The organism is Flammeovirga sp. OC4 (assembly GCF_000812565.1).
Taxonomy (GTDB): domain Bacteria; phylum Bacteroidota; class Bacteroidia; order Cytophagales; family Flammeovirgaceae; genus Flammeovirga.
The window spans coordinates 1-57,671 of record NZ_JTAM01000003.1 but is presented as its reverse complement, the minus strand read 5'-3'; the positions used below and the strand labels follow the sequence as shown (position 1 = coordinate 57,671).

The following is a 57,671-nucleotide window of genomic DNA, read 5'->3' as shown; positions in this document are numbered from 1 at the left end:
AGTTATTGCAAAGCAATATTTGATTTCTGGTATTTTCTGGGCAATCATTGGTGGCGGTTTATCATTATTATTCCGTATTCAATTAGGTTTTCCTGAAGCAAACTTAGAATGGTTAAGACCTCTTCTAGGAGACTGGATTACTGAAAGTGGTAAAATGGATACTACATTCTACCTGGCGGCAGTTACAATGCACGGTACCATCATGGTATTCTTCGTATTGACAGCAGGTTTGAGTGGTACTTTCTCCAATTTCTTGATTCCATTACAAATTGGAGCAAGAGATATGGCTTCAGGATTTATGAACATGCTTTCTTACTGGTTGTTCTTCGTAGCTTCAGTAATCATGTTTATTTCATTATTTGCTTCTACAGGTCCCGCTTCAGGTGGTTGGGTAATTTATCCTCCACTATCAGCATTACCTCAAGCAGTATCAGGTTCAGGTATTGGTATGACTTTATGGTTAGTATCAATGGTATTCTTTATTGCATCTTCATTATTAGGTTCGATCAACTATATCTCAACAGTGATCAACTTAAGAACTGCAGGTATGTCATTTGCTAAGATGCCACTTACAATCTGGTCATTCTTCATCACTGCGATCATTGGTACATTATCATTCCCTGTATTATTTGCAGCTGCATTGTTATTAGTGTTTGACCGTAGCTTTGGTACTTCATTCTACTTGTCAGATATCTACATTCAAGGTGAATTATTAGAGCACTCAGGTGGTAGCCCAATTTTGTTCCAGCACTTATTCTGGTTCTTAGGTCACCCAGAGGTATATATCGTATTATTGCCAGCTTTAGGTTTAACTTCAGAGGTAATTTCTACGAACTCAAGAAAGCCTATCTTCGGTTACAGAGCGATGATTGGCTCAATGTTAGGTATTGCATTCCTTTCATTTATCGTATGGGCTCACCACATGTTCGTTTCAGGTATGAACCCGTTCTTAGGAACAATCTTCATGTTCTTGACATTGATCATTGCGGTACCTTCAGCGGTAAAAGCATTTAACTATATCACAACATTATTCAGAGGTAATATCATCTTTACTCCTGCAATGTTGTTCTCAATTGGTCTAGTTTCATTGTTTATCTCAGGTGGTGTTACAGGTATCATCCTTGGTAACTCGGCATTGGATATTCAATTACACGATACTTACTTCGTAGTAGCTCACTTCCACTTAGTAATGGGTTCTGCTGCATTCTTCGGTATGATGGCTGGTGTTTATCACTGGTATCCAAAAATGTTTGGTAGAATGATGAACAGTGCGATGGGTTATGTTCACTTCTGGTTAACTTTCATCGGTGCTTACATGGTATTCTTCCCAATGCACTACATCGGTATTGCAGGTTTCCCAAGAAGATACTACTCATTCACAAACTTTGATGCATTCTCTACTTTCACAGACTTGAATACATTTATTTCAATTGCTGCGATCTTAACAGTGACAGCACAGTTTATCTTTGTATTCAACTTCTTCTGGAGTATGTTTAGAGGTAGATTAGCACCATTGAACCCTTGGAACTCAACTACATTAGAGTGGACAACTCCAAGAAAACCAGGTCATGGTAACTGGCCAGGTGCTTTACCAATCGTTTATCGTTGGCCTTATGATTATTCTAAGCCAGATGCTGATAAAGATGGATTTACAGACTTTATTCCTCAAAACGTGCCACTTGCTAAAACAGAGCATTCTAACACGCCAGAGGAGAAGGTTCTAGTTGAATTAGATGAGAAATTCGAACAATTAGGTGAGGAGAGAGAAAAGAATCCTTTCATCTAAGCAACGAAATCTATTTATAGATATACTTTTATCAGAAAGTATCCCGGGTATAGGCTCTGAGTCTATACCCTTTTTTTGTGCTTAAAGTAATTAAGAAATAGATGAATTTTATATCTTGCATAGTAGAACAGCAGAATCATTATGAAATTAAAAGAGGCCCTTTATTTTTTTCTATTCACATTTTTTATTCAAGCCTGTAATGAAACAATTACAGACCCCAATTATCAGTCTGGAACGGTATATTATCCAATTGAAGAAGGATGGTATATACACTATCAGGTAGATAGTATTGATTTAACCAGTGATGAAAATAGTATTACTACATCTTATCAATTGAGAGAAATAATAGGCAAGCCTTATGATGATGGTTTTGGAGGACAAAATTATCCATTACATCGCTATGTGAGAGATAATGAAGAAATGGATTGGGTTTTGGATTCAGTTTGGTCTGTTGTTTATAGAGATAATCAAATTATTAGATATGAAAACGCTATTCCTTTTTTAAAATTGACTAATCCACTTGTGGAAGGTCAACGATTTAATCAGAATACTTATAATGGTTTGAGCTCAATTACCCCTGGAGGGATTGATATTAGATATCAAATAGAAACAGTAGGGAGGAATTATACTTTTGATGGGCAAACTTTTGAAAATGCAGCAGTTATTCTTGAAATCAATAATACAAATGAGATTACTAATTCAGAAGAAACAAGGAGAGCAATTTACCAAAGAGATATAGGTTTGATCGGTATTGATTATAATAATATCTCCAAGAGATATTATGAGTTTAATACATCTCAACCATCACTTGCGGGTAATCCATATTGTGGTGATAATCGAAATAAGCAAATCATCACTTTAGGTAATGGAGAAAGAGTCGATAATCCTTTCTTTGAACAAGATGATTGTGAAAGTAATCCGTTGTATGAATTGGATTCTGCTGGTATCTCTCAGTGGATATTGAGATGGGAAAATTCTGAGAATCCTCCAATAGTAGATTGGGAGCAAGGTAGTGTTATTACAATTAGGATGATTAACCCAAGTGAGTTTGATGGATACAGAGAGATTGGTACTGCGGTGAGACAAAAAATAATAGGATATGGCATTGATAAGACTGTTGACTAATATTCTTTTATGAATACCCCTTAATACTTTTTTCTTTTTGGATTACAAACTCTAAATTGCAGTCCAATTTTTTCTAAAACACGTACCATTCAAAATTTATGGCATTTTCGGCAGATTCTATAATGACAGAAATGAAAGCTGGCAAGTTTTCACCTTTGTATTTTTTACAGGGGGATGAGCCTTTTTTTATTGATCAAATTACTGCTTATATAGAAAAAAATGCACTTACAGATGCGGAGAAAAGTTTTAATCAAACTGTATTGTATGGCAAGGATACTACTCTAACGCAAGTCTTAGAGAGTGCAAGAAGGTTTCCTATGATGGCCATGCGTCAGGTGATTATCGTAAAAGAAGGGCAGGATCTTCCGGACTTATCAAGAAAGGCGAGCTTGGAGATTCTAAATAAATATGCTGAAAATCCAGTGCCTTCTACTGTATTGGTCATTGCGTTGAAGAATAAAAAATTAGATGGTCGTACGCCAGTAAAGAAAACCATTGAGAAAAATGCTGTTTTTCTTGATGCCAAAAAAATGTATGACAATAAGGTTCCTGCTTGGGTAAAACAATATTGTAGAACTGAAGGGTACAAAATTAAAGATCGTGCTGTTAACTTAATCACTGAATATATTGGGAACGATCTGGTTCGTATTACAAATGAACTGGAAAAACTCATGCTCAATTATAATAAAGATGCTACTGAAATTACAGAAGCATTAATTGCAAAGCATATTGGAATCAGTAGAGAGTATAATGTTTTTGAATTACAAAATGCATTAGGCACAAAGGATATCTTGAAAGCAAACAGAATTGTAATGTATTTCAATGATAATCCTAAGAGTAATCCTTTTGTGGTAGTTGTGGGAACTTTATATGCTTATTTTTCAAAGTTGTTAATGCTCCATGAAAATTTCAGTAAGGGAGATCAAGAATTAGCTAAGATATTAAGCGTTAACCCTTATTTCATTAAAGATTACCGATTAGCGGTTAGTAATTTCTCTTACAATAAGGTTTTACAAATTATCGAACACCTCCAAGAAGCCGATTTAAAGGCTAAAGGAATAAGAGCGTCACTTTCTGATGACGAAAATCTTAAAGAATTGGTGTTTAAAATCCTCCATTAGACAATTTCATGTCATTTATCTTTGCGTGATTTTTATTAGAATTAATACGTAAAGATGAAAATATTCAAATCATATACATTCGAAGCTGCACATTTCTTACCTCAAATGCCTGAGGGACACCCGTGTAGAAGAATTCATGGTCACTCATGGAAAATGGAACTTCATTTTGATGGAGAATTAGTTTACCCGTATGAGTGGGTGATTGATTTTCATGAAATCGATACTGTTGTAAATCCTATTTATAAAGTGTTAGACCATAACTTTTTAAATGAAGTAGAAGGTTTAGAAAACCCAACTTCAGAAGTGATTTCAATGTGGGTTTGGAACAAAATCAAAAAAGAACTTCCTGCTTTATATAAAGTTGTGATTTTCGAAACTCCAGATGCTGGTACAGAATATTTAGGTGAATAGAAGACTTACTCTTTTATTCCAGCCTTATACATAGAAAAAGCCTTAGGTTTATCGTTGAACATTAATTTAGTTTTCTTCCATGTAGTTTGGAAAAATTCAGATTGACGATATGCTTCTAAGGCTTTTTCATTTTCCCAAATACTAAATGTCATAAATTTATTTTTTGACTCCGCATCTTGTAGAAGTTCTACGGATTGACAACCGTCAAAATTTTCAATTTTTTCTTTAACATCAAGGAATAAATTTTGAAATTCCTCTATACATTCTTGTTTAAACGACAATCTTACAAATCGATGTAACATAATTAGGCTTAATTCATGGAAAACATTACAAATTGTCCTTTAAAATATGCAACTTTGTAGGATAATAAAAATCACTTCAAGTTATATTTTTTAATAATGAAAGAGTCTAACATCAGAGTAAAGGTAGAATTGGATGAGAATAATGTTCCAGAGAAAATTTTCTGGAAAGCAGACGATTCTGATCAAGCGGGTCTTCAAGAAACGCGTGCTTTTGATTTAAATATATGGGACCACGAACGTAAAGAAACACTACGTATTGGTTTGTGGGGTAAAGAAATGACTGTGGATGAGATGAAGTTTTTCTACATTGACACCATGGGAGGTATTGCTCAAAACATCTTCAATGCTACTGGAGATGAGAAAATGGCACAAGAAATTCATGCAATGTGTAAGCGTTTGTCTGATCATGTGCATGAAACAAAAAATAAAGGAGAGTAAATCCTGAAATCGTAAAGCCTTTGTTTTAAAGTGGGCTTACCATGAATTTATACCTTATCATTAGTCCACCATTCAAATGTGGACTAATGATGAATCAAAACTAACTGCATTGTAAATTAAATTACCGCGAACACCTAATCAATTATTCTGCTGGCTTTTGTATCCTACTTTCAAGCTTCCTTCTTCTTCATTTTTCCATTGATGAAAAACGGAGCAAAAAATCTAGGCTTAGAAGTCAAAAGCTAAATTTCATTCCTCTCGCCTAAATGATTTTAAACTCGCTTTTACTCGAACAAGAAAATCATTTTTAATGGCTCAATTCATGAAATTCTTCACGCTTTTCCCTTCAATGCCGGGGGAGGAGTACTACCAAACTAAAATGGTAGAAAGTTTAATGGCACGAATGTGAAGCGTTAGCGTCATTTGTGTCCTTAGGTCATCAGAAATCTCCTGATTTATCAACATTGTAAATAATGGAGGCTTAGTTTACAGCGTACTTGCTCTAATTTCTTTTTACTGTAAAAACTAGAATCAAATTTTGAAATAGAAATACCTTTTAGACTAAACTTACCGTCATTTCTGCATTCCATTCAAAATGAATCAAAAATAATTTCCCTTTTTTATTGCTGTTAAATACCACATTTTCTTCTTGAGACTTAGAAAAAATTAAGCACTTCTTTCAAAGTGAGCATACTAAAAAATTAATTTATTGGATAAATAATTTTTATAGTTAGGAATCCTTATTATATTTGTGTCAGCACTATTGCTCAACACTCTAAACTTTTATTAAAATGAGTAAATCAATCTTTTATCATGCAGGCTGTCCAGTTTGTGTAAGTGCAGAACAAGACCTAATCCATTTGATTGGAACAGAAAAGGTAGAAGTTGTTCATCTAGGTGAAAAAAGTAGTAGAATTGAAGAAGCTGAAAAATCTGGTGTGAAATCAGTTCCTGCTTTAGTTACACCTAATGGTAATGCACTGCATATCAATTTTGGGGCATCTTTAGCTGATTTGAAATCTTAATCTATTTCGTTTTAAAAAAAAGTTAGGAATCCTAATGTATAAATAAGAACTAGCCACTCGGTTTGTCTTTTTTTTGAATTTAAAAGTTAGGATTCCTAATATTAATTCAAGCGTCATGAAACAATTATTGAGTTTATCCTTAATACGTTGTAAACTAAGTTTTCGAATATTTATGATTTTTAGAAATCAGGAGATTTCTGTTGATCTGTAGGACACGAATGCCGCTAACGCTTAACATTCGCGCCAGTGGCATTCTACCCAATTCGTTTGGCAGTACTTTCCTCGGCCTTGAAGGGAAAAGCGTTAAGAATTTCATGAAGTGAGCCGTTAAAAATGATTTTGTTGTTTGAGCGCAGCGAGTTTAAAATCATTTAGGCGAGAGAAATGGAATTTAGCTTTTGACTTCAAAGCCTTGAATTTTTTGCTTCGTTTTTGTTTCAAGACAAAAATGAAGAAGAAGGAAGTTTGAAAGTTGATCCTATAAATACTTGCAGAAAGTTCGATTAAAAGTTGACGATAATTTAGTTTACAATGTACTTAATCTTCATTTTTATAATACCAGTATTTTCTCAGGGAAAAAATGAAGACCCAACATTTAAGAATAGTTCAAATTTAAAAATCACCAATGCAGATGTGGTTTTCGATAGTCAATTAAATCAGCTCATTTTCACAATTGAGACTGAAGGTTTGGCAGGAAATGTAACTCCAAAACCTTATGGAAAGATGGATGGAGCTCCAGTATTGGGTTATGTTTTTCCTACTACATTAGCACCTGAAGACGTCGGTTTTAGTAATACAGAAGGTATAGTGGCATTGGCTCTAACTTCGCACCCTGATTTTGACGATACTCCATTGTGGGATGAAAATAATGATAGGAATTATGTGAATGACGGTGTTATTTGGCATCCACATTGGGTGGTGTTAACCAAAGATACTAGAGTGCCTGGTGGTTTGGCTGTCAAACAGTTTGATCCAAAAGATAAAAATGTTGCTTTGCCTCCGACTAATCCAGGTATGCCAATGTATATGGATTCTCCCGGGTACCCAGTAATTAATCAGGGAAATACTATTAAAGTGGTTGTTCCTGCATATCGTATAAGTAATAAACCGCAATTTAATTTTGATGCTGTAACGGTTTATATGCAAGTGAATGCTTCCAATGCTCAGTATCCTATGTTAGGAGTTTACAATGTGTATTCAATTGCTTCGGGTGATTTGTCTTTGCCTTATTCAGTGACTGAAAATTAATACAAAGCATGATGAAAAACTACAATAAGTACTAATCTAAAAACAGCTTAAAAGATGAAAGAAATAATACAAAGCGATGTCAATGTCTGGGATACCTATGTTATAAAAAAAGACGGGACTACCATGCATTTTGATATCATTGCCCCGGTGGAAGTAAGTGATGCCGAAACGATTTACAATTATGGTAAAGCCTACTTGAAAATGAAAGGACAAGAAGGATTACCGCTTTCCGCTAAACAGTGTAAACTTTGCCATATCGAAACATTAAAACCGGAATGGTTGGAGGAAATTGTTCAAAAAGGATATTTCATTATTGAGATGGAAGGGTGTAATTAGTAAATTAAAATTAGGATTGCTAACTTTATGGCGATCCTAATTTTTTAATTACTATCAGTTTTGAATATAGAATCAAAAATACTCAGTGGATTAGAAAGGCTCTCGGAAGCTTTAAAAGCGTTGCTTTGGGAAAAAGCCAAAACGTTTGGAATTAGTCCTATACAGATCCAAATTCTTTTGTTTGTCTCAAATCATAAAAGAGAAATATGTAATGTAAGCTATCTTGCGAAAGAGTTTAATGTTACAAAAGCAACGATTAGTGATGCAGTAAGAATACTATTAAAAAAGGAGTATCTAGAGAAGGATCATTCACCAACAGATAACCGCAGGTATAATCTATTCATCACTTCTTCTGGCAAAGAACTCGTTGGTCAATTAGAGGGCTATGCTGATGTTTTCAACAAAGAACTGTCCTCTTTTACCGAACAGGAACTCGCCAATATATTTGATACTTTATCAAAACTAATTTTTCAGTTGAACCAAAAAGGTGTTATCCAAGTACAAAGAACTTGTTATAATTGTAAATACTATAGTGGAGATAAAAAAGGAGACCATTATTGTAATTTATTGAAGAGTGAACTCAGCGGTAAGGAAATACAAATTGATTGTGATGAATTTGAGGAGTAAGTGATAAGGTTGAAATATGTATTGCATGAATAACAATTTTAGCTTGATTGAAAACTAACTTATTGAATCATTAATATGAATACTGGAATACTACTCGTTTGTCTTACAATTTTTGGGTTAAGTTTGTGGAAAGTGTATTTAGGAGCAGTGATTTCTAATATTATTGGTCTCAATTACTTTCAAATGATTTTTTTGAATCTTTCTTCCGTGTTAACCTCTTCACTGATCACTTTTTTTATTGGGCAGAAGGTCAGTAGCCTAATCGTAACGAAAAGGAAAAGTGGTTACAATAAAAATCTGAAGAAGGTATTGGTATTGTGGAGAAGGTATGGTTTCTGGAGTGCAGTGACACTAGCACCAGTTCTTTTTGGTATTCCAACCTATATTTTGATTGGTTTAAGGTTGAAGGAATCAAAATACTCACTTTTGATTTCTGCGTTAATTTCATCTACAATTTGGTTGACGATCTGTTATTTCCTGATGGATGTCTGGGACTTTTCCTCTTATTTAGATATTGAAAAGTATTTGACAGCACTATAGACGATTTTACGCTCTTATTCTAACTTATGTTAAACTACCTTGAAAAATTTCTCATTCATTTTTACAAATTATTATTTTGTATTGTAATGGACAAACAACAAAAAATATAGAATGAAAAACCTCTTTTTATTATTTATCGCTTTACTATTGAATACACCTCTATTTTCGCAAGACAAGCCTATTTCAAAAGAGGAAGCCGAAGAGAAGTTTAGGCAGATAATGATGAGTAGTGATGTAAATGTTGGAGGGCTTTCGGAGTTAAGGTATTATATTGAGACAGGAAATGTAAATTTTGATGATTACCTCTACATTGCTCAACTTTTACAGGAATATCCTGTTTATACTGTAACTCTTCTGGAGACGGCACGTCAGATTTCTTTTTCAAGGAGAGAGTCAGCGATTTACAAAAGTCTTATCGAATTGCCATTTTTAGATCTGGCCTCAAAGTATAAAACGGATATTCATAAATTGGTTTTATTGGCTCTTCGTTCAAAAAACGAAGAAGAGGATGTGAAACTTCAAGCACAAATTGATGCTTTAATAGGCATGTGTCATTATAAATCAATGGAGGCTTTCAGAGAAGGACAGTCTAATTAAAAAACAAGAATATGTGTATGGATTTTGGACGATTAAAAGATATTTCGGGAGTTAATTTTCAACTTCCAGCACAAGATCATTATTCTAAAATGATGTTGAGAAATCATCCAAATTTTATCAATGCATTTCAATTTAGAATAGGTGCTCCTGCTTGGTCTTGTGCTGAGTGGAAAGGGAAAATTTATCCTGATAAAGCACAACCTAATACTTTTTTACATTATTACAGTCAGCATTTTGATACCATTGAGTTGAATTCAACGCATTATGGTATTCCAAAATCAGAAACGCTAGTGAAATGGAAGTCTACTGTACATGATTCCTTCAAGTTCAACCCGAAATTCTTACAATCCGTAAGCCACAAAAAGAGATTGATGAACTGTAAAAATGATATTTATGAGTTTACAGATCAGATGAGACTCTTTGAGGACAAACTGGGTTATACGTGGTTACAAATGCCTCCTGATTTCACAGTAGAAGAAGCACTTCCACTTTTCCGATTTATTGAAGCTTTTCCTGAAGATATGAAGTTAGCTTTAGAGCTCCGCCACCCTTCATGGTTTAATGATCAGCAGAAGTTAGATGAACTCTCAGCGCTTATGACAGCAAAAGGATATGCAATGATTATTACTGATGTTGCAGGTAGGAGAGATGTACTTCACATGAGAGTGACAACACCAACAATTATGGTGAGGTTTGTGGGTAACGAAATGCACAATACTGACTTTTCAAGGGTAGACGATTGGATGGAGAGAATTCAATCTTTCAAACGACAAGGTTTACAAGAAGTCTATTTTTTTGCTCATCAACCCGAAGATATTTTGTGTCCAGAGTTAGGACATTATATCGGAAGTCAGGTTAAAAAGTCGTTAGATCCGAATATTATTTACCCAATTTTGAGAGAAAAGACAGAACAACGATCACTTTTTTGATCTAGTTACAAGCATTGACATACTTTATTTGCTAATTGAGAAGAACTCCTTTAGCTTTGCACAAACAAAATGTGAAATCTTCGAAGTATGTCTTCTCGTACACAAACAAAATTTATTTTTGTCACAGGTGGTGTGACATCATCCCTTGGAAAAGGAATCATTTCTGCGTCTCTTGGCAAACTATTACAGGCAAGGGGCTATTCCGTAACCATTCAGAAATTTGATCCATATCTAAATGTCGATCCAGGTACTATGAACCCTTATGAGCACGGTGAGTGTTATGTAACGGATGACGGTGCTGAGACAGACTTAGATTTAGGTCACTATGAGCGTTTCTTAAATGTTCCTACTTCTCAGGCGAATAATGTAACAACGGGTAGAATCTATCACAATGTTATCTCAAAAGAGCGTGAAGGGGCATATTTAGGAAAAACAGTACAAGTAATTCCACACATCACTGATGAAATTAAAAATAATTTCTACAAAGTAGCTGAAAATGGCGAGTATGATATCGTTATTACAGAGATTGGTGGTTGTGTTGGTGATATTGAGGCCTTGCCATTTATTGAAGCTGTTCGTCAGGCAAGATTAGAACTTGGCGCTTCAAGATCTATGGTAATTCACCTTACGTTAGTTCCTTATTTAAGAGCTGCGGGTGAATTAAAAACAAAGCCTACACAGCACTCCGTAAAACAATTATTGGAAGCAGGTGTACAACCCAATATTTTGGTTTGTCGTACTGAGCACCATATTCCAATGGACATGCGTCGTAAGATCGCATCGTTCTGTAATGTGGACCTTAATGCAGTAATTGAATCATGTGATGCATCAACAATCTATGATGTGCCATTATTGATGCAAAAAGAAAAACTTGATGAAATCGTATTGATGAAATTAAGTTTGCCGGCTTTCCAAGATCCAAATATTGATAATTGGTTAAGCTTCCTTCAAAAATTAAAAAATCCAAAAGATACTTTACGTGTTGGTTTGGTCGGTAAGTATGTTGAATTACCAGATGCTTACAAATCAATCGTAGAAGGTTTTGTTCATGCTGGTGCAGTGAATGAAGTAAAAGTTGACTTGGAATACATCAAAGCGGAAGAACTACTAGATAGAGAAGAAGCTGTGAGGATTTTAACAAGTTTAGATGGCGTTCTTGTTGCTCCAGGTTTTGGAGAAAGAGGTATGGAAGGAAAAATCAACGCTTGTAGTATTGCAAGAGAAGAGAAAATTCCTTTCTTCGGAATCTGTCTTGGTATGCAGTCAGCAGTAATTGCTTTCGGTAGAGATAAAGTTGGTTTATCGAGTGCAAATTCATCTGAAATGGATGAGACAACTACTGAACCTGTTATCGACTTGATGGAGGATCAGAAAAACCTTTCTCAAATGGGAGGAACGATGCGTTTAGGTGCTTACCCTTGTGAATTGAAAGAAGGTTCAAGAGCACAAAAAGCTTACAAAACTTCTAAAATTTCTGAGCGTCATAGACACAGATATGAGTTTAACAACAAGTATTTGGAACAATATGAAGCAGCAGGTATGGTGGCTACGGGTATCAACCCTAAATCAGGCTTGGTAGAAATTGTTGAGATTCCAGATCATCCTTATTATGTGGGTGCACAATTCCACCCAGAATATAAGTCTACAGTAGAAAACCCTCATCCTTTATTTGTTTCATTCGTGAAAGCAGTGAAGGATTTGAAAGATAGCAAAGAAGAGATTGTAAGTGCTTAATTACAATCAATTTATGAGATAGCCCATAGGTAATTTTATCTATGGGCTTTCGTTTTTTAAATTCTTTATTGTCTTTTTTCAAGATTAAGACAATAAAATTCGTAACTTTGCACGCATTTTAAGTACAAAAAGAACGAGAAAATCAATAATATTTATTGATATCGTAAATTAATAAGAGTAAAATGGATAAGAATCAAACGACAGGTTTTCTGTTGTTATCCGCACTATTAGTAGGATATATGTTTTTCTTCCAGCCGGAAACGCCTTTGGAAGATCCTATTCAAACGCAAGAGTCTACTGCCAATGTAGTGGAAGGACAAACAGAAAATCAAACTTTTCAAACAACTGCAGTTGAAAGTGATTCAGTATTAATGCAAAAATTTGGTGTGTTCGGTAGTGTAATGAACGGTACATCCAAAGAAGTAGCGATAGAAAATGAAAATGTAAAGATCACTTTTGATACAAAGGGCGGTAATGTTACAGATGTATTGTTAAAGACTTACCAAACGTACGACAAAAAACCTTTACACTTAGTTGACCCTGCGCATTACAAAGTAGAAGAAAAATTACCTACACAATATGGGGTAATTGATATTAATACATTAAACTATACTGCAAATGTTTCTATTGCTGGTGATAAAGTAGAAATGATTGCACAAACAGCCGAAGGAAATGTTCTGATTAAGAGAACTTATTCTTTAGCAGATGAAGATACTTATGTGGTGGATTATGATTTGGACCTTTCAGGTGCTCAACCATTTATCCAAGGCCAAGAAATCTCTTATGTGTGGCACCAAGATATGAAAGCAGTAGAGAAGGACATGAAAACATCACGTCAGAAAACTACTGTCAACTACTTCACAAAGAAAGACGACTTTGATTACTTGTCAATGACTTCCACTTCAAAAGAAGAGGAGGCAATTCAAGAACCATTAGCGTGGGTATCTGCAAAACAAAAGTTCTTTAACGTTGCATTGATCACAGATAAACAGTTTAACAGAGCTAACCTTATCTCTGATTACAATGAAGACAATACTGAAATTGTAAAGACTTTTGATATTGCTTTCCAAATTCCTTTGAGCTCACTTGAATCAGCAAACCTTAGATATTACTTCGGTCCAAACGATTACCGTGTTTGTGAGGCTGTAACAACAGGTTTTGAAGATAACGTGTACTTAGGGTGGGCTTGGACAACTCCACTTTCAAAATACATCTTTATTCCAATCTTCGAATTCTTAGAAGAATTTGAGTTAGGTTACGGATTGATCATCTTTATTATGGTGGTATTGGTGAAGTCGGTACTTTACCCACTTACTTTCAACTCATACAAATCAATGGCGAAGATGCGTTTGTTGAAGCCAGAGATGGACGAGTTAAAAGAGAAGTATGGTGATGATCAAATGAAGATTCAGCAAGAAACAATGAGCCTTTACAGAAAGGTAGGAGCGAACCCATTGTCGGGTTGTATTCCTATGCTGGCTCAGATGCCTTTCTTCGTGGCACTTTATAACTTCTTCCCTAATGCATTACAATTAAGAGGGCAGTCGTTCTTGTGGGCAGATGATTTATCAACGTATGACTCGATCTTAGACTTACCATTCAGCATTCCTGCATATGGCGATCACGTGTCATTATTTACTTTACTTTGGGCGGTTTCAATGTTAGGTTACACTTACTTCCAAAACCAGTCACAAGTACAGTCAAACCCTCAGATGCAGATGGTATCTTACATCTCACCTGTATTCTTCTTATTCTTCTTCAACAGCTTCGCAGCTGGTTTAACGTACTACTACTTAGTATCGAACTGTATCACTATTGTTCAACAAATTGCTTCTAAGAAATTTGTAAACGAAGAGAAGATTCGTGCCGTTATGGAAGAGAATAAAAAGAAAAATGCCAATAAGAAAGCCGGCGGATTAACAGCTCGTTTAGACAAAGCGATGAAAGAACAACAAAAGGCACAACAAGAAAATAAAAAGAAGAATAAATAATTCTCTTTTAGCGATAAGAAAAGCCCATCAAATTTAGTTTTGATGGGCTTTTTTGATGCTTTCAATTTTCTTTATAGGAATATTTTTTGGTAAAAATAGGAATGCCTTCATTATCAATGTTATGAAAAGAATCCTTTTATCTTCTCCCAAATCGTTTCCTCTACTTTATTGATTTTCCCTACTTTTACAGAAGAGCTACTTTTTTTCTTTCCTTTAGGCTGTAAAGGAATAGGATTGTTGGTCAGTCTTTTGAACCACTGTCTTTGCTCAATCTGCAATAAATACTCTTCCAAAGGCATATCCTGCCCCCACATTCTCTGAAGTTTATCGATTCTCCCTTTGGCATCCTCAATACTCATCTCAGTACGAGCAGCGATAGATTCATCAGAGAGTTTTTGATTAAAATGGAGTTGAAGTAAAAGTAAGTCCTCATCTCGGAATTTAATTTCCACTTCTTCAATATCAAACTCCTCTTGATTATCTGGGAAATGTTTCTTGATGATATCAATAAACTCCTCTTCATTAGAGCTATTTGCATAGAGCGTATGAGTCAAGGCCTTACAGAATCCTCTCTGGAATAAATATTTATCCTCTATATCCTTTCCTTCAAAAATAGGATAAAAGAAGTCGTTGTAGGCTCTTTGAATAATTCTTTCTTCTTTATTCTGAAAACCTAAAATATATCTTGATGAGGGGAGTAGTATTCTTTCTTTCATAGTTTAAAATTAAAAACAAAAAGGCTAAGATCTTTAGAATCCTAGCCTTTTGTTGAGAAGAAAAGTTTTGCTTAGTAAGCTCTAACTTCTTTTCCTTCCATATAATTTACAAAAGCTTTGTGTACCACTTTCATACCTCCTTTCGTAGGGAAGTTTCCAGTAAAGTACCAATCACCAAGGTGATTAGGACAAGCTTCGTTTAAGTTTTCAACAGATTGGTAAATCACCTCCACGTCTGCCTTAATATGATCTAACTTGATGATGTTTGCAATTTCCTCGCTGATTTCATCATCTGTAAAGTTATTATAAAGCGATTGTACATGATTTACATCAAAGTCCTCAGCACGCAAAATAGATTTTGAACGATAGTAAACTTCATCCAATATATCCTCTTTGCCTGTCTTTTTCATTAAGTTCACCATTGCTCTGAAAGCAACGAATTCCTTCATTTTAGACATATTGATACCATAACAGTCAGGGTATCTGATTTGAGGTGCAGAAGAAACAACGATGATACGTTTTGGCTCTAAACGGTCTAACATATTAATGATAGACTTTTCAAGTGTAGTACCACGGACGATTGAATCATCCAATACCACAAGCGTATCCACTTTCTTTTTGATTACCTCGTACGTTGTATCATATACGTGTGCAACCATGTCGTCTCTCATCGTATCATCAGCAATAAAAGTACGAGCTTTTACGTCTTTGATTACTAATTTTTCCTGACGAGGTCTGAAAGTCATTAATTGTTCTAGTTCTTCTCCAGAAACGCCATTTTCTACTGCTTCAAGACGTTTTTTCACTAAGTACTTGTCAATACCAGCCATCATACCCAAAAATGCAGTCTCTGCTGTATTCGGAATGTAAGAGAACACTGTATTTTCAAGATCATAGTTTAATGATTCAAGTACTTTTGGAACAAGCAACTCACCCAGTTTCTTTCTTTCGCTATAGATGGCAGGATCAGTACCTCTTGAGAAGTAGATTCTTTCAAAGCTACACGAAAGTTTTTCTTTAGGTGTTAGATATTCCACTTCCTTGAAGTTGGCGTCTTTGTCAATGATAAGAGCATTACCAGGACCAATTTCCTGAATCTTATCATATTCAGCATTGAAGGCTGTTTTGATGGCTGTTTTTTCTGAAGCAACAACGATGATTTCGTCATCTGCATAGTAATATGCTGGACGAATACCGTTCACATCTCTTGCAACAAAACCAGCACCATGTCCTGTAAGACCCATAATAGCGTAACCGCCATCGAAATCTTTACAAGAACGAGAAAGTACCTTTGAAAGGTCAAGTTCTTTTTCAATACGCTCAGAAATGGCAATATTGTCTAGACCTTGCTCTTTGTACAATTGGAATAAATCTTGGACTTCAATGTCAAGAAAATGACCAATTTTTTCCATTACAGTCACCGTATCAACATTTTCCTTAGGGTGTTGCCCTAAAGTCACCAACTTGTCGAACAATTCGTCCACATTGGTCATGTTGAAGTTTCCAGCCATAATCAGCTGTCTGCTTCTCCAGTTGTTATTACGCATGAAAGGGTGGCAATGTCCGATAGTGTTTTTACCATGAGTACCATAGCGTAGGTGCCCCATGTAAACATCGCCCATGTAAGGAATGTTTTCTCTTAAATAATCTGCATCAAGATATTTTGAAGTGTCTTTGCTTATCTTGTTCAGTTTCTTTCCTACCTTCTTAAAGATGTCATTGATAGGATCAGCTTCAATCGACCGAGCTCTGTCAATAAATGGATTACCTGGCTTCATATTGAGTTTGATACTCGCTATTCCGGCACCATCTTGACCACGGTTGCGCTGCTTTTCCATCAAAAGGTACATCTTGCTGATCGCATATGTAGGAGTGCCATATTTCTCAATGAAATAAGACAGCGGCTTCCTAAGTCGTAGCATTGCAATGCCACACTCGTGTTTTATGACTTCACTCACTGGAGTATAGAGGTTAAATTAAATCCACTGCAAAAAAAGTCTTATTTCTATCTATTACCAAATTACCATCAATAAAATATTAAGGATATGTGATATAAAGATGAAATAAGACTTTTAATTTCAATTCTTTTACAAGTGTTTGATTTATTTTAAAAGAAATCAGTTTCTACTTCTGGTCGTGCCTGTTTGAAGGCTTCCACATTTTCAGGGCTTACTTGGGAGTCTCTAAAGTACATTATTGTAAGCGGTTTTACCTTTTCCATAGGTTTTACATCATTGACTTGTGAACCCGTGATGATCAAAATACTTAATTCAGGTAATTCAACCAAAGGACTCAAATCGGTTACAGGAGTATTAGAAAATGTCAGTTCGTTTAGACCCACTGTTCTTGCCAGCACTGCAATATCATTAACTTTACTATCTGAAAAGTAAAACGTATGCAATTGTTTCATTTTCTTTAATGCATCAATATTTTCAATTTCAGAATTGCTAATATTTAAGTGCTCCAATTTTTTAAGGTTCTTGATGGGATCAAGGGTAGTTACTTTAGTTTTCTGTATCTGAAGTAACGTAAGACCTTTTATTTTTTTGATGGGTGTTAGATCCTCAACTGCTGTATAAGATAGCTTGAGCTCTTTTAAATTTTTTAATGTACTGATAAAGGTTAAATCGGTTACTCTTGTTTCGTCTAAAGATAGTGATGTTAGTTCTTTAAAAACAGATAGCGACGTCCAATCCTCAAAAGCTTTGTTCTGGAAAAGATCAAGCGTGACAAGAGGAATATTTGCTAATGGTGCTAATGTTTTGACTCTTGTTCCAGATAAGAAAATTTCGTGTATAGTGGTAGAGTGATCCAAAGGAGTGAGGTCATCGACTCTTGTATAGGCCAAGTTTAACCTTTTCAAATGATGCATTTCCATGAGTGGAGTTAAATCTTTCACTCTTGTGTAGGAAATGTCAATATCTTCAAGGAGCGTTAGCGATGCAATAGGATCTAGTTTTGTGACAATTCTTTCATCACCATAATCATCATAACCAGATGCATTAATTGCTGTCAAGTTCTGAATCCTAAGTAGTCCTTCTTTGTTCATTTCGTCTTCTTGCCACATAATCTGCGACATGAAAATCCCTTTCCAATATTTATCCAAACCATTCCACCATTCCATTGTTAACTCTTCCTGAGCAAATGATAAAGTAGAGGATGTAAAAAGTATTAGAAAAAAGAGAAGGTTCTTTTTTAAAGTCATTATTTTCATTATTGAAAAATGTTCAATTTCGTTATTCAAGGAAGCATAAAACTATTAAGCCTTCAATTTTAATACGTTCATATTGTATTCATATTGTGCTTCGCTTACAATTCTGTGGTGGTATATCTTCTTTTTTGATGAATAAGGTCACACTGATCCTCTTTCTTTCCAAAAAAAGAGTACCTATACTTCGCTATAAGATCGTACCAAAAGTTCGTAAACCAGTGAGGTAAATACTTTCCAATCTTAAATAAATACCAAGGAAAGCTTAAATGTGATGCAATAATTAATGCTGCTTCTGCTTTTTTGAAAGCACTCTCGCCATCAATCAATACAATACTGTCAGTATAGTCTTGAGGTAAGTGGTGTTTATTGAGTAATGCAATACCTTCTGGAGACTGTAATGAGGCAAAACTAAATACTTCTTTTTTATCTCTTTTGATGATGAACTGAACACTCTTGTCACATAAATTACAGATGCCGTCAAATAATACTATTTTAGGTGATTTATCCATTTATATTAATCGATAATTGTACAAGATGGGTTTCTTAATAAAACGGTTTGCAGTTGAGTTTGTTCTATACCGCACCCTTTTATGCTCAATATTTTTAAAGGAAGGTCAATTATTTCTGTAATGTCATCTACAAATGTATTATCAATGTACAGTTCTTCTAATCTTGAAGTTAACATCAATGCTTCTAATGCCATAATAGGCGTGCCTTCAGCGTGAATCTTTCTAGTCAACGGGAAATACATGATAGGGTCTATATCATCAATAGGAAGATAAGCACAATATATATTTTCTAGTGGAGAAAGTCGGTTGAAAAATGTAAAATTAGGCCAGTCTTCGATGACTATTTTCTCTCCAAACAATAATTCATAAACAGTAGATACATCTTTATGCTCTTCTAATAATGAGATAACTTTTTCAGTATCAGAATTTTCTTCATGTATTTTGATACTTAATACTATTATTTCTTTCCAAATTGATGGGATTTTTCTCCAAGTAGTAACTTTCATTTTCTTATTTTTATGAGATTATGAACAATTCTTGCATTTTTTCGCAAGGTAGAAAACATATAGTAAAAATGGGAAAAATAGTTTTTTTAGACACCGCTACGTTAGGTGATGACATGCAATCTGTATTGGATAAATTCAATACACTTGGAGAGGTGATTTTTTATGATGCAACTAAACCTGAACAAACGAAAGAAAGAATTCAAGGTGTAGATGTGATCGTAACGAACAAAGTGGTAATCAATGCTGACATGATGAAAGAAAATCCTCAGCTCAAATTGATTAGCATTACCGCTACGGGTACGAACAATGTAGATTTAGAGGCTGCAAAAGAGTTGGGTATACAAGTGAAAAATGCAGTAAATTATTCCTCAGAAAGTGTTGCTCAACAAACATTTGCGATGTTATTATCCCTTACAAACCACATACAGGAATATGATGAATTTGTTATAAGTGGGAGTTACTCTCAATCAGATTCTTTCACATGGATTGGCCAAAGTTTTCATGAGTTGAATGGTAAAACGTACGGTATTTTCGGAATGGGAAATATTGGAAGAAGAGTAGCAGAAATTGCAACAGCTTTTGGTGCCAAAGTTATTTATTATTCCACTTCAGGGGAAGTAAGAGATGAGCGTTTTGAATTAGTAAATCATGATGATTTTTATAAAAGAGCTGACGTTGTTTCAATTCATGCTCCTCTTAATGAGAAAACGACGAATGCGATCTCAACTAATGAATTAGAAATGATGAAAGAAAATGCAATTCTAATAAATGTTGGTCGAGGTGGAATTGTAGATGAAAAGGCATTGGCAGAGGCCATTGATCAAGATAAAATTGCCGGAGCAGCAGTAGATGTTTTTATCTCAGAACCTACACCATCAGATAGTCCATTGATGAATGTGAAGAAAAAAGAGAAGTTAATCCTCTCGCCTCATATCGCTTGGGCTAGTAAAGAAGCAAGAGCAAAACTTTTGAGTATTACTTTTGACAATGTAGAAGGAGTAATGTGTAAATAATGTATTTACACAACCTTCAATCGTTCATTTTTTAAACTGAAATAATTTATTCAGGCTTAAATAATGATTCCTTATCTGTTAAACCTAAATTTAAAATCGCAAACTATAAGATCGACGGTATGTTGGTCTGAAATGGTGTTAATATATTTAATGACTAATTTTTTAATTTTATGAAAAACGTATTTTTTTTAATCACCTTATTATTAGGTGTAGTGACTGCAACGTTTGCTCAAAGTGATAGAAACTACAAACCAGGTGAAGTTTACACTACAACAGGAGTAAAAAAAGGATTTTTTGATGTATCCAATAGAGTGAGAGGCAATAGCCATAGGATTTATTTCAAGAGTGACTTGTCTCAAGACAAACCTGAAAAGCTATCTTCTAATTATGTGAAGAAGATTGTAGGAGAAGATGGTCAGAAATGGAAGCAATGCAAAGTGCAACACCCTGCAGCGGTAAATAAGTTTAATGCATTGATCCCATCTTACATCACAGGTTCAGTTGAGGTTTATGAATATGGCATGAATGCAAGTACACCAATAGGGATCGGAGGTTTTTCTATCGATGGGTTTATTTCTACCAATACCTATTATATTTCAACGGGTGATACTAAAGGAGTAAAGCTTAAACGAAGCGGAGCTAAACTAAAAGCTCAAGTAGCAAAGTATTTGGCTGGAAACCCTGAAATTATTGAAAAGTTAAACAACTTAAAGGAAATTAAACTAGAGTCAGTTTTTCCTTTAATTGTAGAATATAACCAGGCAAAATCGTTGTAATTCTGTCTGATATTAAAAATTGAAGTCACCTCTATGTATCGAATTAGGTAAAAGAGGTGACTTTTTGTTTACTATCTATTGGGGTGTTTATTCTTCATGTGGGTTAGGGTAGTTTCAGAATTAGTTGTTTTATTTTGCCCTACTACTGATAATTCTCCATATTAGTAGAAGATATTTTTGTATCATATCAAACTACCATACAGTGAAAACTTATTTCCTTAACTTACTCTTACTTATATTCTCAATTACAGCTTTCTGTCAGGAAACAAATACGAGAGGTTTAGTACTTCAAGATGGAAAGAATGTACATAATTCCATAAAGGCATTAATTATTGGAGTCTCAGAATACGCCAATTATCCCAAACAATCTCAATTGAGATTTGCTGATAATGATGCATTGGCTTTTGCAGAGTTTTTAAGGCAACATACTTCCATTGAAGAAGAGAATATCCACCTCTTGACGAATGATCAAGCATTTTCTCTTAATGTTAAAAATAAGCTAAGACAGATCTTTGGAACAGCAGAAAAAGATGATTTAGTGATTATCTACTTTGCAGGACATGGAGATGTAGATAATGATGGAGAAGCTTATTTAATTACAAATGATGCTGTGGCTCCAGAGGAAGGAGGTCATGATTGGGGAATTGAAGGAGCAATAGAAATTGATAGACTTCAGAAAAAAATCAGTTCCAATACATCCAACAAGGGATTTAAAGTTTTACTGATTACAGATGCTTGTAGATCAGGACATATTACAAAAACAGATAATACGAATGCAACCATCAATGCATTAATGCAGGATTGGAATAATACTTACAAATATGTTTCATGTGGACCTAATCAACTGTCGCAGGAAGGGTCTCAGTGGGGAGGAGGTCATGGAGCATTTACCTATTATTTTTTAAGGGGTTTGATGGGAGAAGCAGATCAAAGTGGAGATAAAAAGATATTGCACGGTGAGTTAGGAGTGTATTTGAGTGGTAAAGTGAGTATGGATACTGATTTTAAGCAAATGCCTCAATATAAGGGTAACTCAGGTGATGTTTTAATGAAAGTTGATGATCAACTACTCGACCTTGTAAAACAGGATAATTACAACTTACTGTCTGGGACTGTAGCTTCAAGAGGGAATGAAAATGAGCTTGAAAGTACAGCATCTCCATTGATGAAATCCTTTTATGAAGCAATTGAGGCCGATAGAATCCTTCATCCGAAATACCTGCCTTATACAGAACAAGTAGATCTGAAATTTTTAAAGGGAGTTCAATTGGGGCAAGTTTCTCATGTTGCTGTTTCTTATGAAAAGGTGCTTGTGGTTAAAAATGGAAAAACAGTAGAGGTTTTTGATAATGATACAAAAAATAAGAGCACATTTTCAATTTCTAATTATCCTAAATTGGTAGGTTATGAAAGGGATATTTTTGTCTATTCTGATAAAAATAATTCTGTAAATTTTTATAAAGGAAAAGAAAAGGTAAAATCAGAAAAGTATCATAAATCAGATATCACATCTTTACAACTTTCTTCTAATGGAAAAGCCTTTACGGGTGATGCTAAAGGCAATATTTATTCTTTTTCTTTATCTCAAAACCCAAAAAAGGAGTTTAGAATAAAAGGAAGTGTAACAGGTATCGCACTGACAGACCCGAGTGATCGAATTGCATTGCGTAATGAGAAGGGAGAAATTTCGATTTTGAATGCTGATTTCTCATTAATTTCATCTTCAAAATTATCTCCTTCCAACAGCCAAAAGATGTTTTTTATGAATAATGGAAATCTACTTTTGGGATTAAACTATGCTACTATTCGTTCCATTCATACATCAAATGGAAAAGCGCTAAAAGATTACCGACTTCCAAATAGTGAAAAGCCAAATAAAATCACCAAACTCAATGATAATTACTTGTTGGTTCTGAGTGAAAACTCCAATTTATTTTTTATCAATGTGGTTGAAAATACAATCACGCCAGCAAGTAAACACCCAATGGGAAAGAATTTTAAATGGAGTAGTAATTCAAAAATATTAGCCTCTGTAAGTACATCATCCATTGTAAATGCAAACGTAAAAGTACCCATTCCATTTGCGAGTGAGTGGTATGATAAAATTCAAAAAGACAATTCTATAAGTAATAGAGAAAGAAACGATGCCAAGAATACTTTGGCGGTAGCTTTACAATACAAAGCGCAAAAGATCATGACTCCTTTTGTCTTGGGGAAAAGTGTCACACCTTCAGCCATTGAAATTAAAGAAGCCATCTACGAATTGAATTATGCAACCAAGCTTTATAGAGGTGATACAGAATTAGTGGAAATGGTCAATTTAAGAAGATGGTTTTTACAGGCTTATTTGATTATCGTTGAGAATAATATAAAAGACTTTCCTTTAGCTATTTCTTACTTAAAGAAAATTCTAAAAGTGACTCCTGATGCAGCCTATCCATACAACGGAATTGCTTTGATCAATCAGAAATTAATGAAGCTGGAGAAAACCAAAGAGACCGTGGCTATTGCTGAGAAAATGAAACCTACTTGGACTGAGCCCAAAAAGACAATGGTCAATACTTATCTTAAAGAAGAAAATTATAAAGAGGCACTAAATAAAAACGAAGAAATCATAAAAATCACTCCTAATGGACTAAAAGGATATTATGGGAAAGCCAATATTTTTATCAAGATGGGTTATTATCAAAAAGCTTGGGAATTGGTGAAAAAAATGGAAGAAATTGATTCCAGTGACCCAGGGGTTTGGGAAACAAAATTAGAAGTACTTTTATCTTTAGGGCAATTAAAGGATGCTCTTGCTATGGTCAATCAAAGTGCTAATTTATCAGTGATTTCTGAAAAAGGGTATCTAGTTCAATCAAAATTTTGGACAAAAATTTACGATAGACAAACACAAACTGAAGATAAGCTAAGATTGGCAGAGAAATCATTATTGGATGGAATGAATATATACCCAACGTCCCCAGTTTTAAAAGCTCAGCTTGGTAAATTATATACCGATTATGATTTTGTATTCAAAAAATCGAGTAAAGATGTCAATTCCTTCTTGGATGAAGCCTTAGTATTAGATCCATTCAATGCGACTGCTTTAAGGTATAAAGCACAGTATGCTATCCAAATTGAAAACGACGTTTCTTCTGCTAAAAGCTATACGGTAAAATACACTCAAAAAAGAGGAAGGTTCTCGGATTTAGATGTTTTCTTAGGTTATGTAGCTTATTCACAAAAAGACCTAGAGACATTAGCAAGTAGTTCAAAGGCGGCTCTATTGAAGAACCCGTACAAATTAGAAAACTACAAACTCTTGTGGAATACTTATGTGGAGCTGAATAAAGAAGAAGAGTTGAAAGAATTATACCTGATGGGTAAAGATATGTTGCCCGATACACCTTGGTTTGATTATAAATATGGATTGTATTTTACTGGTCGAAAGGATTACAGAAAGTCTGCTTCATACATTCAAACTGCATTGAGCATCGCGCCTGATTACAATTATGCTTATGTGGTGAAAAACCCAACTTTAGGTATTAAAAAGCTATACAACTATAATACTGTTAAGAAAAAAGGAGCATTTTATTTGGTGTCGAATAATACAGCACAAGGTTTGATAGACTATGCAGGACGTGCGGTGATTCCTTTGGAGTTTGTTAGTGTTGAAGTCTTGAAAGATGGATATACAATAGGTACAACCAAAGAAGGAAAAAAACAATTTACTTCACCAAGCGGACAGATATTGGGAGGGCAGAGGTATGACTTAATGGAACAGCTAGAATGTGGTCTGATCAAAGTTCAGTTGAATGGTAAAATGGGTTGTATTGATGCCAAATCAGGAAAATTAGTTGTGCCATTGAAATATGATAAAATTACAAATGGCAGATGGTCAGGCCGTTCTACAGCTTGTTGCCGATATAATGCCAATGACAGTGATAGAGCTGCAGATTTCTTTGATGAGGCAGGGAGGTGTGTTTCTTGTGATTAGTAACTTAAATACATGACTAATATCCTAAATTATAAAATAATTAAAGACTTTTCATTGAGATGGAAAGTCTTTTTTACATCAAAAAAGAACAGACTTAATAAATGGAAGGATACAATAAACTTTTATTTAATATTCGTAAAATATTGAAAACTAGCTCTTTATTGTGTTGTCTTTTAGTGGTTCATTATTTTCTAAATTATTAATACGCAAATCTTAATTTCAAACTGCTTTTTTGTTTAACTTTGCAGATCTGAATTCATGGGTGTATCCGTGGATTTACTTTATAATTTTAGTTTTTGTAATTATTAAATCATAGCTATGGAGCTAGCGTCAAAGTACAATCCTCAAAACATAGAGGACAAGTGGTACCAATTCTGGTTAGATAATAAATACTTCCATTCGGAGCCAAATCCTGAAAAGAAGCCGTTTACTGTCGTCATACCACCACCAAACGTCACTGGTGTGTTGCATATGGGCCACATGTTGAATAATACTATTCAAGATGTATTAGTAAGACGTGCTCGTATGAGAGGCTATGAAGCATGTTGGGTACCTGGTACAGACCACGCATCTATTGCAACAGAAGCTAAAGTTGTAAAGATGTTGAAAGAAGAGCATGGTATCAACAAATCTGATATCTCTCGTGACGAGTTCATGAAATATGCTTTTGAATGGAAAGAAAAATACGGTGGAATCATCCTAAACCAATTACAAAAGTTAGGTGCTTCTTGTGATTGGGATCGTACTCGCTTCACTATGGAAGACGAGCTTTCTAAAGCCGTAATCAAAGTTTTCGTTGACCTTTACAAAAAAGGATGGGTATACAGAGGTGCTCGTATGGTGAACTGGGATCCGCAAGGAAAAACAGCTTTATCAGATGAGGAAGTAATCCACAAAGAGGTAAACTCGAAGCTTTATTATGTGAAATACCCTATCGTTGGTAAAGAAGGGGAGTTTGTAACTATTGCTACAACTCGTCCTGAAACAATTCCTGCCGATGCCGGAGTTTGTGTAAACCCTAATGATGAGCGTTTCAAACATTTAATTGGTCAAAAAGTAATCATTCCTACTACAGAAAGAGAAGTTCCTGTATTTGGTGATGACTATGTAGATATTGAATTTGGTACAGGTTGTTTGAAAGTAACTCCTGCTCACGATATCAATGACTACGAGTTAGGCTTAAAGCATAACTTAGAGGTGATTGACATTATCGAAGAGGATGGTACTTTAAATGCAAAAGCAGGTGCTAAATATGACGGTAAAGATCGTTTCGTAGTTCGTAAAGAGATCGTAAAAGACCTTGAAGAACTAGGTAACTTAGTGAAGGTAGAAGAGCTTCAAAACAAAGTAGGTACTTCTGAAAGAACAGGTGCTGTAATCGAGCCTCGTATTTCTACGCAGTGGTTCGTTTCTATGAAAGAAATTGCAAAGCCTGCTTTAGAAAACGTAATGAATGACAATATTCAATTACACCCTGCGAAGTTCAAAAATACATACCGTCACTGGATGGAAAATGTGAAAGATTGGTGTATCTCTCGTCAGTTATGGTGGGGACAGCAAATTCCAGCTTTCTACCTTCCAAATGGTGAATATGTAGTAGCAGAAACTACTGAAGAAGCATTAGCTTTAGCTCAAGAAAAAGATCCTTCAATCACTTTAGAGCAATTGACGCAAGACGAAGATGTATTGGATACTTGGTTCTCTTCTTGGTTATGGCCAATCTCAGTATTTGATGGTATTACTCAACCTGAAAATGAGGAGATCAACTACTACTACCCAACAGATGATTTGGTAACTGGTCCTGATATCTTATTCTTCTGGGTAGCACGTATGATTATCGCAGGTTATGAGTGGAAAGGTGAATTACCGTTCAAGAACGTGTATTTAACAGGTCTTGTTCGTGACAACCAAGGACGTAAAATGTCGAAGTCATTAGGTAACTCTCCTGATCCATTAGACTTAATGAAGCAATACGGTGCAGATGGTGTACGTGTTGGTTTATTATTATCTGCAGCTGCAGGTAATGACTTGTTGTTTGATGAGAAATTATGTGAGCAAGGTCGTAACTTCGCCAACAAAATCTGGAACGCTTTACGTTTAGTAAAAGGTTTAGAGGTAAGCGAAGAAGCACAGCCTGAAGCTAATAAAATCGCTATCGATTGGTTTGAATCTCGTTTCAATCAAGTATTGGAAGACGTAGAAGCAAACTATGAGAAATATAGATTGTCAGATTCATTGATGTCAATTTACAAATTGGTATGGGATGATTTCTGTTCTTGGTACCTAGAGATGGTGAAGCCTGCTTACGGTTCTCCAATCGACAAGGCTACTTTAGAAGCAACAATCAACTTCTTTGAGAAAATCGTAAGATTGTTACATCCATTCATGCCATTCTTAACAGAAGAGATCTGGCATGCGATCAAAGATAGAGAAGAAGGTGATGCTTGTGTAGTGGCAGAGTACCCAACAGTACAATCTTTCGATGCAGAATTATTAGCACAAGCTTCTGATGCTTTTGAAGTAATCTCTCAAGTGAGAAATGTACGTAACCAAAAGCAAATTGGTCCTAAAGTGGCACTTCCAATGTCTGTATTGGCGAAAGATACAACGGTTTACGATCGCTTCGGTGGTATCATTACGAAGTTGGCGAATCTTGAGTCATTAACAATGGTAGATGCAGAAGTAGAAGGTGCTACTCAGTTTGTATACAAGTCAGACAAATGTTTCATTGACGTGGCTGATCAAATTGATGTAGAAGCTGAAAAAGAAAAGTTAACGAAAGAGTTAGAATACACTAAAGGATTCTTAGCGTCAGTTCAAAAGAAATTATCGAACGAGCGCTTTGTTTCTAACGCGCCTGAAGCAGTAGTTGCAACAGAGAAGAAGAAGCAAGAAGATGCAGAGAGTAAAATCAAAGCATTAGAAGAAGCTTTAGCAAAACTCTAAGAAGATAATGCTTATATTAGAAGGCAATCGTACATGTGCGGTTGCCTTTTTTTGAATAGAAAAGATTACAATGTTTCAAGTGTTAAGCGTTAGCGTCACTTGGAACTAAATATTGGCGAAGTCTCCTGACTTCGAAACACATTTACATTCAGATCAGGAGACTTTGCTTAAATATTATCACAAGTGATGCCTTTCGGCTTAACACTTGCGATATTGAAAGTGTCAGTTTAAAGTGGATTAATTAATCATGAAAAAATATTTACTCTTATCACTAATCGTGGTAATGTTTGGTTGTCAACCTAAGTACACCTCCACCACTTCAGGTGATAAGAATTCAGAACTAGATGTACGCAATTTAGAGTATACCTACCTTTCTACTAAAGGGAAATTAATCTTCAATAGTAAAGGAAAGGAAACCAAATTGGCTGTTGATACTCGTATTGAAAAAGACAAACAGATGTGGATGTCAATGCGAGTGGCAAAGATCGAAGGATTAAGAGTCTTAGCAACAAAAGATAGTGTATTTGCTCTACTGAAAATGGAAAAAGAAGCGTATGCACTGAGCTATGATGATGTAGAATTGTTGTTGGGAACTCGTATTGATTACGATTTATTGCAGTCCATTTTTACAGGTGATTTACCTTCAACTTTCGAGGAATCAAGAGTGAAAATGGAAGAAGAAGACTTTCTTTTAACGAAAAAGGATAAAGGTTTAGAATCAATTGCGTCAGTCAATAGAACCTCTCAAAAATTAGAGAAAATAGCAGTGCTGTTGAAAAAGGAAAAGAAAGTGGCGACAATTGATTACGATACTTTTAAACCTGTTGTCAACGGAGCTGATCAAGCTGCACCTTTTCATTCTTTAGTAAAAGTGGGAGTAGGAAATCAAGATAAGGTAATGCCGGAAACCACTGTTGAATTGAATTTCTCTAAAATAGAAGTGGAAGCTGAGGCTCAGAAGATGCCTTTTAAAATTCCTTCTAAGTATAAATTGAGAGGGAAAGAGGCTTTTAAGACAAAGCAATAATCTATACTAGTGCAAGTGTTCAGCGGAGCGCCACTTGTGCTCATTATTTCTATGAGTCTGAAGATTTATAGAAATACCTAGCAGATCTAAAAGTCTACAGACTTTTTTCATATATAAGTCCAAGTCACGCTTTCAGCTTAAGACTTGAACCAGTTTATAGGTTAATAAAAAAAACTCATACTTTTCAATGCGAAAGTATGAGTTTTTTATTTCAGTATTATCAGAGTTGAAATTAAAACTTCTGCTCTGGAATACCTTCAGTTAAATATTTATACATTAAAGAAGCCGCCTTTTTAGAAGTTCCCTCCGTTTTGATCATTTCTTTCATTTCTTTATAATCTTGAATGATTTTTTCTCTTTTCTCATTCAAAGTATAACCCAATTCTTTCTCAAGGTTTTCAGTAGTAAATTCACCTTGAATCAGTTCTTTCACTACTTCCTTGTCAGCAATTAAATTTACCAAAGAAATAAAACGAACTTTAATCAATGCCTTTACAATATTGTAAGTTACTGTACTCGTTCTATAGCAAACTACTTGAGGGACCTCAAATAAAGCCGTTTCTAGCGTAGCTGTACCAGATGTTACAACTGCTGATGTTGCATGAGTAAGTAGGTCATAAGTTTGGTTAAAGATCAATTTAACACCCAATTTCTTCGCTTCGTCATAAAGTTCAGAAGGAAGGTGTTCTACTCCTGCAACTACAAACTGGAATTTATTACTGTCATATTTGGGGATGATCGTCAACATAGTATCCATAATAGAACTCACTTCCTGATGTCTACTACCTGGAAGCACTGCAATAATCTTCTTATTTGGATCCAACTGATTATCTTCAAGGAAAGTAGAGGAAGGGGTGAATTGACTAATGGCATCAAATAGAGGGTTTCCTACATAATCCACATCGTAATCATACTTCTTGTAGAAGGCCTTTTCGAAATGCATGATGACAAACATTCGATCCACTACATTTCTAATTCTTTTCGCTCTGCTTTGATTCCATGCCCAAACTTTAGGAGAAATATAATAGAAGACTTTTGTACCTCTAGGCTTAACGTATTTTGCAATTTTCAAATTAAAACCAGAGAAGTCGACTAAGATTACAACATCAGGCTTCCAGCATAATATATCCTTCTTACAATAATTCATAAATCTCCTGATGGTCATCAAATTCTTGGCAACCTCTAAAAATCCCATAAATGAGATTTCAGAATAATGATGAATTAGTTCACCTCCAACTTTTTGCATCTCTTCACCACCCCAAAAACGGAATTCAGCTTCCGGATCATTTTGAAGTATCTCTTTCATTAAGTTAGACGCGTGTAAATCTCCTGATTTCTCTCCTGCAATCAAATAATATTTCATCGGTAAGTGGTATGGTGAAAAAATGTTTATTTAAACAAAAATAAAAAAAGGATGCTTATTTAAAGCATCCTTTCAAAAATATCATTGTAGCAATCGGCATTATCCGCCATAATACTGAACAAAGTTCTTTCTTGTTTCATGCAATTCAATGCAATGAAGCTCAGCATTAGGAGCGAAATCTTTGACTTTAGGAGCTAAGATCTTCCAAAATTCCATTGCTAAAGTCTCGCAGCTTGTCATTTTATCTTTCAAGAAGTCTACATCCATATTCAAGTTTTTGTGATCTACTTTATCGATGATTTCTTCTTTCATGATTTTACCTAAATCCTTCATATTCATTACATATCCTGTATCTGGATCAGGCTCACCTTTTACGGTAACAAGCATCTCGAAGTTGTGACCGTGCCAATTTTCGTTTGCACAAGGCCCAAAAAACGCCTCATTTTGTTCTTTTGTCCACTTGGGATTGTACAACTTGTGAGCTGCATTAAAGAACTCTCTTCTATTGATGTAAATCATAATGTTTCAATTTGAAGTGCAAAAATAACAACTTCATGTTTACACACCACTTTTTACTTCAAAATAATTCTTTATTAAGTGCTACTATAATGGTAATTGTGGAGCTGAAATTTTTTGTTTAACTAATTTTGAATGAAATGATGGGTTGAATATGTAATAATCGAATGGTGTGAAATTAAAAGTATGACCAAATTTTACTTATTACAGATAACCCAAAACTTTTAAATTTTTGGTTTATTCTATTTGAGAAGTTGAAACTTGGAATAAAGTTTTCAGCATATCTACAGTTGCATTTAATGCTGTTTCTCTAACTTCTTTCAGATGATCAATATCACTTGGTGTATGTCTAGTATTAATAGAATCTTTGTTTAAGAGTAAAAAGTCAATATCTTTTTTTGCAAGAGAAAATTCTTTCTTATGGTCTATGATTGTGATTCTGTAGATGTCTTTTTCACCATACCCTCCTTTTCTTGAGGAAGAATAATAGGCGTGTCTTCCATTGGCTCTCATCATAAAATAGACATCGTCATGCGGAGAGTTAATTGGAGCTCCCAAATTGACAGGTGTACTCCAGTTTCCTTGAAAGTCTTTCGTAGATTTAAAAACATCATATCCCCCCATGGAATCATGTCCTCTGGAACTAAAATACAACGTATTTCCATCTCTCGATAAAGCCACACCTTCTTCGTCATATTCTGTATTAATCACATGTCCTAGCGTTTTGCCTCTTTTCCATCTTCCATCTTGCCCTTTTACAGACATGAAAATATCTAAACCACCCATTGAGAGGTCTTCGTTACTACTGACATAGTAGAGTGTATCCATACTATAATTTAAACAGGCCGAAGTTTCTACATAGACGCTGTTGATCGTATTGGGGAGTTTTTTTGGTTTTGACCAAGAAGTATCTTCTTTATAAGAAATCCATAGGTGGCCTTCTCTGTAGAGAATCATTTCACTTCCATCCATTGAAATAGAAACTGTAGCAGTATGTCCATCGTCATTTAATGGATGTCCTGAAGGGTAGGGCGTCGTCCAATTTTTGAAATCCTTTCTTTGGCTAAAATAGATGCTTTCATACAGGTGTGTTCTTATATCAGGATTGTCGGACCTGAATTCATGTCTTCTACTTGTAAAATAAAGGTCCCTTTCTGCTGCGTCAATGAGTGGGCAAAAATCTGAATATTTAGAGTTTACTTGTGGACCTAAATTCCTTACAATTATATTTTTTTGTGGATTAGCATAAGCTTTTTTTCCATAAATGACCTCTTCAATTCTTTTATTGACTTTACGCATTTCGCTATTTTTCATATTTAGCTTTGCCTTCTTATAGTAGGTTAAAGCTTTATCCCATTGCCCATCATAATGGTAGGCTTGTCCTAAATTATAATATAATTCAGGATCTTTTAGCCCATGATTAAGTGCTAAGGCTTTTAAAAAGTAGGGTATGGCAAGCGATTTTTCTTCAGTGACAGATGCTAAATAACATTGTCCAATCTTTAAGTTGAGTTCAGCGTCGTTGACCAAATAATCATATCCACCAAAGTAGTATTTGAACGCTTCGTCAGGTTGTTTTAGTTCAAAGAAAAGACTGTCTCCTAATTCTATAAGCCTTTTCACAAAGGTCATATCATTGTCATTAAGAGAGACTAAATTTTCAGTGTAGGTTACGCTATCATTAGTTACTTCTTGAGACCAGGTAAAGTTTACTAGAAATAAAAAATAGATGAATAAAAAAAAATGCTTCATTGTCTAGTTTTTTAATGGCATGCAGATTGGGTGTATTGAATCCCAATCAAATTGCCGAGTTCCGCAGCTTTTTGCCAATCAGAGCAAGCTCCGCTGTCATCATGCATATATTCCTTGATATCGCCTCTTGTAATATAGGCTTGCGAATAAAAAGGGAAGTTATCGATAAGGTCGTTAATATCGTCAAGGCTTTCTTCATAATTTCCAAGGATGCATCTTGCTAATGCTCTATTATTTAGTGCTTCTTTGGCTGTATCTTTACTATGTAATATTGCATCTGAAAAGTCGCTTTCAGCTTGGCTGTAATCTTCAAAATGCATATAAATCAAACCTCTGTTATTGTATGCATCTACATAGGTACTGTCATACTGAATTGCTCTAGTGAAATCATCAAAAGCTAATGAATATTGCTTCTGGTTTTCATAAATAATACCTCTATGATTATACGAGATGGATAATTGAGGATTAAGTATTAATGATTTAGTAAAGCAGTCTTTTGCTTTGTCAAGCATTTCGTTCTTATAATACAACGCTCCCAAATCATGCCATGTAATTGGATTGTCAGGGTTGATTCTGGTGATGTTATCTAATAGCGATATAGCTTCTTCATTAGCTCCTAAAAAATAATAGGATTGGGCCTTTTTCCAGAGTGCGTCTATATGATGAGGTTGAATAAAAATTACGCTATCAAAATCGGAAATAGCATTTAGAAAGTCATTTTCCATGTAGTAGGATAGCCCTCTAAGGTAATAAATTTCTATACGATTTTTGGATCTGTAATCTCTTAAAGCAAGAGTCAAGTCTGTTTGAGCACCTTTAAAAGCACCCATCTCAATTTTTATCTTACCCCTTAAAAATAAGGCATTAGAATTCAGTGGATCTTTCTGTAAGGTATTATTGACCTCAAAAAGAGATTTACATTTGTTACTGTTGGAATTATTATCCTGAGAGATTTCAATTTTAGGTGCGTCAAATTCTTGAGCTATGCAGTTTGTTATACTCAGTCCAATATGTAGTACAGTAAATTTGATAGTAATTAGTATAAGTAAGTAAGTAGATTTCATCAGTAATAAAAAAAATGCAGTAATAACATCACTAATGCAATTTTACTAAATAAACACAAGATTTACCAAATTTTAATAATTAATGTGACTGAATATTAACGATTTAGTAGTATTTGTCGCTTTTTGGAGTATTTACTGTACGCTTAATAGAATGCCCAAAATTTACTTTTAAACTGAAAATATGAGAATATAGAGAGGCTGTTGAGATGTCTCCAATATTCGTGAGAGCATAGTCAACAGTAAATCCTTTGAAGGCTAAACCTGCTCCAAAACTAGGGAGGTACTCTAGTGTTTCGGAGCCATCAAATTCCTTGATATACTGAAATTGGGATATTCCGCCTCGAAGAAAAATCATTTTTTGATAATGAAGCTCAAGTCCTGCATGCGGGTCTACACTCATTAATTCACTTCTAATAACAGTATTTCTTTGTCCATCAAAAGTAAGATCAGTACCTATGGAAACAAGTAACCCCATTAGTTCTTCAGCATCTTCCAATTGACTTCGTTTCCACAAAGGGAAGTGTTTTGCTAATCCTATAATTAATCGTGGAGTAGCAGCTTCAATTGAATTGTCAGGAATCGTATTTCCAGTTGAAGCAAATACATCATAATAAGTGGCAGGGTTATAAGTCCAGATATTATAGGTACCCGTAATATCTTTAGCAGTAACTCCGATTTTCCAATTATCTTTTGCCCATTGAAACCCAAAGTCTAAACCGAAGCCCCATGCATTAGCAAATTGTCCAGCATTTCTATAAATGATTTTGGCATTTGCTCCAAATTGGATATTAGGTAGTTGAGGGAATTTTCTAGCATAAGAAAATAAGAAAGCATAATCAGAAGCCGAAAAACTTTGAACATTATCCCAATTAAGTGTTCCGTCTTGATCAAATAAATAGCGGGTGTCGGGTATGTCATCAACGCCAAAACGAATGGCAGAAATACCTAAGGCTGATCGGTCGTCAATTTTTGTGGCAAATCCTACAAAATCATAGTTGGCAATTCCAGCAAAATACTGAGCATGCATTAACGAGACTGTATATTTGTCTTCAATATTCAATAATCCAGCAGGGTTCCAATACCCTGATGTTGCATCATCGACCAATTCAGTTTGGGAATTTCCCATAGCTAAGGCCTTTGCACCAACGCCAATGGCTAGATATTCATTGACATATTTTGGAGTCTCTACTTGAGCAAATAGATCAGTAATACAGCAAGTGAATAGGAGGATTGAACCTAGTAGGTATTTAAGAATTTGAACCAATTGAATAGATAAAGTTTTAATAAAATTGAGAAATTAATATTTGCTTGAAGGTCTTGGTAGAGTGATCAGATGACACCAACTCAATTGTTGAACCTATCTTATTGCTAATATTGATTTTGTAGTATAATTACTCACTTAAGTCCTTAAACTTATTTAACAATATCAAATATAACGCCTATCGGGTTTTTTTATAAAAAAAACAGAAGTAATTTAGTATAAAATAAAGATTAAGAGAAATTGAAGAGGTTAATATTAATGCGTCATGGAAAGTCAAGTTGGAAAAATCCAATCATTTCTGATTTTGACCGTCCTTTAAACAGCAGAGGGAAGAATGATATTGTAAAAATCTCAGAGATTTTATTCGAAAAGTCGATAAAACCAGAGCTTATAATTAGTTCTCCTGCTAAAAGAACGAAAGTGACAGCTGAAAAAGTTGCTGAAACACTGAGTAAGAAGTTGCATTTTGAGAAAGATTTTTATGAAGCATTTTATGATGAGATTCTAGAAATTATCAATGACTTTGATGATCATATTCAGGATATTATGTTGGTCATTCACAATCCGGCTATTACAGATTTGAGAAATCATTTTTTACCCGATGATTATCTCGAAAATATTCCAACATCTGGTGTAGTTGCTATTGAGTTTGAGAATGCTAACTCTTGGAAAAACCTAGGTAAAGGTAAAGAGTTGTTTTACGAATACCCTAAAAAGAATATTGAAGAAAATTAATTTTTTTGATACACATCGATTGTATATTTTTTATAGTACAATAAATATTATTAATATAATAAATGTAAGAAGTAAAGTAAACACCTGCTTTTGTCACCTTTTTTTTAGGTTCACTCAACTACATTGCGATAAATATTAACCATAATTATTTATCGAATTAGTTTATGACATCATTTAGAGCTTTTGTATCAGAAAAAGTTGCTGAAAAAGAATTTTCAACTTCCATTCAAACCAAACAAATAGGTGACCTTCCTGAAGGTGAAGTATTAGTAAAAGTTGCTTATTCGTCTCTGAATTATAAAGATGCACTTTCAGCATTAGGTAAGCCAGGTGTAACAAAAAATTATCCTCATACTCCAGGAATCGACGCTTCAGGAACTGTAGTATCTAGTAAATCTTCTGATTTTAAAGAAGGAGATGAAGTAATCGTAACAAGTTATGATTTAGGGATGAATACTTGGGGAGGTTTTTCTGAGTACATTCAAGTTCCAGCATCATGGGTTATTCCAATGCCAAAAGGGTTAGATGCTAAGTCAAGTATGATGATGGGTACAGCGGGCCTTACAGCTGCAATGTCTGTTTATAAACTAATTGACAAAGTAGCTCCAAATGATGGTAACGTACTTGTCACTGGTGCGACTGGCGGAGTAGGTAGTATTGCTGTTAGTATCTTAAATAAGTTAGGATATTCTGTTGTTACCGTTACTGGTAAAGCTGATAAAGTAGACTACTTAAAAGGTATTGGTGCTACTGAAGTCATGTCTAGAGAGTCATTTTTAGAAGGCAGTGAAAGACCATTATTAAAGCCACAATTTGCAGGGGTTATTGATACAGTAGGTGGAAACTTTCTTGCAACAGCCATCAAAGCCACAAACCCACTAGGAGTTGTGACTTGTTGTGGAAACGCAGCGTCATTTGATTTACCATTAAATGTATTTCCATTTATTTTAAGAGGGGTAAGCCTTATTGGTATTGATTCTCAAAATTTCCCAAGAGAGGAGAGAATTGTAGTCTGGGAGAATATTGGAAAGGATTGGTTGCCAAATAATTTAGAAGAAATCTCTGAAGAAGTTACTCTAGAAGGTCTTGATGATAAAATTAATGCAATTTTTAAAGGTCAGGTGAGCGGTAGAGTACTGGTGAAATTATAAATACAAAGGTCGTCTTTAATTAACTAAAGACGACCTTTTTTTAATATACTCTTTCGAAAAGAATTTCTTTAACCTTTGCTAATTCTTCTTTCTCCAATTTTTTAGGGTACGACATTATATTTAATTCAACATCTTCTTTGATTTCTTCGTTGTATTGTGGTTGAATAAAAGAACCTTTGTTATAGAAGAAACCATTTCTCTTGTAAAAGTTGACCCTTCTTATCTGCATGTTAGTAACAGGGTGTTCAACTTCCAGTATAATTCTCCTTTTCCCAAATATATTTTTAAAGTGCTCCAAAAATTTACTTCCAGCACCAGAACCCCTCGTTGAAGACTTCATTGCTAGGTATTCTATATAAATGAATTCATCAAAAAACCAGAAACCTACCAATCCGCAGTTATTTCCTTTGAATTGTATACCATTGAAGAAGTAATTCTTCAGTTCCATTGTATCAATAAGGTCTTTTCTAGAACGTCTTTCAGCAGGAGAAAAAGCTTCTAAATATATTTCCCACAAAGTACCAAAGATTTGGCTGCCATCTATTAATTTTACCATACTGAAAATATTTTTTTAATTATAAAAACGTAAGAAAAACAGCTGAGGTTAGTGGACTGACAGCAGATAGTTCCTAACTATTGTGAATTAATTTAACTCATGAAAAAACAAAGACATAATTATTTAATTGAGGTACAGTATATAGGATATAGGTTTCACGGTTGGATGGTACAACCTGGTTTGAAAACAGTTCAGGGAATGATCAACAAGACGATCAACTTTGTTCTGGGAGGTGAAGTGAAATTTAAAACGTTAGGAACTTCACGAACTGATACTTACGTGTCTGCTAATCACTCAGCCTTTGAATTGTTTGTGTGGGAGGAGTTAAACGAAGAGGAATTTTTCGAGTTGTTTAATAAAAACTTACCCAATGATATTAGAGCTTTGTCGATTCAAAAAGTAGGGGATGAGTTCAATATTATTCAAAGCTCAAAAAGGAAAGAGTATCAATACCTATTCTCTTTTGGGGCTAAAAACCATCCTTTCAGTGCACCCTTTATGACAAATATAACACATGATTTGGATTTAGAATTGATGAAAGAAGGGGCAAAACTTTATGAGGGTGAACATTATTTTGGTCGTTTTTGTAAACAACCTAAGGAAGGTGTCTCTTTAGTGAGAACGATTGACTATTGTGAGATTAGAGAAAACGATGAAATGTCGGCCTCTTTTTTTCCTGAGAAAAGTTATATTTTTCATGTTCACGGCAAAGGATTTATGAGGAATCAAGTACGTTTAATGATGGGTACTCTTTTTATGTTAGGTAAAGGAGAGTTGACTTTGGAAGATATTAAAAAAGCATTACAAAATAGTGATGATAAAACACATTTGGGATATGTAGCACCTGCATCCGGTTTAAATCTTAATGCAATTAGCTATGAAGATGAATTAAAATAAAAAAAGTCAACGGCATAACCATTGACTTTTTAATTCCTTTAATAACCCAAAAACTATTTCTTATTGCTGTTTTATAATATAAATATAGCAAGTTTTTTTATAATTATCCAAAGTAAAATTACATTTTTCTTTCATAAGAATATTTTTATGTTGTGTTATGAGAGGGGTAAATTAAATTTTGGAACTTTTTAGAAAGTTGTAAATCATTAAATACAATTGTTAATAATTATGTTATAGTTACTTATTATTCCTTTTTATTTTGTAAATATTAATTGTAATGGAATTATATTTTATTTCAATTTTTAATTAAAAATCGACTTTTTATAAATTATTTTTTTGATCAGACATTACTATTACAAGTGAAAGACAGGGCGAATACCCAATCTTAGATGAATTCAATATGATTATCATGGAGTTTGTTTTTGATGTTAGTTGATTTTTTCTTAATAAACTCACTAACTTTTGTTTTTTTTATTGAATACGTTTTTTATTAATTTTCAAGCTGTAAGCATTTATGTTCATATAATCACTTAATAATTAAACTAACATAACTTGTCATGAAAAAGGCTATCTTATATTTTTTAGGGGTCATCATTATTTTATTTATAGGCACAGTATCTTATTTCTTTTTTGCCGGGGAAATAAAAAACACATTACAATTTGATGAAAACCGATTTGTAAGTATTCAAAAGTTCATAAAACAAGGTAAAGTTGAGAGTTTAACGCAAGCTAAACTACAATTGAATGTCATTGGGAGTGATTACAAGCCAGATAGTGTTGAACTTTTAAGGACTGAATTAAATGAAGTGGCTTTAATCAATGCAAAAGTCTGTCTCCAGAAGAAGTGGTTAGGGTCATGCCAAAAATACATTGACTTGATCGATGAAGATTTTAAAACAGATCAGGTAAAGGTTATTAAAGATAAGTTGTTTGTGGTAGTTAATGAAGAAAACATCACTAAGACAAAGAACTATCTTAAAGAAAGGAACATAAAGAAAACGAAAGTCTATTTTGCGAAGATTGATACCTCTTACAGTAAAAGGAAAGTAGAAGCCTTAGAGAAAAAGGTCATTCAACTTGATAATGAACTAAAGGTAGAAAAAGCAATCGCTTTGATGAATGATAAAGAATTTGATGATGCCAGAGATGAGCTAGCTGAAGTGGATGAAGACTTTAATCCAAAAGGAGTAGAGAGCCTTTATGAAGAAATCAAGTTAAAAGAAGATCTCGAAGATTTATTAGATGATGAAGGAGCAATTATTGTATTTGTTGATCATGTGAAAAAAGACATGAATGATCCTAACAGTTTTGAACACGTAAGAACCCTAATCACCGAAAAAGGAAAGTACTTGAATGTGATGATGAAATATAGGCAAATAAACGCTTATGGAGCTAAAGTTCTGACTACTGTTGAAGCTAAATTGAATAGAGATGGTTCAGTAAAAAAAATAATCAGCCAATAAGGTAAAGTGATGATGATCAATTGGGATGATTTTGAAAAAATAGATTTAAGGGTTGGTACTGTTTTAAGAGTAGAAACTTTTAAAGAGGTTAAAAAGCCAGCATACAAATTATTTATTGATTTTGGAGACTTGGGAGAGAAAAAGACGTCTGCACAAATTACAGATAAATACACTCCTGAAAAATTAGTAGGGAAACAGGTAATAGCCGTTGTAAATTTTCCTCCAAAACAAATTGCCAATTTTATGTCTGAGTGTCTTGTTTTAGGGGCAATAGGCAAAGAAGGTGTGACACTGCTCACTACTGACGAAAAAGTACTAAATGGACTAAAAATTGGTTAACAAAAAAAAGGACACCTGATAGAGGCGTCCCTTTTTTTGTTTTTATACAAAACTTACTGAGGGTCAGTGTTTGTCATTCCGAAGTTCATTGGGAATTTAGGTGCTTCATCTGTTTTTCCTATTGGTCCAAACTGCGCCTCATATTTCTTTAAATTATCTTGAAGTGCCATATATAAACGTTTGGCATGCTCTGGAGTCAGGATAATTCTAGATTTTACTTTTGCTTTAGGTACACCTGGCATCATTCTGATGAAGTCTACTACAAATTCACTATTAGAGTGAGCAATCATGGCTAAATTGGCATAAACTCCTTCAGCAACATCATCTGTCAATTCGATGTTGATTTGATTTTCAGGTTTTTTTTCTTGATCCATTTTATATTGAATTAATAATACTCAAAGTTGAGTTCCAAATTTCAAAAAAATGAGATATAAAACAAAGAAAATACGTTGGATTGCCTTTGTTAGTAAATATTAAAACTTTCTACTTCTCAGAAAAACAGAACAGTAACGAATAAGAGATTTATAATAAAACTTCATTTTATTGAATACTTTTCAAAAGTAAGCAGTAATTATGAAAAGAATATGTATGCCTTTTTTGTAAAATTTAATATATTTATAAGTCTATGATACAGAGTGTTTAACCACTTTTAGTGATTTAGACTAGAAAGATTGTAAGTTCAATTTGTTAATATTGAAAGTTTTTTGGAATTTCAGTGCGGAGAAAGATTCTCCAGCAATACCCTTTAATATTTATAAATGAGCAAGATAAAATCATTTGATTTATCCAATGTAAAGTTATCCCAGTTAGTGATACATAAAGTGGGTAATAAGACGCAGGAAGAACCGATAGAATTAGCAGAGTTTGAAATAGAAATTGAAAACTATAGTCCATTGTACAAATCAGTCATGGATTATTTCTTGAAGTCATTTAAGCCTGGTCCAATGTACCATTTTGCACCACCAGAAGGTCAAGAGTCTTTTACTGACAATGAAGTATTTACAGCTACTGAAGCTATTTTCTCTAATCCATATGAACAATTCATGACCCGATCAAGAGAAATGGCTGAACTTCTTTTTGAAGCTTCTACTCACCCAAGAATAAAAGGAGGGGAATTATTTGTTGCTGTACTGAGAGATTGTGTTGTAGACGGGGATGTAGTTGATGCAATTGGTTTGTTTAAGGCAGAACATAAAGAAATGTTCCTAACTGTTGGAGATAAAACAGATGTAGGTAATTTTGAGTTGGAACAGAGTGAAGGTGTCAGCGTGAAGAAATTAGACAAAGGTTGTTTGATTTTCAAATGCGAAGAGGAGAAAGGATACAAAGTAATGTTGAAAGACAGTCCTACTCGATCTGTGGAAGCCTTGTATTGGAAAGAGTCTTATCTTCAGCTTAAACCGAGAGAAGATAATTTCTTTCATACAAAAAATTATTTGGATATGTGTGTTGGTTTTGTTGAAGAAGTTTTCAATGAAGATCACGCCGTAGAAAAACCTGCCCAAATTGATTTATTAAATCGATCTTTAAAGTATTTCAACGAAAAAGAGGATTTTAATGTAGTTGACTTTGAAAATAACGTGATTGAGGAACCTGAGGCTATCGAAGCGTTTCAAGAATATAAAGTCGATTTTCAAGAGAAAAAAGAGATCCCGGTTTTCGATGAATTTAAAGTTTCCAAGGAAGCAGTTCGTAAGTCTAAGAAAGAATTTAAAAGTATTATCAAATTAGATAAGAAGATAAATATCACCATTAGCGGAAATGAGCAAAATGTGGAGAAAGGGTATGATTCTGAGAGAAATATGAATTATTACATGATCTTCTTCAATGAAGAAGAGTGATGAATATCACCAAGAATAAATTGTATTATAACATTTTTTACGCAATTAACATTTGTTTAAACTTGTTATTTAAAACTTCTCATTAGTTATTGCGTATATCTGTTTTGTACAAAGTAAAACAATATATATATACATCATTATTACATAAAACTTATTATAATACTATGGATGCAGTGAAGATTCTTCTAGTAGAGGATGATAGAATTATAGCCTCTCTTGTGAAAAAATATTTAGACATCAGAGGTTATGCTGTAAACCATGCCGAGGACGGAGTGGAAGGCATGAAAGAATACGACAAAGCAGACTATGATTTAATTATCATGGATGTAATGATGCCCCACAAGGATGGATACACTTTGGCTGAAGAAATAAGAGCTAAGGATCCGTATATTCCGATCTTATTTATGTCTTCTAACAATTTACCAAAAGACAAAATTAAAGCTTTCAGAATTGGTGCTGATGACTATGTTACTAAACCAGTAAACGTAGAGGAATTATTACTTCGTATTGAAGTGATCTTAAAGCGTCAAAAGTCTGAGCCTAAAGTTGAAGTAGGTAATGAAGACGATCCTCATCAAATCAATATTGGTAACTATATCTTAGATTTCCCTTACCAAAAATTAAGTATCGGTGAAGACACAAGAAAATTAACAACCCGTGAAGCTGAATTGTTGAGATTCTTACACCGTCACCGTAATACATTGATCAAACGTGAGTATATCTTACAAGAAGTTTGGGGTGATGATGATTATTACAAAGGTCGTAGTTTGGATGTTTTTATGTCTCGTTTGAGAAAATACTTAAAAGATGATCCAACAATCGAAATATTAAACGTTCATGGTATTGGATTTAAATTCTTAGTGCAAGACTAATTTTATTTAAGTCATTCTACTAAAAAGCCTAATTGCTTAATGCAGTTAGGCTTTTATTTTTTTCATAATTCCTATTCAGTATATTTGCCAAAAAGCAGTATAGATTAATACATTATTTGAATGCTGATTGCGGAGTTTCTAATTGATGGAGAGCAATACGATTTTTTTCTTTTTAAAGAAGAGGATGCACCGATAGCCACAAAACGATTTGTTGATTTAGTAAATGCAAATGTTTATGATCAATGGGTCGTAGAATTTAAAGTAGAGGATGGTGTGACTAAAATAGGACCGCAAAAAGAATTTGTTGCTTTTGCTGAAAGACCACTTACTCGTGTTGACTTTAATACAAAACCTCATAAGTACGGTTTTTTATCTTTTGTGGGTGCAGACCCTTATCATGTGTCAGATCGTTTAGTCATTATGCTGGATAGTGATGAAGCGTCACATTATGATGGTGTGTGTTCGCCAATAGGAATGGTGGCGACAAATCATCATGTTAAAATTAATTCAATAGAAAAAGGGCAGATAATTGAAAAAATAACAATTAATGACTACCCTGAAGAAGAAATATTAGCACGAAAACCCGCTTTTATTTGAATTCTGATAATAATAAGAGCATATTTGCTTTCTGAAACAAACAAATAGGTATGATACCGTTTTCATATTATATGTTAGGTTCTGCATTTCTCTTTTGTATAGGGTTAGCAATAGCCTTAACAAAACGAAGTGCAATTGTAGCCTTAATGGGGGTAGAATTGATGTTGAATGCGGCTAATGTTAACTTAGTAGCTTTTTCACACAGAGATCCAAGCTTTGGAGAAGGTACAGCCTTTTCTATTTTTGTCATTGTAATAGCAGCAGCTGAAGTATGTGTTGCCCTTGCATTGATTATCCGACTTTTTCAACACTTTAGATCCGTTGATTTACATAAAGTCAATACATTAAAAGAAGAATAAGAAGTTAATAAATTAAACACGCTTTTTGAACTTTCTAGAAACCATAACTTCGATTACATTACTTTCTCCATTGATAGGTGCCTTGATCCTATTTTTTAGAAAGGAGAATTTATATTCAGACAAGATTGCAACAACTTTAATTGGGTTAAGTGTCATAGGGAATTTGTGTGTGTTCTACTACACTTGGAATTATAGCCCTATTGTACTTCAAGACGAATGGTTCTTGTTAGGTCAGCATTCTTTTAAAGCGACCTTGAAAATTGATCAGTTGAGTAGTATGCTCCTGACAATGGTTTCAATCGTATCCCTATTTGTGCACATTTTCTCATCTGCTTACATGCAGGGTGATCCTAAGTATAAAAAATATTTTACACTTCTTGGTCTTTTTACTTTTTCCATGTTTGGGGTATTGGTAAGTGATAATCTTATTATGCTTTACCTTTTCTGGGAATTAGTAGGCTTTTGCTCTTATATGCTAATTGGCTTCTGGAGAGAAAAGAATGAAGCAGTTAAAGCCGCGAAAAAAGCATTTGTACTTAATAGAATTGGTGATGCAGGCTTTATGGTAGCCATTATTACATTGTATTCTACATTTGGTACAGTCAGTATTGAGGCTTTGTCTACTGAAGTTGATCAATTGCAAATTCTTCCACTATATATAGTTGGTATAGGTGTTACAATGGCAGCGATGGGTAAGTCGGCTCAGTTACCGTTATCAGTGTGGCTTCCAGATGCCATGCAGGGACCAACACCGGTTTCAGCGTTAATACATGCCGCAACAATGGTGGCTGCAGGTATCTATTTATTAGCAAGATGCTTCTTTGTATTGCCAGTTGAAATACAACTTTTGATTGGAATCATTGGAGGATTAACAGCCTTCTTAGGAGCGTTTTCAGCTCTTTCACAAAATGATATTAAACGAATTTTAGCCTATTCTACAATTTCGCAGTTAGGTTATATGATGATTGGAATAGGTGTAGGTGATCCAGAAGCATCTGTATTCCATCTTACTACCCACGCTTTCTTTAAAGCAGGTTTATTCCTTGGTGCGGGTTCGATCATTCATAGTATGCATCAAGTTTCATGTGATATCTGTAAAGGGTTTGACCCTCAGGATATTCGTTGGATGGGTAATTTAAAGCAATATATGCCTAAGACCTTTATCGGTTTTAGTGTTTGTCTTGCAGGATTAATGGGGTTGCCGTTTACATCAGGATTCCTCTCTAAAGATGCTATCCTTTCATCACTATTAGTGAAGGCATCTACTGGAAGTTGGGAATGGATATTCCTAGCTCTATTAGGGTTCACTGCGGCTGCTTTTACAGCATTTTATTCCATCCGATTACTTTATCAGGTATTCTTTGGGAAATTAGGAATCGCTAACCATAAAGTATGTAAAGACTGTTTGGTCTTACCTAAGGAGGTTAATGTAAGAATGACGATGCCAGTAATTGTATTAGGTACTTTTACATTATGGTTTTTCTATGCATTATCACCTTTTGAAACTTCACATACATGGCTTCAAAATGGTTTAAGTCTAGCGACTGTTGACACGGGAAGTGTTCATACGTTAGGTCTATTCTTATCCATTGGAGTTGTAGCATTGGGTGCTGGAGGGGCTTATCTTATTTATTTTAAAGATGCTTTTGCTTCTCTCAAAAAACAATTGAAATCGTCTTCATTGCATAAATTGTCGTACAATTTTGCTTACCTAGACAAAGGATATAAGTTAGGTGTGAAAACGACTTTGTTTACAGCAAATAAGTTAGAAAACATTCCTCATGCAGATGAGTATTTTGTGGGAGTTACAATTCATACTTCAGAATTTGTAAGAGGTTTTGATGATAAAGTAGTAGACTTCTTTGTGAAGTTATTTGCTGTAGTCAATGTGGTTTTTGGACATATGTTGGCTTGGTTCGATAAAGTGATTGTCGATGGAGTAGTGACACTGCTCACGAAAGTATTGTCCATCTTTGGAGATGTCTTTAGAAAACCTCAAGGAGAAAGAACACAGAGTATGATTGCATGGTCAATCTTTCTACTCCTTATTATGGTATTAGTACTCTGGTTTATTTAGTCGTTTAAACTAACAAAAGTATATATATAGATTATGTCGCAGTTATTGCTCACATTATTAGTTTTTACTCCAATTTTTGGAACACTTGTAATTCTTCTTTTACCAAACAGTTTTAAAGACTCATTTGGTAAAATCACTATTGGTATTAATTCATTTCAACTGATTATCGCTTCCTATTTGATGATGGGGTATGAGGGATTGTCAGAGAAGATGAACGGAATCTTGTCTTTAGATACGTTTCAGTATTTAGAGAAATCGGAATGGATCGTATTAAACTTAGGTACATTTGGTCGACTTTCGGCTGATTATACATTAGGCGTAGACGGTCTGAGTAATTCAATGATTTTACTAACAGCCATAGTGATGGTGATTGGAGCAATATCATCATTAGAGATCAAAACTAAACGTAGAGGTTTTTATGCTTTGTATCTACTATTGAGCGGTACAATTATGGGTTGTTTCCTAGCGTTGGATTTCTTCTTATTCTATTTATTCTTTGAATTTATGTTACTCCCTATGTACTTCTTAATTGGTATTTGGGGTGGTAAGAATAGTGAATATGCTTCTATCAAATTCTTTATATATACTTTAGTCGGTTCAATCTTCATTTTGGTGATTATGATTGCATTGGCTGCATCAGTGATTGATCCTATTGCTACTGCAGTACAATTAGGCCTAGCAGAGTCAATTCAACAAGTGACGCCAGATATAATAGAAAAGGTGCATGTGATGTTGGTCTCAGGTGAAATCGAACAATCAAACTTAGTAAGAACATTCTCATTGGTTCATATGATGGATGCCTCGAATTATATTCCAAATGCCATTCTTTCTTTAGATTCTGGAGCGATGTTATTTGGTACGCATGTACGATTTGTTGCATTCTTGATGGTATTTATTGGTTTTGCAATCAAGTTGCCGGTTGTGCCTCTTCATACGTGGTTACCTGATGCTCACGTTGAAGCTCCAACATCAATTTCTGTTGTTTTAGCTGGTATTCTTTTAAAAATTGGTGGTTACGGGATGTTGAGAATTGCTTATTCTATCTTCCCTGATGGTGCACATCATTTTGCATGGTACATTGCATTGGGTGGAGTTATCTCCATTCTTTATGGTGCATTTGTAGCCTTAGGTACACATAATTTGAAGAGAATGATTGCTTACTCTTCCGTATCGCACATGGGATTTGTGATGCTTGGTATTGCTTCCTTAACAGCAGAAGGTATCTCTGGAGCCATTTTCCAAATGTTTTCACATGGTATTATTTCAGCAGCCTTATTCTTGATTGCAGGGGTGCTTTACTATAGAACAGGTAATTTAGAAATCGAAAACTATAGTGGTTTATCTTCTAAAATGCCTCGCTACACAATGTTGGCTACAATTGCCTTCTTTGCCTCTTTAGGTTTACCTGGTTTCTCAGGTTTTATGGCAGAATTATTTGTCTTCTTAGGAGCATTTAACTCATCTGCAGTAAACAATTTGGTACCGAGATGGATGACTATTGTTGCAACATTAGGTTTGGTATTAAGTGCAGCTTATTATTTATGGGCAATGCAAAGAATTTTCTTGGGGAAATATCACCTAAAAGATGAATCAATGGATGAGAAATTAAAAGATCTTACTAAAAGAGAGTTATTAATGCTTTCTCCATTGGCAGTCATCACATTGGTATTAGGTATTTATCCTAAGTTGTTAATTAACTTGATTGAAGGTAGTGTTACTGTTTTCGTAGAGTTTGCCAACTATGTTGGATTAGATTATATCAAAGCGATCATTGGTGCTTAAAAGATAAATTATGGGACAAGACTTATCGTCAAAATTATCAAATATCGTTGAGAGCTTACCGTTTTTAGCTTCAGAAGTAGGCATTGCTGCTCTATTAATTGGAGTTATTCTCATTGATTTAATCTTTGCAAAGAGAAATAAAAAATATCTGTATGCTATCGTTGGTATAGGTCTTATAGGTGATGTGATCTATCTTTCGTTGTTGGCAGAAGAGAGTGTAAATAAACTAATGTTGTTTACTCTGGTTCAAGATAATTGGAGTATTAAGCTTAGAATTTTATCAGATGTTTGTGTAATTCTTTTATCGATTCACCTTTACTTTAATTCTACAAATGAGAGCTCTAAAACAAAGCTTTCTGGTGAAGGAGAGTGGATGACGATGGCCCTTGGGATATTAATTGGAGCACACGTTCTTACAATGGCTAATGATTTTATTGTTGCCATTTTAGCATTAGAATTAATGTCTTTACCCTCTTATTTACTAACTGCTTTTAAAGGAGACAAGAAAGGAGTTGAAGCATCTATCAAATATTTCCTTTTTGGTGCTGTAGCTACCGCTATTACAATCTATGGAATGTCTATCATGTATGGTCTAACTTCTACGATTGACCTTCAGGGTATTGCTTCATATAATCAACCATTTTCACCTCTTTTTATTACAGGAGCAATATTGGTGATGATGGGCTTCGTATTCAAATTAGGTGGATTTCCAATGCATATTTGGGTTCCAGATGTTTATCAAGCTGCTCCAATTGAAGCTGTGGCTTTTTTCTCTACTTTACCCAAAATAGGTGCAACTGTATTTTTATATAGATTCTTGGTAGAAACTACTTTAATAGAGAATACTTACATCAATTACTTCTTATTATCAACAGGCGTGATCTCTATGTTTATTGGTAATTTGGCTGCAATTTTCCAAAATGGCATGAGAAGATTGATGGGGTATAGTACCATCGCTAATGCAGGCTTAATCGTAATTGCTTTATTGAATAAAGATGAAATTGCAGCGAATGCTCTATTTTATTTCCTTTGGGTATATGTAATAGCCAATTATGCTATGTTCTATTTCATCGGGGAAATTGAAAAAGAGAAAGGAACAGATGATTTAAAGCAGATAGAAGGGTTAGGTTGGTCTAATAGTGCTGCATTATGGGGGCCTGCTGTAATTCTTGCTATCGTTTCATTAATAGGTTTACCGCCTTTAGCAGGCTTTACTGCAAAGCTTCTCATTTTTACATCACTATGGGAGTTGTATAATGCAAATTCCAATCTTATATATATTATTGTTTTGTTCCTAGGTTTGTTGAACACTGCGATATCGTTGGTGTATTATTTAAAGATTCCATTTTTCCTTTACAGACGAAATGTAAAAGGACACATACATTTAAATATTGCTTTATCTAGATTTATTGTTATTTTGGGAGTGTTTTTGGTATTGACCTTCTTGATACCATCACTAATCATTTAATGACTAGCAGATAAAGCCCTTTTATGTTTATCAACTCTTTCCTTTTTGCGATTCTTATTACCTTCTTTACTGGCTTAGTAACCATATTAATATCAATGTATGTTCGTTTGGTGGCTAGGCAAAAGAAAACTATTGCCAATGGTATACGAAACTTTAGAATGCTTAATCTCTTGATGGAGCATTCTTCAGATGTTGTCTTTTCGGTTGATAAATCCTATAACTATCTTGCTTTTAATAATGCCCATATGGAAACGATGTATTCTGTTTATGGGAAACGGATAGAAATCGGGAAAAATATTCTTGATTATATGAGAGTCAAGAATGATGCTGATGTGGCAGAAAACGACATAAAGAGAGCGTTGGAAGGTGAGAAATATTCTGTAATTCGTTCCTACGGAGATGAACAAAACTTTACCAGAGCCCATTTTGAAGCGACTTACAGCCCAATTTTTAGTAGAGATGATGTTGTAGGAGTTTCAGTGGTGGTGAGAAATGTAACCGAATATATACTTTCTCAAGAAAACCTTAAAAGAAGTGAGAGGAAGTACAAACAACTATTTCATTATAACTACTTAGGAGCATTAATTATTAAAGACAATACTATCATTGATGCCAATGACACTGCCACTCATCAATTGGGACTTGAGACACATGATTTACTAGGAATGTCTTTTGAAGAGCTTTTTGGTATTGGCGAACTTGATATTACAGAAAGAGAGCAGATTGTAAAATTCCCTAAGCTAGAAAGAGTATTTAACCTAAGAAAGGAGACAATTGGGGATGAAAAAAATCTTCAAGATATCGTATTTATCGATAATATTACTGAAAAGTATGCCGCTGAACAGGCATTAATTGAAGCTCATCAACAAACAAAAGTTCTGATTGAAAGTGCGAAAAGTTATATATTTTCAATCGATACTGATTTTAAGATCATTTCTTACAATACTAAGTTTGGTGACCTCATAAAAAACCTATTACATATTAACATAAAGGAAGATGACTATTTAAATAGTAAGCCCTATTCAAAGCTTTTCGAATATTATAGCCCTCATTTTAAAAGAGCTTTTCATCAAAAAGAAATCTTTGAAACAGAATTTCAATTCGATAATAATGTTTTTATACAGTCTGTTTTTTCACCACTTGTAAATGTCAACGATGAAATCTACGCTATTGCTGTATATAATTTAGATATTACTGAAAAGTGGAAGCATGAGCTTCAAATCAAGCAGCTTAATAGTTCACTAGAACAAAAAGTAAAAGAAAGAACATTTGAGCTCAATCAACAGAAGCTGAAATTAGATCTAGCATTAAATGCAGCGAAAATTGGTGCTTGGTCTTTTACACCAGAGGAGGGTTTTACTTGGGATAAGAAAATCAGTAGAATATTAGGGATAAGTGACGCACCCACTCCAACTCCATTAAAAACATTTTTAGCGACAGTTGTCAGGGAAGAACGACTGAAAATAATCTCATTATTCCATAAGATTTTTTTAGGACAGCTTCATAATGTAAACATTTCTGCAAAAATTAATCATAGTGTAAGAGGTGTACAATACATACAAATCTATGGTAAATCGAGAATGCAGAATGGAAACTATGAGATGCATGGGGTGTGCTGGAATTTAACTCAACAGAAAAAAGTAGAATTTGAATTAAAGGAGGCTAGAAATGCTGCTGAAAAATCAAATAAAGCAAAAAGTATGTTCTTGGCCAATATCTCACACGAGATTAGATCACCTCTTAATGCCATAATAGGATTAAGTAACGTACTCTATCGTAAATCGTTTTCTGAAAACCTTTCTGAAGAATTTATTGAACAACTTCGATATATATATTTTAACGGGGAATACCTTTCAGAATTAATTAATAATATTCTTGATTACTCCAGAATTGATGCTGGTAAAATGCAAATTTTCCATGAAAGAATTGATATAAGAAGTTTTATCAATTTAGTGGTCAAAATACATACTCCTTTGGCACATGAAAAAGAAGTTGTGATTCATACTGAGGTTAGTGATAATGTACCGACGCATTTTGTGACGGATTCTACAAAATTCAGACAGGTTTTGACAAACTTATTGACCAATGCAATCAAGTTTACGAAGGAGAAAACAGAGATAGAAATAATTGTTTCAGCAAACTCAGAGTACCTTCAACTATCTGTTCATGATCAAGGTATAGGTATTTCAGAAGATAGAATTGATGTCATCTTTGACTCTTTTGAACAAGCTGATAATTCTGTAACTAGAGAATATGGTGGTACAGGTTTAGGTTTAGCTATCTCTAAAAAGCTTGTCGAGATGCTGAAAGGGCAAATAAGAGTTTATAGTATTGAGGGTGAAGGGGCGACGTTCATTGTACAATTGCCAATTATTGAGGGGGATAGAAACGAGATTTTAGAGGAAAATGGGAGAGAAGCAGAAGTAGCATTTGATACTGATTCAAAAGTTCTGATTGTAGAGGACAATAAAATGAATCAGTTTATGATGAAGGCACTTTTTAAACAGCTTTCATTGAATTGTGATATTGCGGAAAATGGGGAAGAAGCTATCAAATATATTAAAGAATCTGAATGTGATTTAATTCTAATGGATTTACACATGCCTATTTTGGGTGGGATTGAAACAGCTGAAAAATTGCGTCAAGAATTAAATGTGACAACTCCAATTGTAGCATTAAGTGCAGATGCTTATTGGGATAGAAGGTTCCATGCTTTCGCTGTTGGTATCAACGATTACTTGACAAAGCCATTGGATAGAAACGACCTCATTAATACATTAAAGAAATACCTTATTAAGGATCAGGTGACTAAAAAGTATTTTGATCCAAAGGAACATAAGGAGTTAATTGAAGAACTAAAAGAATTGACTACAGCTACAAGTTTGAGTGTAGAACATAAATTATCTCGTTTGAAGTCGATATATATATTATTGCAGGAGTATGACACTGGCTTCAGCAAGTATATAGATTACCTATCTGAAGCCATTGCCAGTGATTCACGAGTGGATGTTTTCTAATCGAAGAAATACGATTTTGTCGAAATTTCCGCTTTCAAGTCATGTAATATTGAATACAAACCAAAATAGGTCCTATTGACATAAAGCCCGTCTCTTAATCCTCTTGGTTTTTTTGAATTCCTTAATAATTTCTGGTTTTCTTTATTATCAGCAAGTGCAGCTATTTCATTGAAATAATTATCATCGCTAAAATCAAAAGTAGAGTGTTGGAATGGGCGAGATAAGATAGTAATCATTGATGTGAAAAGACTATCAAGTTTCTCCCTATCTTCAAGACTGTCATTTTCATAAATGAAATTCATGTTACTGAATACTTGAGTTCTTTTTTCTTTATTCTCTAAATTTTCAATCTTCATCAGATCAAAATAATTATCATAGAACAAATCAGGGATTACCTTCACACATCCAAAATCTATGATACCCATTGTGCCATTTTCTTTGAATAAGAAGTTGCCTGGATGCGGATCTGCATGTACTTCTTTCATTTTATGAATTTGGAAATCATAAAAATCCCATAATGCTTGTCCTATTTGATTTCTAATCTCTTGAGAAGGGTTGGTTGCAATAAATTCGTTCAAATGCTCTCCTTCCAACCAATCCATCGTTAAAATTTTCTTAGAAGAATATTCCGGATAATAAGAAGGAAAATGAATATTTGAAATGTCTTTACAAGCTTCAGAAATCGAAATAGATCTTTTGAGTTCAAGGTCGTAATCTGTTTCAGAAAGTAACATGTTTTCAACCTCTTCCATGTAATGATCTACATCTCTTTCATTCAGACCAACCATTCTTACTGCAATAGGTTTTACCATTTTTAGATCCGAAGAAACACTTTCGGCTACACCAGGATATTGAACCTTCACCGCAAAAGTTTTATCCCCTAAAGTAGCTTGATGTACCTGACCGATAGATGCAGCATTAACAGCCTCTTTAGAAAAGGTGTCGAAAATTTCTAGCGGAGCCTTCCCAAATGCTTTTTGAAATGTTTTATTAACGAGTGGTAGCGATAATGGTGGTGCAGAGTATTGTGACATCTGAAACTGATCAGTATACGCTTGAGGAAGCATATTTTTATCCATACTCATCATTTGAGCAACTTTCAGGGCGCTACCTTTTAATTCACTCAATGCTTCATATACATCGTTTGCATTTTCTTCATCCAATGCTTTCTTTCTATCGTAAGAAGAATCGATAACACTTTTTGCGTAATGCTTAAGATAGTTTGAACTTACTTTAGCTCCTACTTTTACAAATTTACTTACACGTTGTGTTTTCGTAGAAGGTATACTTTTTTGTACTTTATTTTTTATATCACTCATATTTATTTCTGAAATAAGAATTTAGCAAGAAGAAATGCAGAATCTGTAAAATTAGGTTCAAACAAATCCATTATGAGGTTTACACTTTTTTCAATGATTTCATCCGTATTTTCTTTCTCATTAGACTCATCAGATAGGCAGTATCTAATGATTAATAAAGCTTGATACCATATGATGTCACCATAGTAATCGGAGATGAAGAAACGATCAGCAACCTCACCGGTTTCCATGCCACTTTTTATGATACCATTGACATTGTTTAAAAATACATTTTTTAATACAGATGATCTTTCGTTTAGTATACTTAACTCAAAAATTGGATGAATGTTTGCTGAATATTCATAAAACTTCTCCTCTTTTTTTAGTACTTCAGCATAATTATAAAAGAAGGATAGCAGTTTTTCTCTTACAGTATATTCAGCATAATTAGGGTCATTTGCTGAATGCTGAAAAGCAGTCATAATTCCACCTTCCCATATTTGTGTCTCTATCTTATTTACTTCTTTATACTCCTCCAAAATCTCTCTTTTGTTGTCTTCTAACTCATTTGAAATTAGACTATTAACAGAATTTGGACGTTTGTTATGTGACAAAATAAAGTTGATATAAGATAATTCTATTTTTTTTGAAATTTCACTCATATTGTTTAGGTATTTTAATAAATGTATGTTAATTTCATAATCGAAGTTTGTTTGTTAGTTTAGTTTATTAAAGTGGAAGGAACCTCTGATTTTCGGGGGTTTCTTTTTTATTTTATACCTAAAACTAAAATAACGAAGTAGACTTCTTGAATTACTTTTTGAGTACAACGCTAAAAACGAAGTAATAGTTGTTCTTTCCAAAATTTTCAGAAGTGTGATCCTCAAAATTGAGTATAATTTTACATTCTGATTAATGAATAAAACTCAACGTAAACATACTAATTAAGGTATTGTTTAGTATTGTCAAAGGTTTAATTAACTTTGTATAAATACAAGAAAAACAATCAAACCTTTTTATCGTGGACAACAATAAAAGTGTAGCTTTATTCTCTAAAGCACAGCATAGTATTCCAGGTGGTGTGAATTCACCTGTAAGAGCGTTTAAATCAGTTGGAGGAACTCCATTATTTATCAAAGGGGCTGAAGGAGCATACATGATTGACGAAAATGATAATAAATATATCGAATTGATCAATTCATGGGGACCGATGATTTTAGGACATGCCCATCCTGATATCACAGCAGCAGTACAAAAAGCCGTAAATAACTCACTTTCTTTCGGAGCACCAACAGCAAAAGAAATTGATATTGCCGAATTAATTTGTGAAATGGTACCTTCAATTGAGAAGGTAAGAATGGTGAATTCAGGTACTGAAGCAACAATGTCTGCGATTAGAGTTGCAAGAGGTTATACAGGCAGAGATAAATTTATAAAGATTGAAGGTTGTTATCATGGACATGGAGATTCATTCCTTATCGCAGCAGGAAGTGGTGCAGTTACAATGGGGGTACCCAACAGTCCAGGTGTTACAGAAGGAACAGCTAAAGATACTTTATTAGCTCCTTACAATGATGTGGAAGCTATTGAAAAATTAGTAGCTGAAAATAAAGGAGAAATTGCAGCTTTAATTATTGAGCCAGTACCAGGTAATATGGGCTTAGTTATCCCTAGCGAAGGATACTTACAAGCTTTAAGAGATATTTGTGATCGTGAAGGTATAGTCCTTATTTTTGATGAGGTGATGACTGGTTTCAGATTAGCAAAAGGTGGTGCTCAAGAAGTGTTTGGTGTAACTCCAGATATGACAACTTTAGGTAAAATTATTGGTGGAGGTATGCCAGTAGGAGCCTATGGGGGTAAAAAAGAAATTATGGAGTATGTTGCTCCAGCAGGGCCAGTTTACCAAGCTGGTACACTATCAGGTAACCCTGTAGCGATGGCGGCAGGTCTTACGATGTTAAATTACTTGAATACACATCCTGAGGTATATACGGATTTAGCAAAAAACGGAGAAAAATTAGCCACTGGTATCCAAGAGATCTTAGATGCTAAGAATTTACCTTACCAAGTGACGTTGTTAGGTTCAATGGTTTGTATTTTCTTTACATCTAAGAAAGTACAAAACTTTGCAGATGCTCAAACTACAGATACTGAAAAGTTTGGTAAGTTCTTCCATGCAATGTTAGAAAATGGTGTTTACTTACCGCCTTCACAATATGAAAGCTGGTTTATGTCTGCCGCTTTAACAGATGAGAATTTAGCTTCAATTCTTGATGCTATTGATAAGTCATTAGATGTTGCAATACAATAATTTATGAGTCAAAAGCGAAAAGGATTTCATAAAACTAAAAATGTTGTCACTTGTCCTAGGTACAAGTGGCAACACATTTTTTTATATGGACTCCGATTAGATAAATCAAAATGTCCAGTTTGTAAGAAAAAGGACCTTCCTGAGTATTCTGATAAAGAAAAGATGTTTATTGATTTGGGATTTGGTTTCATTTTCGCAACACTTTTTGTTACATTGCCAAGTCTTTTTGATTTCATAGGAATTCAAATTGGACAATTACTCTCCGCTTTGATGGTTGTTGGTTTGGTATTACTTCTTCGTGAAGTCTTTGCCGGTCAATGGCCTAAGAAGAATCATTAAACTTTCATTTTATATTCTATAGTATTAATTAAATGAGAAATACTTTAAAAGCAATCCTAGTTGCAGGTGCATTTACAGCACAGTTAGGAGTAGCAAATGTTGCTTCAGCTCAAGACCCATTAAGAGGAGCACCAGAAAACTGGTTCAATTTAGATTATTCTACAGACAGTGTTTACGGTGTTGGAACAGAAAGAGCTTATCAAGAAGTTCTAAAAGGAAAGAAAAGTAAGAAGGTCGTTGTTGCGGTGATTGATAGTGGTATTGATATTGACCATGAAGATCTTAAATCAGTAATTTGGGTAAACCCAAAAGAAGTAGCAGGTAATGGTCAGGATGACGATAAAAATGGATATGTTGATGATATTAATGGATGGAATTTCATTGGTGGTAAAGACGGTTCATTTGTAAATGAAGAAAACCTTGAAGTAGCTCGTTTATATGGTACATTAAGCAAAAAGTTTGATGGCAAAGCTGAAGACGAAATTTCAAAAGCTGATAAAAAAGATTTCAAACTATGGTTAGAAGTTAAAGAGTCTTTTGAAAGTGGATCTGCTAAAGCAAATGAAAACCTTGAGTATTATGAGATGTTATTGCATCAATACAAAAGAGGTAAAGCTTTATTTGTAGCTTATTTCGACCTTGATTCTGAAGAAGAATTATTGGGTGCTTTAGAGACCTTGGAAACAGAAGATCAAGTGCTTCTTGGTATGAAAGAAGTAGTTGTAAAGATGATGAGTAGAGGGGTGACTGAAGCTCGAATTCAAGATGGTATTGATTATTTCAAAGGTCAAGTAGATTATAACTATAATCCTGATTTCAATTCTAGAGAGATCGTAGGAGATAATATCGACGACAAAAAAGAAAGATATTACGGAAATAATAAAGTTGTAGGCCCTGATGCTTTACATGGTACTCACGTTGCTGGTATTATTGGTGCAGTAAGAGGAAATGACTTAGGAATAGAAGGTGTTGCTGACAACGTTGAAATTATGGTGGTTAGAACTGTACCTAATGGAGACGAAAGAGATAAAGATGTGGCTAACTCAATTCGTTATGCAGTCGACAACGGTGCTCAAATTATTAATATGAGTTTTGGTAAAGCATTTTCACCATATAAAGCTGAGGTAGACGCTGCTATAAAATACGCGGATTCTAAAGGTGTTCTATTAGTCCATGCTGCAGGTAATGACAATAAGAATACCGATGTTGAGAATAACTTCCCAACGGATAGATATAATAGAAGAGGTACAGCACGTAACTGGATTGAAGTAGGTGCATCTACATGGCATATTGATGAAGAGTTGCCTGCAACTTTCTCAAACTACGCGAAAAAGAATGTAGATTTATTTGCTCCAGGATATAACATCTACTCAACGGTACCAGGATCAGAGTATGAAGCATTAAATGGTACAAGTATGGCTTGCCCTGTTGTAGCAGGTTGTGCTGCAGTTTTAATGTCATACTATCCAAATCTTTCAGCTTCTCAAGTAAAGAAAATCTTGATGAAAACAGTTACTCCTTTGAAAAATAAAGAAGTTTACAAACCAGGTTATGGAGATTTGGAAGAAGGGCAAGAGCCTGAAAAAGTGAAGTTTGGAACACTTTCAGTAACAGGAGGTGTTATAAACCTTTATGAAGCTGTAAAATATGCAGAGAAAATCTCAAAATAGATTTTTCAGAATGTAAAAAAAGAGGCTGTCTCATAACTCATCAG

General features: G+C 34.3%; 50 protein-coding genes (1 of these 50 running past the window's edge). 35 read left to right on the top strand and 15 right to left on the bottom strand.

The window, feature by feature from the left end; all coding sequences use genetic code 11:
- The 4 genes from PL77_RS03305 to queD all read left to right on the top strand — a co-directional run.
- Positions 1 to 1,786: the 3' portion of a cbb3-type cytochrome c oxidase subunit I gene (locus tag PL77_RS03305; protein WP_044201759.1), read on the top strand. 107 nt of this gene lie to the left of the window's left edge; 1,786 of the gene's 1,893 nt are visible here — the last part of the coding sequence; the start codon falls outside the window, past its left edge; its stop codon occupies positions 1,784 to 1,786.
- Between the two features lie 141 nt (positions 1,787 to 1,927).
- Positions 1,928 to 2,911: a hypothetical protein gene (locus PL77_RS30170; RefSeq protein WP_052444132.1), complete on the top strand. Its 984-nt coding sequence runs from the start codon at positions 1,928 to 1,930 to the stop codon at positions 2,909 to 2,911.
- A 98-nt stretch (positions 2,912 to 3,009) separates the two neighbouring features.
- Positions 3,010 to 4,032: a DNA polymerase III subunit delta gene (gene holA / locus PL77_RS03295; RefSeq protein WP_044201757.1), complete on the top strand. Its 1,023-nt coding sequence runs from the start codon at positions 3,010 to 3,012 to the stop codon at positions 4,030 to 4,032.
- A 54-nt stretch (positions 4,033 to 4,086) separates the two neighbouring features.
- Complete coding sequence (gene queD / locus PL77_RS03290) at positions 4,087 to 4,443, top strand: 6-carboxytetrahydropterin synthase QueD (RefSeq protein ID WP_044201754.1); 357 nt, start codon at positions 4,087 to 4,089, stop codon at positions 4,441 to 4,443.
- A 5-nt stretch (positions 4,444 to 4,448) separates the two neighbouring features.
- Here queD and PL77_RS03285 read toward each other — a convergent pair whose 3' ends face one another.
- On the bottom strand, positions 4,449 to 4,745 hold the full coding sequence (locus PL77_RS03285) for a putative quinol monooxygenase (protein ID WP_044201752.1): 297 nt from the start codon (positions 4,743 to 4,745) through the stop codon (positions 4,449 to 4,451).
- Positions 4,746 to 4,841: 96 nt separating this feature from the next.
- Between PL77_RS03285 and gldC the strand changes: the two genes are divergently transcribed.
- From gldC to yidC, 10 genes are all read left to right on the top strand, one after another.
- Positions 4,842 to 5,183, top strand: coding sequence for a gliding motility protein GldC (gldC, locus tag PL77_RS03280; protein WP_044201750.1), 342 nt, complete (start codon positions 4,842 to 4,844; stop codon positions 5,181 to 5,183).
- A 791-nt stretch (positions 5,184 to 5,974) separates the two neighbouring features.
- The gene (locus tag PL77_RS03275) at positions 5,975 to 6,208 is read left to right on the top strand and encodes a thioredoxin (RefSeq protein WP_044201747.1); all 234 of its coding nucleotides are present in this window, start codon (positions 5,975 to 5,977) and stop codon (positions 6,206 to 6,208) included.
- A 531-nt stretch (positions 6,209 to 6,739) separates the two neighbouring features.
- Complete coding sequence (locus PL77_RS03270) at positions 6,740 to 7,456, top strand: hypothetical protein (protein WP_044201746.1); 717 nt, start codon at positions 6,740 to 6,742, stop codon at positions 7,454 to 7,456.
- Positions 7,457 to 7,510: 54 nt separating this feature from the next.
- On the top strand, positions 7,511 to 7,792 hold the full coding sequence (locus PL77_RS03265) for a DUF2024 family protein (RefSeq protein ID WP_044201744.1): 282 nt from the start codon (positions 7,511 to 7,513) through the stop codon (positions 7,790 to 7,792).
- A 60-nt stretch (positions 7,793 to 7,852) separates the two neighbouring features.
- Complete coding sequence (locus PL77_RS03260; protein WP_044201742.1) at positions 7,853 to 8,419, top strand: MarR family winged helix-turn-helix transcriptional regulator; 567 nt, start codon at positions 7,853 to 7,855, stop codon at positions 8,417 to 8,419.
- Between the two features lie 75 nt (positions 8,420 to 8,494).
- A complete protein-coding gene (locus PL77_RS03255; RefSeq protein WP_044201740.1) occupies positions 8,495 to 8,959 on the top strand; it encodes a hypothetical protein in 465 nt (154 codons plus the stop codon).
- A gap of 111 nt (positions 8,960 to 9,070) precedes the next feature.
- On the top strand, positions 9,071 to 9,556 hold the full coding sequence (locus tag PL77_RS03250; RefSeq protein WP_044201738.1) for a hypothetical protein: 486 nt from the start codon (positions 9,071 to 9,073) through the stop codon (positions 9,554 to 9,556).
- Between the two features lie 11 nt (positions 9,557 to 9,567).
- Positions 9,568 to 10,485, top strand: a complete 918-nt coding sequence (locus tag PL77_RS03245; RefSeq protein ID WP_082026381.1) for a DUF72 domain-containing protein — start codon at positions 9,568 to 9,570, stop codon at positions 10,483 to 10,485.
- Positions 10,486 to 10,572: 87 nt separating this feature from the next.
- On the top strand, positions 10,573 to 12,219 hold the full coding sequence (locus PL77_RS03240; protein WP_044201735.1) for a CTP synthase: 1,647 nt from the start codon (positions 10,573 to 10,575) through the stop codon (positions 12,217 to 12,219).
- A 182-nt stretch (positions 12,220 to 12,401) separates the two neighbouring features.
- Positions 12,402 to 14,210, top strand: a complete 1,809-nt coding sequence (gene yidC / locus PL77_RS03235; protein ID WP_044201734.1) for a membrane protein insertase YidC — start codon at positions 12,402 to 12,404, stop codon at positions 14,208 to 14,210.
- A gap of 119 nt (positions 14,211 to 14,329) precedes the next feature.
- Here the strand turns inward: yidC and PL77_RS03230 are convergent, their stop codons facing one another.
- The 5 genes from PL77_RS03230 to PL77_RS03210 form a co-directional block, all read right to left on the bottom strand.
- Entirely contained in the window at positions 14,330 to 14,926 is a 597-nt protein-coding gene (locus PL77_RS03230) for a hypothetical protein (protein ID WP_044201731.1), read from the bottom strand.
- Positions 14,927 to 14,997: 71 nt separating this feature from the next.
- Positions 14,998 to 16,884, bottom strand: a complete 1,887-nt coding sequence (locus tag PL77_RS03225) for an amidophosphoribosyltransferase (RefSeq protein ID WP_044201730.1) — start codon at positions 16,882 to 16,884, stop codon at positions 14,998 to 15,000.
- A gap of 149 nt (positions 16,885 to 17,033) precedes the next feature.
- A complete protein-coding gene (locus tag PL77_RS03220; RefSeq protein WP_044201728.1) occupies positions 17,034 to 18,131 on the bottom strand; it encodes a leucine-rich repeat domain-containing protein in 1,098 nt (365 codons plus the stop codon).
- 104 nt (positions 18,132 to 18,235) lie between these two features.
- The gene (locus PL77_RS03215; protein WP_044201726.1) at positions 18,236 to 18,646 is read right to left on the bottom strand and encodes a thiol-disulfide oxidoreductase DCC family protein; all 411 of its coding nucleotides are present in this window, start codon (positions 18,644 to 18,646) and stop codon (positions 18,236 to 18,238) included.
- Between the two features lie 5 nt (positions 18,647 to 18,651).
- Positions 18,652 to 19,152, bottom strand: coding sequence for a hypothetical protein (locus PL77_RS03210; protein WP_044201724.1), 501 nt, complete (start codon positions 19,150 to 19,152; stop codon positions 18,652 to 18,654).
- A gap of 68 nt (positions 19,153 to 19,220) precedes the next feature.
- Here PL77_RS03210 and PL77_RS03205 point away from each other — a divergent pair, with 68 nt between their 5' ends.
- The 5 genes from PL77_RS03205 (at position 19,221) to PL77_RS03185 (ending at position 28,896) form a co-directional block, all read left to right on the top strand.
- Entirely contained in the window at positions 19,221 to 20,165 is a 945-nt protein-coding gene (locus tag PL77_RS03205) for a D-2-hydroxyacid dehydrogenase (protein ID WP_044201722.1), read from the top strand.
- 170 nt (positions 20,166 to 20,335) lie between these two features.
- On the top strand, positions 20,336 to 20,941 hold the full coding sequence (locus PL77_RS03200; protein WP_044201719.1) for a hypothetical protein: 606 nt from the start codon (positions 20,336 to 20,338) through the stop codon (positions 20,939 to 20,941).
- A 202-nt stretch (positions 20,942 to 21,143) separates the two neighbouring features.
- Positions 21,144 to 24,923: a caspase family protein gene (locus tag PL77_RS03195; RefSeq protein WP_044201716.1), complete on the top strand. Its 3,780-nt coding sequence runs from the start codon at positions 21,144 to 21,146 to the stop codon at positions 24,921 to 24,923.
- 318 nt (positions 24,924 to 25,241) lie between these two features.
- Positions 25,242 to 27,869 carry a valine--tRNA ligase gene (locus PL77_RS03190; RefSeq protein WP_044201713.1) on the top strand — a complete coding sequence of 876 codons (2,628 nt, stop codon included), beginning with the start codon at positions 25,242 to 25,244 and terminating at the stop codon, positions 27,867 to 27,869.
- Positions 27,870 to 28,116: 247 nt separating this feature from the next.
- Positions 28,117 to 28,896: a DUF4292 domain-containing protein gene (locus tag PL77_RS03185; protein WP_082026379.1), complete on the top strand. Its 780-nt coding sequence runs from the start codon at positions 28,117 to 28,119 to the stop codon at positions 28,894 to 28,896.
- A gap of 232 nt (positions 28,897 to 29,128) precedes the next feature.
- On the opposite strand, the gene lpxB is transcribed toward PL77_RS03185, so the two are convergent.
- The 5 genes from lpxB to PL77_RS03160 form a co-directional block, all read right to left on the bottom strand.
- The gene (gene lpxB, locus PL77_RS03180) at positions 29,129 to 30,259 is read right to left on the bottom strand and encodes a lipid-A-disaccharide synthase (protein WP_044201707.1); all 1,131 of its coding nucleotides are present in this window, start codon (positions 30,257 to 30,259) and stop codon (positions 29,129 to 29,131) included.
- Between the two features lie 99 nt (positions 30,260 to 30,358).
- Positions 30,359 to 30,778 carry a 6-carboxytetrahydropterin synthase gene (locus tag PL77_RS03175; RefSeq protein WP_044201704.1) on the bottom strand — a complete coding sequence of 140 codons (420 nt, stop codon included), beginning with the start codon at positions 30,776 to 30,778 and terminating at the stop codon, positions 30,359 to 30,361.
- Positions 30,779 to 31,012: 234 nt separating this feature from the next.
- Positions 31,013 to 32,527 carry a tetratricopeptide repeat protein gene (locus PL77_RS03170; protein ID WP_044201701.1) on the bottom strand — a complete coding sequence of 505 codons (1,515 nt, stop codon included), beginning with the start codon at positions 32,525 to 32,527 and terminating at the stop codon, positions 31,013 to 31,015.
- Between the two features lie 11 nt (positions 32,528 to 32,538).
- Complete coding sequence (locus PL77_RS03165; protein WP_044201698.1) at positions 32,539 to 33,591, bottom strand: tetratricopeptide repeat protein; 1,053 nt, start codon at positions 33,589 to 33,591, stop codon at positions 32,539 to 32,541.
- Positions 33,592 to 33,694: 103 nt separating this feature from the next.
- Complete coding sequence (locus PL77_RS03160) at positions 33,695 to 34,855, bottom strand: PorV/PorQ family protein (RefSeq protein ID WP_371199137.1); 1,161 nt, start codon at positions 34,853 to 34,855, stop codon at positions 33,695 to 33,697.
- 237 nt (positions 34,856 to 35,092) lie between these two features.
- On the opposite strand from PL77_RS03160, the gene PL77_RS03155 reads away from it, so the two are divergent.
- Positions 35,093 to 35,587, top strand: a complete 495-nt coding sequence (locus PL77_RS03155; protein ID WP_044201695.1) for a histidine phosphatase family protein — start codon at positions 35,093 to 35,095, stop codon at positions 35,585 to 35,587.
- 164 nt (positions 35,588 to 35,751) lie between these two features.
- Positions 35,752 to 36,738 (top strand): YhdH/YhfP family quinone oxidoreductase, encoded by a 987-nt coding sequence (locus tag PL77_RS03150; protein ID WP_044201692.1) that lies wholly within the window; start codon positions 35,752 to 35,754, stop codon positions 36,736 to 36,738.
- Between the two features lie 40 nt (positions 36,739 to 36,778).
- Here PL77_RS03150 and PL77_RS03145 read toward each other — a convergent pair whose 3' ends face one another.
- Positions 36,779 to 37,294 carry a GNAT family N-acetyltransferase gene (locus tag PL77_RS03145; protein ID WP_044201689.1) on the bottom strand — a complete coding sequence of 172 codons (516 nt, stop codon included), beginning with the start codon at positions 37,292 to 37,294 and terminating at the stop codon, positions 36,779 to 36,781.
- 99 nt (positions 37,295 to 37,393) lie between these two features.
- Between PL77_RS03145 and PL77_RS03140 the strand changes: the two genes are divergently transcribed.
- The 3 genes from PL77_RS03140 (at position 37,394) to PL77_RS03130 (ending at position 39,993) form a co-directional block, all read left to right on the top strand.
- Positions 37,394 to 38,191 (top strand): tRNA pseudouridine(38-40) synthase TruA, encoded by a 798-nt coding sequence (locus PL77_RS03140; protein ID WP_044201686.1) that lies wholly within the window; start codon positions 37,394 to 37,396, stop codon positions 38,189 to 38,191.
- A 557-nt stretch (positions 38,192 to 38,748) separates the two neighbouring features.
- Positions 38,749 to 39,654 (top strand): hypothetical protein, encoded by a 906-nt coding sequence (locus PL77_RS03135; protein ID WP_044201684.1) that lies wholly within the window; start codon positions 38,749 to 38,751, stop codon positions 39,652 to 39,654.
- 12 nt (positions 39,655 to 39,666) lie between these two features.
- Entirely contained in the window at positions 39,667 to 39,993 is a 327-nt protein-coding gene (locus tag PL77_RS03130; protein ID WP_044202120.1) for a tRNA-binding protein, read from the top strand.
- Between the two features lie 53 nt (positions 39,994 to 40,046).
- Here the strand turns inward: PL77_RS03130 and PL77_RS03125 are convergent, their stop codons facing one another.
- Positions 40,047 to 40,367 carry a DUF3467 domain-containing protein gene (locus tag PL77_RS03125; protein WP_044201681.1) on the bottom strand — a complete coding sequence of 107 codons (321 nt, stop codon included), beginning with the start codon at positions 40,365 to 40,367 and terminating at the stop codon, positions 40,047 to 40,049.
- A 384-nt stretch (positions 40,368 to 40,751) separates the two neighbouring features.
- Here PL77_RS03125 and PL77_RS03120 point away from each other — a divergent pair, with 384 nt between their 5' ends.
- The 8 genes from PL77_RS03120 to PL77_RS30165 all read left to right on the top strand — a co-directional run bounded on the left by PL77_RS03120 (position 40,752) and on the right by PL77_RS30165 (position 52,006).
- Positions 40,752 to 41,834, top strand: coding sequence for a nucleoid-associated protein (locus PL77_RS03120; RefSeq protein ID WP_044201678.1), 1,083 nt, complete (start codon positions 40,752 to 40,754; stop codon positions 41,832 to 41,834).
- Positions 41,835 to 41,998: 164 nt separating this feature from the next.
- Positions 41,999 to 42,706 (top strand): response regulator transcription factor, encoded by a 708-nt coding sequence (locus tag PL77_RS03115; RefSeq protein WP_044201675.1) that lies wholly within the window; start codon positions 41,999 to 42,001, stop codon positions 42,704 to 42,706.
- 120 nt (positions 42,707 to 42,826) lie between these two features.
- On the top strand, positions 42,827 to 43,303 hold the full coding sequence (locus tag PL77_RS03110; RefSeq protein ID WP_044201673.1) for a hypothetical protein: 477 nt from the start codon (positions 42,827 to 42,829) through the stop codon (positions 43,301 to 43,303).
- A 50-nt stretch (positions 43,304 to 43,353) separates the two neighbouring features.
- On the top strand, positions 43,354 to 43,662 hold the full coding sequence (nuoK, locus tag PL77_RS03105; RefSeq protein ID WP_044201670.1) for an NADH-quinone oxidoreductase subunit NuoK: 309 nt from the start codon (positions 43,354 to 43,356) through the stop codon (positions 43,660 to 43,662).
- 25 nt (positions 43,663 to 43,687) lie between these two features.
- Complete coding sequence (locus PL77_RS03100) at positions 43,688 to 45,739, top strand: NADH-quinone oxidoreductase subunit L (protein ID WP_082026378.1); 2,052 nt, start codon at positions 43,688 to 43,690, stop codon at positions 45,737 to 45,739.
- A gap of 33 nt (positions 45,740 to 45,772) precedes the next feature.
- Complete coding sequence (locus tag PL77_RS03095; protein ID WP_044201667.1) at positions 45,773 to 47,521, top strand: NuoM family protein; 1,749 nt, start codon at positions 45,773 to 45,775, stop codon at positions 47,519 to 47,521.
- 10 nt (positions 47,522 to 47,531) lie between these two features.
- Positions 47,532 to 48,989: an NADH-quinone oxidoreductase subunit N gene (locus tag PL77_RS03090; RefSeq protein WP_044201664.1), complete on the top strand. Its 1,458-nt coding sequence runs from the start codon at positions 47,532 to 47,534 to the stop codon at positions 48,987 to 48,989.
- Between the two features lie 23 nt (positions 48,990 to 49,012).
- A complete protein-coding gene (locus PL77_RS30165) occupies positions 49,013 to 52,006 on the top strand; it encodes an ATP-binding protein (RefSeq protein WP_082026377.1) in 2,994 nt (997 codons plus the stop codon).
- Here PL77_RS30165 and PL77_RS03080 read toward each other — a convergent pair.
- Positions 52,003 to 53,325 carry an AarF/ABC1/UbiB kinase family protein gene (locus tag PL77_RS03080; protein ID WP_044201662.1) on the bottom strand — a complete coding sequence of 441 codons (1,323 nt, stop codon included), beginning with the start codon at positions 53,323 to 53,325 and terminating at the stop codon, positions 52,003 to 52,005. The two genes, PL77_RS30165 and PL77_RS03080, sit on opposite strands and share 4 nt — an antisense overlap.
- A 2-nt stretch (positions 53,326 to 53,327) precedes the next feature.
- Positions 53,328 to 53,966, bottom strand: coding sequence for a hypothetical protein (locus PL77_RS03075; protein ID WP_044201659.1), 639 nt, complete (start codon positions 53,964 to 53,966; stop codon positions 53,328 to 53,330).
- 359 nt (positions 53,967 to 54,325) lie between these two features.
- Between PL77_RS03075 and hemL the strand changes: the two genes are divergently transcribed.
- Genes hemL through PL77_RS03060 form a run of 3 tightly spaced genes read left to right on the top strand, consistent with a single transcriptional unit; the run spans position 54,326 to position 57,627 of the window.
- A complete protein-coding gene (gene hemL / locus PL77_RS03070; RefSeq protein WP_082026376.1) occupies positions 54,326 to 55,618 on the top strand; it encodes a glutamate-1-semialdehyde 2,1-aminomutase in 1,293 nt (430 codons plus the stop codon).
- 3 nt (positions 55,619 to 55,621) lie between these two features.
- A complete protein-coding gene (locus tag PL77_RS03065; protein WP_044201653.1) occupies positions 55,622 to 55,957 on the top strand; it encodes a hypothetical protein in 336 nt (111 codons plus the stop codon).
- Between the two features lie 32 nt (positions 55,958 to 55,989).
- Positions 55,990 to 57,627 (top strand): S8 family peptidase, encoded by a 1,638-nt coding sequence (locus tag PL77_RS03060; protein WP_052444127.1) that lies wholly within the window; start codon positions 55,990 to 55,992, stop codon positions 57,625 to 57,627.
- Positions 57,628 to 57,671: the final 44 nt, after the last annotated feature.

Coding starts and splice junctions, on each gene's coding strand:
- PL77_RS03205 (WP_044201722.1), top strand. CDS start 19,221: ATGGGAAAAATAGTTTTTTTAGACACCGCTACGTTAGGTGATGACATG.
- PL77_RS03220 (WP_044201728.1), bottom strand. CDS start 18,131: ATGACTTTAAAAAAGAACCTTCTCTTTTTTCTAATACTTTTTACATCC.
- PL77_RS03265 (WP_044201744.1), top strand. CDS start 7,511: ATGAAAGAAATAATACAAAGCGATGTCAATGTCTGGGATACCTATGTT.
- PL77_RS03245 (WP_082026381.1), top strand. CDS start 9,568: ATGTGTATGGATTTTGGACGATTAAAAGATATTTCGGGAGTTAATTTT.
- PL77_RS03140 (WP_044201686.1), top strand. CDS start 37,394: ATGAAAAAACAAAGACATAATTATTTAATTGAGGTACAGTATATAGGA.
- PL77_RS03125 (WP_044201681.1), bottom strand. CDS start 40,367: ATGGATCAAGAAAAAAAACCTGAAAATCAAATCAACATCGAATTGACA.
- PL77_RS03250 (WP_044201738.1), top strand. CDS start 9,071: ATGAAAAACCTCTTTTTATTATTTATCGCTTTACTATTGAATACACCT.
- PL77_RS03080 (WP_044201662.1), bottom strand. CDS start 53,325: ATGAGTGATATAAAAAATAAAGTACAAAAAAGTATACCTTCTACGAAA.
- nuoK (WP_044201670.1), top strand. CDS start 43,354: ATGATACCGTTTTCATATTATATGTTAGGTTCTGCATTTCTCTTTTGT.
- PL77_RS03075 (WP_044201659.1), bottom strand. CDS start 53,966: ATGAGTGAAATTTCAAAAAAAATAGAATTATCTTATATCAACTTTATT.
- PL77_RS03170 (WP_044201701.1), bottom strand. CDS start 32,527: ATGAAGCATTTTTTTTTATTCATCTATTTTTTATTTCTAGTAAACTTT.
- PL77_RS03110 (WP_044201673.1), top strand. CDS start 42,827: ATGCTGATTGCGGAGTTTCTAATTGATGGAGAGCAATACGATTTTTTT.
- PL77_RS03120 (WP_044201678.1), top strand. CDS start 40,752: ATGAGCAAGATAAAATCATTTGATTTATCCAATGTAAAGTTATCCCAG.
- PL77_RS03065 (WP_044201653.1), top strand. CDS start 55,622: ATGAGTCAAAAGCGAAAAGGATTTCATAAAACTAAAAATGTTGTCACT.
- PL77_RS03165 (WP_044201698.1), bottom strand. CDS start 33,591: ATGAAATCTACTTACTTACTTATACTAATTACTATCAAATTTACTGTA.
- yidC (WP_044201734.1), top strand. CDS start 12,402: ATGGATAAGAATCAAACGACAGGTTTTCTGTTGTTATCCGCACTATTA.
- PL77_RS03130 (WP_044202120.1), top strand. CDS start 39,667: ATGATCAATTGGGATGATTTTGAAAAAATAGATTTAAGGGTTGGTACT.
- PL77_RS03240 (WP_044201735.1), top strand. CDS start 10,573: ATGTCTTCTCGTACACAAACAAAATTTATTTTTGTCACAGGTGGTGTG.
- PL77_RS30170 (WP_052444132.1), top strand. CDS start 1,928: ATGAAATTAAAAGAGGCCCTTTATTTTTTTCTATTCACATTTTTTATT.
- PL77_RS03190 (WP_044201713.1), top strand. CDS start 25,242: ATGGAGCTAGCGTCAAAGTACAATCCTCAAAACATAGAGGACAAGTGG.
- PL77_RS03200 (WP_044201719.1), top strand. CDS start 20,336: ATGAAAAACGTATTTTTTTTAATCACCTTATTATTAGGTGTAGTGACT.
- PL77_RS03210 (WP_044201724.1), bottom strand. CDS start 19,152: ATGAAAGTTACTACTTGGAGAAAAATCCCATCAATTTGGAAAGAAATA.
- PL77_RS03115 (WP_044201675.1), top strand. CDS start 41,999: ATGGATGCAGTGAAGATTCTTCTAGTAGAGGATGATAGAATTATAGCC.
- PL77_RS03090 (WP_044201664.1), top strand. CDS start 47,532: ATGGGACAAGACTTATCGTCAAAATTATCAAATATCGTTGAGAGCTTA.
- PL77_RS03095 (WP_044201667.1), top strand. CDS start 45,773: ATGTCGCAGTTATTGCTCACATTATTAGTTTTTACTCCAATTTTTGGA.
- holA (WP_044201757.1), top strand. CDS start 3,010: ATGGCATTTTCGGCAGATTCTATAATGACAGAAATGAAAGCTGGCAAG.
- PL77_RS03175 (WP_044201704.1), bottom strand. CDS start 30,778: ATGATTTACATCAATAGAAGAGAGTTCTTTAATGCAGCTCACAAGTTG.
- PL77_RS03185 (WP_082026379.1), top strand. CDS start 28,117: ATGAAAAAATATTTACTCTTATCACTAATCGTGGTAATGTTTGGTTGT.
- PL77_RS03145 (WP_044201689.1), bottom strand. CDS start 37,294: ATGGTAAAATTAATAGATGGCAGCCAAATCTTTGGTACTTTGTGGGAA.
- PL77_RS03215 (WP_044201726.1), bottom strand. CDS start 18,646: ATGGATAAATCACCTAAAATAGTATTATTTGACGGCATCTGTAATTTA.
- PL77_RS03270 (WP_044201746.1), top strand. CDS start 6,740: ATGTACTTAATCTTCATTTTTATAATACCAGTATTTTCTCAGGGAAAA.
- PL77_RS03060 (WP_052444127.1), top strand. CDS start 55,990: ATGAGAAATACTTTAAAAGCAATCCTAGTTGCAGGTGCATTTACAGCA.
- queD (WP_044201754.1), top strand. CDS start 4,087: ATGAAAATATTCAAATCATATACATTCGAAGCTGCACATTTCTTACCT.
- PL77_RS03150 (WP_044201692.1), top strand. CDS start 35,752: ATGACATCATTTAGAGCTTTTGTATCAGAAAAAGTTGCTGAAAAAGAA.
- PL77_RS03230 (WP_044201731.1), bottom strand. CDS start 14,926: ATGAAAGAAAGAATACTACTCCCCTCATCAAGATATATTTTAGGTTTT.
- PL77_RS03255 (WP_044201740.1), top strand. CDS start 8,495: ATGAATACTGGAATACTACTCGTTTGTCTTACAATTTTTGGGTTAAGT.
- lpxB (WP_044201707.1), bottom strand. CDS start 30,259: ATGAAATATTATTTGATTGCAGGAGAGAAATCAGGAGATTTACACGCG.
- PL77_RS03135 (WP_044201684.1), top strand. CDS start 38,749: ATGAAAAAGGCTATCTTATATTTTTTAGGGGTCATCATTATTTTATTT.
- PL77_RS03275 (WP_044201747.1), top strand. CDS start 5,975: ATGAGTAAATCAATCTTTTATCATGCAGGCTGTCCAGTTTGTGTAAGT.
- PL77_RS03285 (WP_044201752.1), bottom strand. CDS start 4,745: ATGTTACATCGATTTGTAAGATTGTCGTTTAAACAAGAATGTATAGAG.
- gldC (WP_044201750.1), top strand. CDS start 4,842: ATGAAAGAGTCTAACATCAGAGTAAAGGTAGAATTGGATGAGAATAAT.
- PL77_RS30165 (WP_082026377.1), top strand. CDS start 49,013: ATGTTTATCAACTCTTTCCTTTTTGCGATTCTTATTACCTTCTTTACT.